The sequence below is a fragment of the Nocardioides sp. Z30_9 genome, assembly GCF_058215735.1.
In genome coordinates, this window is record NZ_JBZAJF010000002.1 from 902,858 (window position 1) to 956,964 (window position 54,107).

61 protein-coding genes and 1 riboswitch (1 of these 62 cut by a window edge) are annotated in these 54,107 nt (G+C 70.8%); of the genes, 45 read left to right on the forward strand and 16 right to left on the reverse strand.

Annotated features, from left to right (window positions below; translation table 11 throughout):
• From AC4BGB_RS14985 to AC4BGB_RS15030, 10 genes are all read left to right on the forward strand, one after another.
• Nucleotides 1-157: the 3' portion of a DUF3263 domain-containing protein gene (locus AC4BGB_RS14985; RefSeq protein WP_490547677.1), read on the forward strand. Its footprint begins 146 nt before the window's first position; only the last 157 of its 303 coding nucleotides appear in the window; its start codon lies off the left edge, out of view; its stop codon occupies nt 155-157.
• Nucleotides 158-162: 5 nt separating this feature from the next.
• The gene (locus tag AC4BGB_RS14990; RefSeq protein WP_490547678.1) at nt 163-675 is read left to right on the forward strand and encodes a LytR C-terminal domain-containing protein; all 513 of its coding nucleotides are present in this window, start codon (nt 163-165) and stop codon (nt 673-675) included.
• 118 nt (nt 676-793) lie between these two features.
• Nucleotides 794-1,639: a trehalose-phosphatase gene (gene otsB / locus AC4BGB_RS14995; protein WP_490547679.1), complete on the forward strand. Its 846-nt coding sequence runs from the start codon at nt 794-796 to the stop codon at nt 1,637-1,639.
• 129 nt (nt 1,640-1,768) lie between these two features.
• A riboswitch (SAM riboswitch) is annotated at nt 1,769-1,904 on the forward strand.
• Between the two features lie 11 nt (nt 1,905-1,915).
• Nucleotides 1,916-3,205, forward strand: coding sequence for a threonine synthase (gene thrC, locus AC4BGB_RS15000; RefSeq protein WP_490547680.1), 1,290 nt, complete (start codon nt 1,916-1,918; stop codon nt 3,203-3,205).
• 46 nt (nt 3,206-3,251) lie between these two features.
• Nucleotides 3,252-3,527: a MoaD/ThiS family protein gene (locus AC4BGB_RS15005; RefSeq protein WP_490547681.1), complete on the forward strand. Its 276-nt coding sequence runs from the start codon at nt 3,252-3,254 to the stop codon at nt 3,525-3,527.
• 79 nt (nt 3,528-3,606) lie between these two features.
• On the forward strand, nt 3,607-4,071 hold the full coding sequence (locus AC4BGB_RS15010; protein ID WP_490547682.1) for a PPOX class F420-dependent oxidoreductase: 465 nt from the start codon (nt 3,607-3,609) through the stop codon (nt 4,069-4,071).
• Nucleotides 4,072-4,075: 4 nt separating this feature from the next.
• Entirely contained in the window at nt 4,076-5,002 is a 927-nt protein-coding gene (locus AC4BGB_RS15015; RefSeq protein WP_490547683.1) for an ATP-grasp domain-containing protein, read from the forward strand.
• Nucleotides 5,003-5,143: 141 nt separating this feature from the next.
• Nucleotides 5,144-6,646 (forward strand): APC family permease, encoded by a 1,503-nt coding sequence (locus AC4BGB_RS15020; RefSeq protein WP_490547684.1) that lies wholly within the window; start codon nt 5,144-5,146, stop codon nt 6,644-6,646.
• A gap of 237 nt (nt 6,647-6,883) precedes the next feature.
• Nucleotides 6,884-8,515 carry a chaperonin GroEL gene (gene groL, locus AC4BGB_RS15025; RefSeq protein ID WP_490547685.1) on the forward strand — a complete coding sequence of 544 codons (1,632 nt, stop codon included), beginning with the start codon at nt 6,884-6,886 and terminating at the stop codon, nt 8,513-8,515.
• A 124-nt stretch (nt 8,516-8,639) separates the two neighbouring features.
• Complete coding sequence (locus tag AC4BGB_RS15030) at nt 8,640-9,149, forward strand: SRPBCC family protein (protein WP_490547686.1); 510 nt, start codon at nt 8,640-8,642, stop codon at nt 9,147-9,149.
• 31 nt (nt 9,150-9,180) lie between these two features.
• On the opposite strand, the gene AC4BGB_RS15035 is transcribed toward AC4BGB_RS15030, so the two are convergent.
• The 3 genes from AC4BGB_RS15035 to AC4BGB_RS15045 form a co-directional block, all read right to left on the reverse strand.
• On the reverse strand, nt 9,181-10,452 hold the full coding sequence (locus AC4BGB_RS15035) for an MFS transporter (protein WP_490547687.1): 1,272 nt from the start codon (nt 10,450-10,452) through the stop codon (nt 9,181-9,183).
• 76 nt (nt 10,453-10,528) lie between these two features.
• Nucleotides 10,529-11,782, reverse strand: a complete 1,254-nt coding sequence (locus AC4BGB_RS15040; protein ID WP_490547688.1) for an HNH endonuclease signature motif containing protein — start codon at nt 11,780-11,782, stop codon at nt 10,529-10,531.
• Between the two features lie 202 nt (nt 11,783-11,984).
• Nucleotides 11,985-12,368 (reverse strand): DoxX family protein, encoded by a 384-nt coding sequence (locus tag AC4BGB_RS15045; RefSeq protein ID WP_490547689.1) that lies wholly within the window; start codon nt 12,366-12,368, stop codon nt 11,985-11,987.
• A 111-nt stretch (nt 12,369-12,479) separates the two neighbouring features.
• On the opposite strand from AC4BGB_RS15045, the gene sigJ reads away from it, so the two are divergent.
• Nucleotides 12,480-13,415, forward strand: a complete 936-nt coding sequence (gene sigJ, locus AC4BGB_RS15050; protein WP_490547690.1) for an RNA polymerase sigma factor SigJ — start codon at nt 12,480-12,482, stop codon at nt 13,413-13,415.
• Nucleotides 13,412-13,762 carry a hypothetical protein gene (locus tag AC4BGB_RS15055; protein ID WP_490547691.1) on the forward strand — a complete coding sequence of 117 codons (351 nt, stop codon included), beginning with the start codon at nt 13,412-13,414 and terminating at the stop codon, nt 13,760-13,762. The genes sigJ and AC4BGB_RS15055 overlap by 4 nt, the downstream gene beginning before the upstream one ends.
• A gap of 56 nt (nt 13,763-13,818) precedes the next feature.
• Here AC4BGB_RS15055 and AC4BGB_RS15060 read toward each other — a convergent pair whose 3' ends face one another.
• From AC4BGB_RS15060 to AC4BGB_RS15070, 3 genes are read right to left on the reverse strand one after another with little or no spacing between them, the layout of a single operon-like run.
• Nucleotides 13,819-14,103, reverse strand: coding sequence for a DUF3253 domain-containing protein (locus tag AC4BGB_RS15060; protein WP_490547692.1), 285 nt, complete (start codon nt 14,101-14,103; stop codon nt 13,819-13,821).
• Nucleotides 14,104-14,137: 34 nt separating this feature from the next.
• Nucleotides 14,138-14,773 (reverse strand): alpha-ketoglutarate-dependent dioxygenase AlkB, encoded by a 636-nt coding sequence (locus AC4BGB_RS15065; RefSeq protein WP_490547693.1) that lies wholly within the window; start codon nt 14,771-14,773, stop codon nt 14,138-14,140.
• A gap of 55 nt (nt 14,774-14,828) precedes the next feature.
• The gene (locus AC4BGB_RS15070; RefSeq protein WP_490547694.1) at nt 14,829-16,358 is read right to left on the reverse strand and encodes a YfcC family protein; all 1,530 of its coding nucleotides are present in this window, start codon (nt 16,356-16,358) and stop codon (nt 14,829-14,831) included.
• Between the two features lie 182 nt (nt 16,359-16,540).
• On the opposite strand from AC4BGB_RS15070, the gene AC4BGB_RS15075 reads away from it, so the two are divergent.
• The 11 genes from AC4BGB_RS15075 to AC4BGB_RS15125 all read left to right on the forward strand — a co-directional run bounded on the left by AC4BGB_RS15075 (nt 16,541) and on the right by AC4BGB_RS15125 (nt 27,514).
• On the forward strand, nt 16,541-17,764 hold the full coding sequence (locus tag AC4BGB_RS15075; protein WP_490547695.1) for an arginine deiminase: 1,224 nt from the start codon (nt 16,541-16,543) through the stop codon (nt 17,762-17,764).
• A gap of 1 nt (nt 17,765) precedes the next feature.
• Nucleotides 17,766-18,767: an ornithine carbamoyltransferase gene (gene argF, locus AC4BGB_RS15080; protein ID WP_490547696.1), complete on the forward strand. Its 1,002-nt coding sequence runs from the start codon at nt 17,766-17,768 to the stop codon at nt 18,765-18,767.
• 10 nt (nt 18,768-18,777) lie between these two features.
• Nucleotides 18,778-19,740, forward strand: a complete 963-nt coding sequence (locus AC4BGB_RS15085) for a carbamate kinase (protein WP_490547697.1) — start codon at nt 18,778-18,780, stop codon at nt 19,738-19,740.
• 80 nt (nt 19,741-19,820) lie between these two features.
• Nucleotides 19,821-20,414: a nucleotidyltransferase family protein gene (locus tag AC4BGB_RS15090; protein WP_490547698.1), complete on the forward strand. Its 594-nt coding sequence runs from the start codon at nt 19,821-19,823 to the stop codon at nt 20,412-20,414.
• A 69-nt stretch (nt 20,415-20,483) separates the two neighbouring features.
• Entirely contained in the window at nt 20,484-21,422 is a 939-nt protein-coding gene (locus AC4BGB_RS15095) for an AAA family ATPase (RefSeq protein WP_490547699.1), read from the forward strand.
• Nucleotides 21,419-22,561 carry a vWA domain-containing protein gene (locus tag AC4BGB_RS15100; RefSeq protein ID WP_490547700.1) on the forward strand — a complete coding sequence of 381 codons (1,143 nt, stop codon included), beginning with the start codon at nt 21,419-21,421 and terminating at the stop codon, nt 22,559-22,561. The genes AC4BGB_RS15095 and AC4BGB_RS15100 overlap by 4 nt, the downstream gene beginning before the upstream one ends.
• On the forward strand, nt 22,554-23,771 hold the full coding sequence (locus tag AC4BGB_RS15105; protein WP_490547701.1) for an XdhC family protein: 1,218 nt from the start codon (nt 22,554-22,556) through the stop codon (nt 23,769-23,771). The genes AC4BGB_RS15100 and AC4BGB_RS15105 overlap by 8 nt, the downstream gene beginning before the upstream one ends.
• 3 nt (nt 23,772-23,774) lie before the next feature.
• The gene (locus tag AC4BGB_RS15110; protein WP_490547702.1) at nt 23,775-24,638 is read left to right on the forward strand and encodes a helix-turn-helix domain-containing protein; all 864 of its coding nucleotides are present in this window, start codon (nt 23,775-23,777) and stop codon (nt 24,636-24,638) included.
• On the forward strand, nt 24,631-25,059 hold the full coding sequence (locus tag AC4BGB_RS15115) for a VOC family protein (protein WP_490547703.1): 429 nt from the start codon (nt 24,631-24,633) through the stop codon (nt 25,057-25,059). Before AC4BGB_RS15110 ends, AC4BGB_RS15115 begins: the two co-directional genes overlap by 8 nt.
• A 39-nt stretch (nt 25,060-25,098) precedes the next feature.
• Nucleotides 25,099-26,181 (forward strand): alpha/beta hydrolase family protein, encoded by a 1,083-nt coding sequence (locus AC4BGB_RS15120; protein ID WP_490547704.1) that lies wholly within the window; start codon nt 25,099-25,101, stop codon nt 26,179-26,181.
• Between the two features lie 97 nt (nt 26,182-26,278).
• Complete coding sequence (locus tag AC4BGB_RS15125; protein ID WP_490547705.1) at nt 26,279-27,514, forward strand: sigma-54-dependent transcriptional regulator family protein; 1,236 nt, start codon at nt 26,279-26,281, stop codon at nt 27,512-27,514.
• Between the two features lie 80 nt (nt 27,515-27,594).
• Here the strand turns inward: AC4BGB_RS15125 and AC4BGB_RS15130 are convergent, their stop codons facing one another.
• Nucleotides 27,595-27,774, reverse strand: a complete 180-nt coding sequence (locus AC4BGB_RS15130) for a hypothetical protein (protein WP_490547706.1) — start codon at nt 27,772-27,774, stop codon at nt 27,595-27,597.
• 17 nt (nt 27,775-27,791) lie between these two features.
• Here AC4BGB_RS15130 and AC4BGB_RS15135 point away from each other — a divergent pair, with 17 nt between their 5' ends.
• The 5 genes from AC4BGB_RS15135 to AC4BGB_RS15155 are packed head-to-tail and all read left to right on the forward strand — an operon-like array spanning nt 27,792 to nt 31,403.
• Nucleotides 27,792-28,406: a hypothetical protein gene (locus AC4BGB_RS15135; RefSeq protein WP_490547707.1), complete on the forward strand. Its 615-nt coding sequence runs from the start codon at nt 27,792-27,794 to the stop codon at nt 28,404-28,406.
• Nucleotides 28,407-28,465: 59 nt separating this feature from the next.
• A complete protein-coding gene (dapE, locus tag AC4BGB_RS15140) occupies nt 28,466-29,527 on the forward strand; it encodes a succinyl-diaminopimelate desuccinylase (protein WP_490548450.1) in 1,062 nt (353 codons plus the stop codon).
• Nucleotides 29,527-30,360, forward strand: coding sequence for an LOG family protein (locus AC4BGB_RS15145; protein ID WP_490547708.1), 834 nt, complete (start codon nt 29,527-29,529; stop codon nt 30,358-30,360). Before dapE ends, AC4BGB_RS15145 begins: the two co-directional genes overlap by 1 nt.
• The gene (locus tag AC4BGB_RS15150; protein ID WP_490547709.1) at nt 30,357-30,632 is read left to right on the forward strand and encodes a DivIVA domain-containing protein; all 276 of its coding nucleotides are present in this window, start codon (nt 30,357-30,359) and stop codon (nt 30,630-30,632) included. The genes AC4BGB_RS15145 and AC4BGB_RS15150 overlap by 4 nt, the downstream gene beginning before the upstream one ends.
• 15 nt (nt 30,633-30,647) lie before the next feature.
• Nucleotides 30,648-31,403: a DUF2817 domain-containing protein gene (locus AC4BGB_RS15155; RefSeq protein WP_490547710.1), complete on the forward strand. Its 756-nt coding sequence runs from the start codon at nt 30,648-30,650 to the stop codon at nt 31,401-31,403.
• On the opposite strand, the gene AC4BGB_RS15160 is transcribed toward AC4BGB_RS15155, so the two are convergent.
• On the reverse strand, nt 31,404-32,195 hold the full coding sequence (locus tag AC4BGB_RS15160; protein ID WP_490547711.1) for an enoyl-CoA hydratase/isomerase family protein: 792 nt from the start codon (nt 32,193-32,195) through the stop codon (nt 31,404-31,406).
• A 158-nt stretch (nt 32,196-32,353) separates the two neighbouring features.
• Here AC4BGB_RS15160 and AC4BGB_RS15165 point away from each other — a divergent pair, with 158 nt between their 5' ends.
• The 3 genes from AC4BGB_RS15165 to AC4BGB_RS15175 all read left to right on the forward strand — a co-directional run bounded on the left by AC4BGB_RS15165 (nt 32,354) and on the right by AC4BGB_RS15175 (nt 34,510).
• A complete protein-coding gene (locus AC4BGB_RS15165; RefSeq protein ID WP_297606155.1) occupies nt 32,354-32,521 on the forward strand; it encodes a DUF3117 domain-containing protein in 168 nt (55 codons plus the stop codon).
• A gap of 82 nt (nt 32,522-32,603) precedes the next feature.
• Nucleotides 32,604-34,154: a leucyl aminopeptidase family protein gene (locus AC4BGB_RS15170; protein WP_490547712.1), complete on the forward strand. Its 1,551-nt coding sequence runs from the start codon at nt 32,604-32,606 to the stop codon at nt 34,152-34,154.
• A complete protein-coding gene (locus AC4BGB_RS15175; protein WP_490547713.1) occupies nt 34,151-34,510 on the forward strand; it encodes a hypothetical protein in 360 nt (119 codons plus the stop codon). The genes AC4BGB_RS15170 and AC4BGB_RS15175 overlap by 4 nt, the downstream gene beginning before the upstream one ends.
• A 48-nt stretch (nt 34,511-34,558) precedes the next feature.
• Here the strand turns inward: AC4BGB_RS15175 and AC4BGB_RS15180 are convergent, their stop codons facing one another.
• On the reverse strand, nt 34,559-35,197 hold the full coding sequence (locus AC4BGB_RS15180) for an O-methyltransferase (RefSeq protein WP_490547714.1): 639 nt from the start codon (nt 35,195-35,197) through the stop codon (nt 34,559-34,561).
• A 232-nt stretch (nt 35,198-35,429) separates the two neighbouring features.
• On the opposite strand from AC4BGB_RS15180, the gene sigE reads away from it, so the two are divergent.
• Genes sigE through AC4BGB_RS15195 form a run of 3 tightly spaced genes read left to right on the forward strand, consistent with a single transcriptional unit; the run spans nt 35,430 to nt 37,947 of the window.
• Nucleotides 35,430-36,050: an RNA polymerase sigma factor SigE gene (gene sigE, locus AC4BGB_RS15185; RefSeq protein WP_490547715.1), complete on the forward strand. Its 621-nt coding sequence runs from the start codon at nt 35,430-35,432 to the stop codon at nt 36,048-36,050.
• Nucleotides 36,050-36,529, forward strand: a complete 480-nt coding sequence (locus tag AC4BGB_RS15190) for a hypothetical protein (protein WP_490547716.1) — start codon at nt 36,050-36,052, stop codon at nt 36,527-36,529. Before sigE ends, AC4BGB_RS15190 begins: the two co-directional genes overlap by 1 nt.
• A gap of 5 nt (nt 36,530-36,534) precedes the next feature.
• Nucleotides 36,535-37,947 (forward strand): S1C family serine protease, encoded by a 1,413-nt coding sequence (locus tag AC4BGB_RS15195; RefSeq protein ID WP_490547717.1) that lies wholly within the window; start codon nt 36,535-36,537, stop codon nt 37,945-37,947.
• A 33-nt stretch (nt 37,948-37,980) separates the two neighbouring features.
• Here the strand turns inward: AC4BGB_RS15195 and AC4BGB_RS15200 are convergent, their stop codons facing one another.
• The 4 genes from AC4BGB_RS15200 to AC4BGB_RS15215 form a co-directional block, all read right to left on the reverse strand.
• Nucleotides 37,981-38,307, reverse strand: a complete 327-nt coding sequence (locus tag AC4BGB_RS15200; RefSeq protein ID WP_490547718.1) for a sec-independent translocase — start codon at nt 38,305-38,307, stop codon at nt 37,981-37,983.
• Nucleotides 38,308-38,313: 6 nt separating this feature from the next.
• Nucleotides 38,314-39,477, reverse strand: coding sequence for an Mrp/NBP35 family ATP-binding protein (locus AC4BGB_RS15205; protein WP_490547719.1), 1,164 nt, complete (start codon nt 39,475-39,477; stop codon nt 38,314-38,316).
• Nucleotides 39,474-39,983: a DUF1003 domain-containing protein gene (locus AC4BGB_RS15210; protein ID WP_490548451.1), complete on the reverse strand. Its 510-nt coding sequence runs from the start codon at nt 39,981-39,983 to the stop codon at nt 39,474-39,476. The genes AC4BGB_RS15205 and AC4BGB_RS15210 overlap by 4 nt, the downstream gene beginning before the upstream one ends.
• Before the next feature lie 78 nt (nt 39,984-40,061).
• Entirely contained in the window at nt 40,062-41,309 is a 1,248-nt protein-coding gene (locus AC4BGB_RS15215; RefSeq protein WP_490547720.1) for a magnesium transporter MgtE N-terminal domain-containing protein, read from the reverse strand.
• A gap of 78 nt (nt 41,310-41,387) precedes the next feature.
• Between AC4BGB_RS15215 and AC4BGB_RS15220 the strand changes: the two genes are divergently transcribed.
• The 7 genes from AC4BGB_RS15220 (at nt 41,388) to AC4BGB_RS15250 (ending at nt 47,732) form a co-directional block, all read left to right on the forward strand.
• Complete coding sequence (locus AC4BGB_RS15220; RefSeq protein ID WP_490547721.1) at nt 41,388-42,086, forward strand: phosphocholine cytidylyltransferase family protein; 699 nt, start codon at nt 41,388-41,390, stop codon at nt 42,084-42,086.
• 6 nt (nt 42,087-42,092) lie between these two features.
• A complete protein-coding gene (locus tag AC4BGB_RS15225) occupies nt 42,093-43,661 on the forward strand; it encodes a LicD family protein (RefSeq protein ID WP_490547722.1) in 1,569 nt (522 codons plus the stop codon).
• Nucleotides 43,649-43,897 (forward strand): DUF6752 domain-containing protein, encoded by a 249-nt coding sequence (locus AC4BGB_RS15230; RefSeq protein ID WP_490547723.1) that lies wholly within the window; start codon nt 43,649-43,651, stop codon nt 43,895-43,897. Before AC4BGB_RS15225 ends, AC4BGB_RS15230 begins: the two co-directional genes overlap by 13 nt.
• 16 nt (nt 43,898-43,913) lie before the next feature.
• Entirely contained in the window at nt 43,914-45,062 is a 1,149-nt protein-coding gene (locus tag AC4BGB_RS15235; protein WP_490547724.1) for a hypothetical protein, read from the forward strand.
• A 131-nt stretch (nt 45,063-45,193) separates the two neighbouring features.
• On the forward strand, nt 45,194-46,393 hold the full coding sequence (locus AC4BGB_RS15240) for an acyl-CoA dehydrogenase family protein (RefSeq protein WP_490547725.1): 1,200 nt from the start codon (nt 45,194-45,196) through the stop codon (nt 46,391-46,393).
• Nucleotides 46,394-46,437: 44 nt separating this feature from the next.
• Nucleotides 46,438-47,460 carry a hypothetical protein gene (locus AC4BGB_RS15245; RefSeq protein WP_490547726.1) on the forward strand — a complete coding sequence of 341 codons (1,023 nt, stop codon included), beginning with the start codon at nt 46,438-46,440 and terminating at the stop codon, nt 47,458-47,460.
• A gap of 89 nt (nt 47,461-47,549) precedes the next feature.
• The gene (locus AC4BGB_RS15250) at nt 47,550-47,732 is read left to right on the forward strand and encodes a DUF5302 domain-containing protein (protein ID WP_490547727.1); all 183 of its coding nucleotides are present in this window, start codon (nt 47,550-47,552) and stop codon (nt 47,730-47,732) included.
• A gap of 24 nt (nt 47,733-47,756) precedes the next feature.
• Here AC4BGB_RS15250 and AC4BGB_RS15255 read toward each other — a convergent pair whose 3' ends face one another.
• Nucleotides 47,757-47,972 (reverse strand): DUF6752 domain-containing protein, encoded by a 216-nt coding sequence (locus tag AC4BGB_RS15255; RefSeq protein ID WP_490547728.1) that lies wholly within the window; start codon nt 47,970-47,972, stop codon nt 47,757-47,759.
• On the reverse strand, nt 47,969-49,516 hold the full coding sequence (locus AC4BGB_RS15260; protein ID WP_490547729.1) for a LicD family protein: 1,548 nt from the start codon (nt 49,514-49,516) through the stop codon (nt 47,969-47,971). The genes AC4BGB_RS15255 and AC4BGB_RS15260 overlap by 4 nt, the downstream gene beginning before the upstream one ends.
• Nucleotides 49,517-49,652: 136 nt before the next feature.
• On the opposite strand from AC4BGB_RS15260, the gene AC4BGB_RS15265 reads away from it, so the two are divergent.
• The 4 genes from AC4BGB_RS15265 (at nt 49,653) to AC4BGB_RS15280 (ending at nt 52,450) form a co-directional block, all read left to right on the forward strand.
• The gene (locus AC4BGB_RS15265; protein ID WP_490547730.1) at nt 49,653-50,186 is read left to right on the forward strand and encodes a MaoC family dehydratase; all 534 of its coding nucleotides are present in this window, start codon (nt 49,653-49,655) and stop codon (nt 50,184-50,186) included.
• Between the two features lie 34 nt (nt 50,187-50,220).
• Nucleotides 50,221-50,886 carry a DUF6758 family protein gene (locus tag AC4BGB_RS15270; protein WP_490547731.1) on the forward strand — a complete coding sequence of 222 codons (666 nt, stop codon included), beginning with the start codon at nt 50,221-50,223 and terminating at the stop codon, nt 50,884-50,886.
• Nucleotides 50,887-50,978: 92 nt separating this feature from the next.
• Nucleotides 50,979-51,737 (forward strand): ParA family protein, encoded by a 759-nt coding sequence (locus AC4BGB_RS15275; RefSeq protein WP_490547732.1) that lies wholly within the window; start codon nt 50,979-50,981, stop codon nt 51,735-51,737.
• Between the two features lie 2 nt (nt 51,738-51,739).
• Complete coding sequence (locus tag AC4BGB_RS15280; RefSeq protein WP_490547733.1) at nt 51,740-52,450, forward strand: L,D-transpeptidase; 711 nt, start codon at nt 51,740-51,742, stop codon at nt 52,448-52,450.
• Nucleotides 52,451-52,525: 75 nt separating this feature from the next.
• Here the strand turns inward: AC4BGB_RS15280 and AC4BGB_RS15285 are convergent, their stop codons facing one another.
• Nucleotides 52,526-53,962, reverse strand: a complete 1,437-nt coding sequence (locus tag AC4BGB_RS15285; protein ID WP_490547734.1) for a DEAD/DEAH box helicase — start codon at nt 53,960-53,962, stop codon at nt 52,526-52,528.
• Between the last annotated feature and the right edge of the window lie 145 nt (nt 53,963-54,107).

The window sequence follows — 54,107 nt, forward strand, 5'->3', positions numbered from 1 at the left end:
GTCCTCGACCCGCTACTACCAGGTCCTCAATGCCCTGATCGACCGGCCCGAGGCGCTGGCCCACGACCCCCTGCTCGTGCGTCGCCTGCGTCGCCTGCGCGCCACCCGTCAGCGCCAGCGTTCCGCGCGCCGACTCGGCTTCGACCTCTCGGAGTGACCTCGATGTCCAGGCTGCCTGGGGGTTCGCGCCCGCGCGACGAGCGCGGCGTCGTACTGCCCACGCGCCTGCTGGTGCTGTGCATCTCGGCGGTCGCCGTTGCGGGCCTGGTGTTCGTGGCCAACGACCCCGACCAGGCGCCCGACGAGACGGCAGCACCCGTGGTGAGCACCCCGTCCGCCACTCCCTCGAGCACTCCCACCGCGGACCCGGCGCCGGTCAAGCCCAAGCCCAAGCCGATCAAGCGCGGCGAGGTGCTCGTCGAGGTCTTCAACAACACCCGCACCAAGGGCCTGGCCGGCGGCGTCGCCGACAAGGCCAAGTCCGCCGGGTGGAACGTCGTGGGCTCGGACAACTGGTACGGCACCATCGACGGCACCTCGGTCTACTTCCCGCCGCGCCTCAAGGAGGCCGCGCGCGAGCTCGGCCGCGACCTCGGGATCAAGAAGCTGCGCCCGGCCGAGGAGCCGATGCGCTTCGACCGCGTCACCGTGATCCTCACCGACGACTACCGCTGACCTGCCGCTTTCCTCTACCGGCTCGCCCTGACGGCGACCCTTCCGGGCGGCTCGTGCCTGCCGCCCGCCTGGTGGCCCGTTTGGACAAGCGCCGAACCGGGCTGGGACCATGGGCCCCATGGAGTTCGGCTCGACGTCGGGTGAGCAGGAGTACGCCGCGCTGGTGCGCACCGCGGACGACCTCGTCGTCGGACTCGACTTCGACGGCACCCTGGCCCCGATCGTGGAGGACCCGGAGCGGGCCCACATCCACCCCGATGCCGACCAGGTGCTGGTCGACCTCGCCGCCCAGGTGCGTGCGGTCGCGGTGATCACGGGGCGCCCGGCCCGCCAGGCCCTCGACCTCGGCGGCCTCGAGGAGGTCGGCAACGCCATCGGGGACACCGGCCGGGAGCTGTTCGTCCTCGGCCAGTACGGCAACGAGCGCTGGACCTCCACCAACCGCCGGGTGATCTCGCCCAAGCCGCCGCGCGGCCTGGCCAGCTTCATGGGGGAGATCCCGCGCCTGCTGCGCAAGGCCGACGCCAGCGACGCCTGGGTGGAGGAGAAGGGCCTCGCCGTGGCCGTGCACACCCGCCGGCTGCCGGACCCCGAGGGCGCCTTCGAGCGGCTGCTGCCGCTGCTCGCCGACGCGGCGAAGAGTCACGACCTCGACATCGAGCCGGGCCGCTGGGTCGTGGAGGTGCGGGCGCACGGGATGAACAAGGGTGCCGCCGTACGCCGGCTGAGCGACGAGCTCGGTGCCCGGGCGTTCGTGTTCTGCGGCGATGACCTCGGCGACGTGGAGGCGTTCAAGGCGGTCGAGGAGCTGCGTGGCCGCGGCTTCCCCGGCCTGCTGGTGTGCTCGGCCTCGGAGGAGGAGAACGCCCTCGCCGACCTCGCCGACGTGGTGGTGCAGGGACCCGACGGCGTGCTGGAGCTGCTCCGCGAGCTCACCGCCGACATCAAGAACGCCCGCGCCTGAGCCGGATCACCCCCGGACAACCCATGTCGCCCTTGTCCGGGCCGTGGGTCTCCCGCGGTGCGAGACCGCGCCGTCTCGAATGGCGGAATCGGTGTGCACATTCTGAGACGGCTACCTACTGTGGTGCACAGCTCATCGAGAGGGACTGAGGGAACGGCCCGTTGAAGTCCCGGCAACCGCCACACCGAGCCTCCGATCTTTCGGATTCGTGTGGTGCGGTGCCAAATCCGTCTTGGTCCGAAATCCGGTCCAGGGAAGATGAGAAGGAGGCCTCCTTTGAGCACTGCAACAGAACTCTCGCCCGCCACTGCAACCGGCGCCGGCACCACTCTCCGGGAGCGCGCCTTCGGCAACGCGACCGGCCTGTCCTGTCGTGAGTGCGGGCACCAGATCGCCCTGGGCCCGAACTACGCGTGTCCGGAGTGCTTCGGCCCCCTGGAGATCTCCTACGACTTCCCGGCGGTCACGCGGGAGGACATCGAGGCGGGTCCACGCAACATCTGGCGCTACAAGGCGCTGCTGCCGGTGCCCGACGACATCGAGCAGAGCCCCAACATGGAGCCCGGCTTCACCCGGCTGCTCAAGGCGAACAACCTCGGTCGTGAGCTCGGCATCGACAACCTCTGGGTCAAGGACGACTCCACCAACCCGACCAACTCCTTCAAGGACCGGGTGGTGGCCTGCGCGCTGAGCGCGGCGCGGGAGTTCGGGAGCAAGGTGTTCGCCTGCCCCTCGACGGGCAACCTGGCCAACGCCGTCGCCGCGGCCGGGGCCCGGGCCGGCATCAAGACCGTCGTGTTCATCCCCTCGAACCTCGAGAAGCCCAAGCAGGTCAACTCCGCGGTGTTCACCGAGAACCTCGTCGCCGTCAACGGCAACTACGACGACGTCAACCGGCTCGCCTCGGAGATCGCCGGCGAGGAGGAGGGCTGGGCGTTCGTGAACGTCAACGTGCGGCCCTACTACGCCGAGGGCTCCAAGACGCTGGGCTACGAGATCGCCGAGCAGCTCGGCTGGCGCCTGCCCGACCAGATCGTGATCCCGGTCGCCTCCGGCTCCCAGCTGACCAAGGTGCACAAGGCCTTCCAGGAGCTGATCAAGCTCGGGCTCGTCGAGGACAAGCCCTACCGCGTCTTCGGTGCGCAGGCCACGGGTTGCTCCCCGGTCTCGGTGGCCTACAAGGCCGGCATCGACGCGATCCGCCCGGTCAAGCCGGACACCATCGCCAAGAGCCTGGCGATCGGCAACCCGGCCGACGGCATCTACGTCCTCGACGTCTGCCGTGAGACCGGCGGCGCCGTGGAGGACGTCACCGACGACGAGGTGCGCGCGGGCATCGTGCTCCTCGCCCGCACGGAGGGGATCTTCACCGAGACCGCCGGCGGCACCACCGTGGGCGTGCTGAAGAAGCTCGTCGACACCGGCCAGCTCGACACCACCCTGGAGACCGTGGTGATCAACACCGGGCACGGGCTCAAGACCCTGGACGCGGTCAGCGACGCGGTGGGCCCGGCGGCCACGATCGAGCCGTCGTACGCCGCGTTCAGCGCCAGCGGCCTGGTCTGAGTCCCAGCCGCAGCAGGCATTCCCACCCCCACAGCAGGAGAGACAGATGAGCGTCCAGGTCCGGATCCCCACCATCTTGCGCACCTACACCGGCGGCGCCTCCGAGGTCGCGGCTCAGGGCGACACCCTGGCCGAGGTGCTCGACGACCTCGAGGCCAACCACAGCGGGATCAAGGCGCGCGTCCTCGACGACGCCGGCAAGATCCGTCGCTTCGTCAACGTCTACGTCGGCAACGACGACGTGCGCTTCCTCGACGGCCTCGACAGCAGCACCCCCGACGGCACCAAGATCAGCATCATCCCGGCGGTCGCCGGCGGCTGAGGCCGGCGAGAAGGTTGGCGCGGAGATCGGCGCGGTGATCGGCCGGTTCACCGGCAGCCCGATCGGGCAGACTGTGGTGATGCCACGCAAACTCGCGACCGCCGACCGGGTGGGCCGAGACGAGCTGCTCGAGTTCGTCCGGCCCCGCCACAACGCCACCCTGGTGACCACCCGCAGGAACGGCCGGCCGCAGGTCTCGCCGGTCACCTGTGGCGTCGACCAGGAGGGCCGGGTGGTGATCTCGACGTACCCGCAGCGCGCCAAGGTCGCCAACCTGCGCCGCACCCCCGAGGTGACCCTGCTGATCCACAGCGACGACTGGAACGGGCCCTACGTCCAGCTCGACGGCACCGCCGAGGTGATCGACCTGCCGGACTCCGTGGAGCCGCTCGTCGACTACTTCCGCAGCATCTCCGGGGAGCACCCCGACTGGGACGAGTACCGCGAGGCGATGCGCGAGCAGGGCAAGTCCCTGATCCGGGTCACCATCGACTCCTGGGGTCCGATCGCCACGGGCGGCTTCCCGCCCGAGCTGGCCGACTGAGCCGATGACCGTCGAGGACGGCGCCGCGCCGCCGCGTCCCGTCGTACTGCTCGCCACCTGCTCCTGGTTCCCCGCTGGCGAGGAGTGGGCGGGGACCGACCACCTGCTGCCGGCGCTGGCCGAGCGGGGGATCGAGGGGCGCTGGGTGGTCTGGGACGACCCCGGGGCCGACTGGTCCCAGGGTCTGGTCGCCGTGCGCTCGACCTGGGACTACGACCAGCGCCGCGAGGAGTTCCTCCGCTGGGCGGGCACGGTGCCGTGGATGCTCAACTCCGCCGCGGTGTTCGCCTGGAACACCGACAAGAGCTACCTGGTCGAGCTCGCCGCAGCCGGCGTCCCCGTGGTCCCGACCCTCGTCGTGGAGCACGAGGAGGAGCTGCCGGCCGCGATCGCGGAGCTGTCCATGGATCGCGAGGCCCCCGGCGACCCGGGCGTCCCGAACGTGGTGGTCAAGCCGACGGTGGGGGCCGGAGGGCGGGGCCTGGTCGTCTTCGACGGCGTCGACGGCGGCCCGGCCGACCTCGACGAGTCCGGGCTCAGCGACGGACCCTGGGTGGTGCAGCCCCTGGTCGAGTCGGTGCGCACCGAGGGCGAGACGTCCGTGTTCGTGCTCGACGGCCGCGTCGTCTCCTCGGCCCGCAAGGTGCCGGCGAGCGGTGAGCTCCGGGTGCACGAGAGGTACGGCGGGTCGACGGTCGCCGTACCGCTGACCGATGAGGCCGCCGAGGTGGCCACCCGCGCGGTCACCGCGGCGCAGGCACTGCTCGAAGAGCGGCTCGACTACGCCCGCGTCGACCTGATGCGCCTGGTCGACGGCACCCTCGCCGTCAGCGAGCTCGAGCTGACCGAACCCGGCCTCTACCTCGAGGTGCTGCCGCAGAACGCGAGCGCGTTCGCGGACCTGGTGCGTGATCGTTTGCGATCTCCCTGACGGGGAACGGGGCACCGAAAGGTTGAGCGTCACAACGAACTGGTGACGCGAACAGCCTGTGTGCCCAGTTGCCGACGTACCGGTTGCCGACGTACCGGCTGCCGTGCGTACCGGCTGTCGGCGCATAGGGAGGACCGCCTCGTGGCCGCTCGGACGAGCATCATCCGGACCAAGAACGTCGACACCGTCATCCACCAGAACGACGGTGACCAGGAGGGCGGCCTGCGGAAGCGGCTGAGCTCCTGGGACCTGATGGGGTTCGGGATCGGCATCGTGATCGGCACCGGCATCTTCACCCTCACCGGGGTGGAGGCCAAGAACCACGCCGGACCGGCGATCGTGCTCTCGTTCGCGATCGCCGGCGTCGTGGCCATGCTCGCGGCGCTCTGCTACGCCGAGCTGGCGGCGGCGGTGCCGACTGCCGGCAGCTCCTACACCTACGCGTACACCACCATCGGCGAGATCTTCGCCTGGATCATCGCCTGGGACCTGATCCTCGAGTTCGCGCTCGGCGCGGCCGTGGTGGCGCGTGGGTGGTCGGGCTACCTCCAGCAGCTCTTCGGGCTGCCGCACGCCTTCTTCGGTGAGGAGGGCTCCACCATCAACCTCGGTGCCGTGGCCATCTCCCTGGTGCTGGGCATCATCGCGGCGGTCGGGATCCGAGAGTCCAAGCTGGTCACGAACGCCCTGGTCGTGATCAAGGTCAGCGTCTGTGTCTTCGTGGTGGCCGTGGGCATCTTCTTCGTCAAGGTCTCGAACCTGACCCCGTGGATCCCCGAGTCCAGGCCGGAGGCGGACGGCAGGAGCGGGCTCGCCCAGCCGCTGTGGCAGTGGGCCTCCGGCATCGACGCCAGCTCGTTCGGCGTCACCGGGGTGCTCGTGGCCGCGGCCGTGGTGTTCTTCGCCTACAGCGGCTTCGAGGCGGTGGCCAACCTCGGTGAGGAGACCAAGAACCCCGCCAGGGACATGCCCCGCGGCCTGATCGGCACCCTGGTGATCTGCACGGTGCTCTACCTGGGCGTGTGCTTCGTGCTCACCGGGATGGTGAACTACGCCGACCTCTCGGAGGGTGCTCCGATCTCCGATGCGTTCGACCAGGTGGGCCTGGGCTGGGCCTCGATCCTGATCAACATCGCCGCGATCGCCGGGCTGAGCTCGGTGATCCTGGTCGACATCGTCGCGATGGGCCGGATCGGCTTCGCCCTGTGCCGCGACGGGCTGCTGCCGGCCGCGGTGGGTCACGTGCACCCCCGGTTCGGCACCCCGGCCCGGATCACGATGGCCACCACCGCGGTGGTGTGCCTCCTCGCGGCGTTCGTGCCGCTCGCCACGCTGGCCGAGATGGTCAGCATCGGCACGCTGTTCGCCTTCCTGGTGGTGGCGATCGCGGTGGTCGTGCTGCGTCGTACCAAGCCGCGGATGAAGCGACCCTTCCGCACGCCCCAGGTCCCCCTGCTCCCGATCCTCTCCGCCACCACGTGCGTCGCCCTGATGGCCAGCCTCGCCGTGGAGACCTGGCTGCGGTTCCTGGCCTGGCTGGTCGTGGGCCTCGCGATCTACTTCCTCTACGGCCGCACCCACTCGCGGCTGGCTCCGGGGAACCACGAGCCCGAGCCCGGCCTCGACGACGCCGAGATCCGCTGAGCCCCACGTCGGGCACGCGCCGGGAACAGGCCCCCCGGTGTTTGCACTCGGATAGGGCGAGTGCTAAAAATGAAGCTGGCACTCTCCCTATGAGAGTGACAACGCAGCATCGATCCATGGCCGTCTGAGTCGAGGTTCGAAGGCGCTGGCGGGAAGGGTCCGCCGGGTCAGCCCGGATCGTCCGTCGCGGGCGACGAAGCGGCCACCACACTTTTTAGCGTGAGGAATCACCTAGCCATGCCGAAGCTGATTGCATTCAACGAGGAGGCCCGCCGCGGGCTCGAGCGAGGGATGAACACTCTCGCCGACGCGGTCAAGGTCACGCTCGGTCCCAAGGGGCGCAACGTCGTACTCGAGAAGAAGTGGGGTGCGCCCACCATCACCAACGACGGTGTGAGCATCGCCAAGGAGATCGAGCTCGAGGACCCCTACGAGAAGATCGGCGCCGAGCTCGTCAAGGAGGTCGCCAAGAAGACCGACGACGTCGCCGGTGACGGTACGACGACCGCCACCGTCCTGGCCCAGGCCATGGTGCGCGAAGGGCTGCGCAACGTCGCCGCCGGCGCCAACCCGATGGAGCTCAAGCGCGGCATCGAGAAGGCCGTCGAGGCCGTCTCCGCGCAGCTGCTCGGAATGGCCAAGGACGTCGAGACCAAGGAGCAGATCGCGGCGACCGCCTCGATCTCCGCCGCGGACACCACCGTCGGCGAGGCCATCGCCGAGGCGATGGACAAGGTCGGCAAGGAAGGCGTCATCACCGTCGAGGAGTCGAACACCTTCGGGCTCGACCTCGAGCTGACCGAGGGGATGCGCTTCGACAAGGGCTACATCTCCCAGTACTTCATGACCGACCCGGAGCGCATGGAGGCCGTCCTTGACGACCCCTACATCCTGATCGCGAACCAGAAGATCTCCACGGTCAAGGACCTGCTGCCGCTCCTCGAGAAGGTCATGCAGAGCGGCAAGCCGCTGCTGATCATCGCCGAGGACATCGAGGGCGAGGCCCTGTCCACCCTGGTCGTCAACAAGATCCGGGGCACCTTCAAGTCCGTCGCCGTCAAGGCTCCGGGCTTCGGTGACCGCCGCAAGGCGATGATGCAGGACATCGCGATCCTGACCGGCGCGCAGGTCGTGTCCGAGGACGTCGGCCTCAAGCTGGAGTCGACCGGCATCGAGCTGCTCGGCCAGGCCCGCAAGGTCGTCGTCACCAAGGACGAGACCACCATCGTCGACGGCGCCGGGGACACCGACCAGCTCGCTGGCCGCGTGAACCAGATCCGCGCCGAGATCGAGAAGAGCGACTCCGACTACGACCGCGAGAAGCTGCAGGAGCGCCTGGCCAAGCTGGCCGGCGGCGTTGCGGTCATCAAGGTCGGCGCGGCCACCGAGGTCGAGCTCAAGGAGCGCAAGCACCGCATCGAGGACGCCGTTCGCAACGCGAAGGCTGCCGTCGAAGAGGGCATCGTCGCCGGTGGCGGCGTGGCCCTGGTGCAGGCTGGCGTCAACGCGTTCGAGAAGCTCGAGCTCGTGGGCGACGAGGCCACCGGTGCCAACATCGTCAAGGTCGCGCTCGCGGCTCCGCTCAAGCAGATCGCGATCAACGCCGGTCTCGAGGGTGGCGTCGTGGCGGAGAAGGTCGCCGGTCTTCCGGTCGGCCACGGCCTGAACGCCGCGACCGGGGAGTACGGCGACATGCTCGCTGCCGGCATCCCCGACCCCGCCAAGGTGACGCGTTCGGCGCTGCTCAACGCAGCCTCGATCGCCGCGCTGTTCCTCACCACCGAGGCAGTCATCGCCGACAAGCCGGAGAAGGCGCCCGCCATGGGTGGCGGCGACCCGACCGGCGGCATGGGCGGCATGGACTTCTGAGCCAACCCGCTCAGGAACCACCGCTTCACAGGCATCACCCGGAAGGGCCCTCGCTTCGGCGGGGGCCCTTTCGGGTATGTCCGGGCGTACACAGGCAGGGCACACCCCACCACCGAGGAGATCCATGGGCCGCGAGATGCAGGTCAGCGACAGCATCGTCATCGAGATCGACGCGCACACGATCTACGACCAGGTGGCCGACCCCACCCAGATGGCCCGGTGGAGCCCGGAGAACACCGGCGCGACCACCACGAGCGCCGGTCGCACGCTGCGCGTCGGTGAGGTCTTCGACGGGTCGAACAAGCGTGGTCGTGCGCGGTGGAGCACCGAGTGCGTGGTGATCGCCGCGGAGCCCGGGCAGCGGTTCGCCTTCGACGTGCGCAAGATCGGGCCGCGCAAGCCGCTGCTCGCCGGGCGGATCGCGTCGTGGGAGTACACCTTCGAGCCGGTCGCCGACGGCACCCGCGTCACCGAGACCTGGACCGACCTGCGCGACCGGTGGCCCGACTGGGCCGCGGCGATCTTCGACAAGGCCGCGACCGGTGGCCGGCTCTTCTCGCAGTTCCAGCGGGGCAACATCGCGCGCACGCTGGCCGCGATGAAGGCGGACCTCGAGGGCGACCCCGTCGGCTGAGCGGTTGGACCTCGCGGGTGAGCGGGGTCGCCTAGCGGGCCTGGTGCTGCCGCTCCGCGCGGCCAGCGGGGTGGGTGAGCAGCGCCGCGCAGCCGGCAGCGAGCACCAGCACACCGGCGACCGCGTCGACGAGTAGCGCCGCACCGGGGGAGACCGAGTCCACGAGCATGCCCGCGATCGCAGCACCGGCTGCGATCCCCATGATGTTCGCCGTCCCGAGCATGGTCATCATCGTGGTGCCCCACCCTTCGGGAGCCGAGCGCTCGGCGAGGGCGTAGGAGCTGACCAGGGCCGGTGCCAGGGCAACGCCGAGCAGCAGGCAGGAAGCGGCGAGCAGGGCAGGATGCTCCGAGACCGAGCTCGCCAGGCCGCCGAGAGCGACCAGGGCGCCGGCGCAGGCGATCCTGGCCTCGAGCCGGAACACCTGGGGCAGCCGGGTGGTGAGCAGTCCCGCGATCCCGGCGCCGACCCCCATGGCGGCGTACACGGGACCGGTGAGCTCGTCGGTGCCCGCAGCCGCCATCCGCGCCGCGACGCCGGTCTGGGTCGCGCCGAAGACCAGTCCGACGCCGGCCATCGCGACCAGGAGGCTGCCGACGTGGGCGAGGGGAAGTGCCCCACGCTCGCGGTGACCGGTGGAGCGGCCGGCACCGTGGCCGGGCAGCGCGGTGTGGTGCAGCGCGAATCCGGTCTGGGTCACCACGGCCAGCACCAGGGCCAGCACCAGCCCGAGTGTGGGGGAGGCGAGGCCGGCGACGGTGCTCACCAGGACCGGTCCGACCACGAACCCGCACTCGTCGAGGGCGCCCTCCCAGGCCATCGCCGTGGAGGTGAACGAGCGACGGTCGGCGCGCGAGCGGCCCAGCGCGGCCCACCGGCTGCGGGCCATCGCGCCCGCCTGCGGGTTGGACATCCCGATCAGGGCGGCCAGCCCCATCGTCACCGGCAGCACGTCCCGGGGAGCGAGCAGCAGGAAGGCGCCCAGTGCGAGGACTTGCACCACCGTTGCCAGCACGCCGACGACCCGCTGCCCGAACCGGTCGGCGAAGACGCCGACGAAGGCGCCGCCCAGGCCCCCGCCCACACTGAGCGCAGCGACTGCGAGCCCGCCGGTGGCGAAGGATCCACTCCGGTCAGCTACGTAGAGCAGGATCCCGAGCGGAAGCATCGCCGTCGGCAGCCGGACCGCGGCGTCGAGCACCACGTAGTACGGCTCCACCTGGCGCAGCAGCGTGGGGAAGGAGGTGCGCGTCGGCGTGGCAGGACGGACGGCAGTGGTGACAGGGGTGACAGGGGTGGACATCGGTTTCTCCGGGTGCGCTCAACGACGTGCTCGCCACCCCACCACTGACGCGCTGTACCCCTGTGCAGCCGCCAGTTTACGACCCTCGTGTTCGCCTGCCGAATCGGATGTCGCCGTTGGGTAGTCGGCTGGCGTCGTAGCCGTCGTCGTGGGCGCGGTGGTGGTGCCAGTTGCACAGCAGCACTCCGTCCTTGAGGTCGGTGCGGCCACCGTGGGCCCACGCTCTGCCCCAGTGATGGGCCTCGCACCACGCGGCGGGGATGGTGCACCCTTCGGCGCGGCACTCACGGTCGCGGATGATCATCGCCTTGCGCTGTGCGGGCTTGAACAGCCGCGAGGACCGGCCGAGGTCGAGCACCTCGGAGTTCGTGCCGAGCACGGCGGGGACGATCTTGCCGGTGCAGGCCAGGCGCCGGACCTCCCCGGCGGTGAGCCGGTCGGTGGGTCCGAGCTCGCCGACGCCGAGGTCACGGCGCAGGTCCGCCAGCGGGATCGTGACGATCACCGTGGTGGCGTCGCCACCGTGGACCGGCAGCCGCTTCGGGTCGACCGCCTCCAGCAGCGCGCAGAACGCCTGACCCCGGCGTACGTCGGCCGGGACCCGGGCCCCCTCGCCCACGCCGACCTGGCGAGGTGAGGTGAATGCCTCCAGGTAGGTGTGCAGCCGGGCGGCCACGCTGTCGGGAACGTGGATCGTGATCCGGGTGCTGCCGTCGCCCAGTCGGGTGGTCGCCAGCGAGGTGCGGCGCCAGGCGCGGGACTCCTCGGCGGCGAGCGCCTTGGCCTCCTGCTCCTCCGCAACCTCGGGTGCCACGTGGTCCAGGATCCGCCGGCCCAGTAGTCGGAGCTCACGGGGACCGAAGTGCGCCGCCTGCGCCACCAGATGCGCCTCCGCGGCGGCCATGATCTCGGCACCGAGCTCGACCGCCGGCAGGACGTCGAGAGCGTGGGTGATCACCAGGGCCTGGGCCACGTTCACCTCACCGCCCCCCAGGGCGGTTCCCAGGTGCTGCCAGCGGCGGTCCAGGGCCAGGCCCAGTGCCAGGTCACGCCGATTGGTCCCGGCATCTGAACGCGTGTGGTGGGTGACCAGCGCGGCCGCGTCCCGGGCGCCCTCGGCCACTGCGAGGTCGTCGGAGGCGGCCAGCACCCGCATCCGCAGGGAAGCGAGCTGTGCCTCCACCCGGGTCAGCTGCACCAGCGCGGCCCGCTTGTCCGCCGGGGCCATGAACTCCACCGCCACACCCGCGGTGTCCTTCAAGGACGCCTCCACGGCGTCCGCGCACGCCAGCACCGGATGCAGCGCGGGCCGATCGAACGTCGAGCTCATCTGAGCACCTCCCGCACCGACTCGTGACCATGACTGACTGGTCTCACACGTCGATGCAGCACGCCCGTGAGCAGGCGAACCTCCGCTACGGGAGAGTCCGGGCCGATCCCTCAGCATCACTATTGAATCGAACCTGTGTTCGATAATACCGGCGACTGCCGACCTCGTCAATAGGGAGGATTCAACTGGCTCTCGAATCGGGTCAGTCGACGAAGGCGCAGGGACCCAGTCGGCCGTAGGCCACGACGCCCGCGGACGCCAGCAGCATCGCGTTCACGATGATCGGCTGCACCTCGTGCCGGCGCGCATGGGTGAATGCGGCGCCGACCATCAGGAGCACCAGACCGATGGCGGCCGTTGGGACGAGGAATGTCGCGACACCGACGATGCCGGGAACTACGAGGCCGACCGCGGCGAGGACTTCGAGAAGGCCGATGACCTTGATCGCGCCGGGGCTGAAGCCCTCGAGCGCCGCCCCGGCGCTGGAGGCGACCAGCTTGTCCTTGGGTTGCACGAGCTTGGCTGCGCCGCTGGCGCAGAAGATGGCCGCCAACAGCCCGGCGATGATCCACAGAGTTGTGTGCATGTGTGTCCGACGGAGCCGGCCGTGCCGGTGTGAGGTCGGCTTGTGACCTCACACGACACCGGTCGGCTTCGTCGTAGGGGAATGACGCCGAACCGAGGGACACTTCGTCCCATGAGTGCCCGCCCCACCTCGTCCCTGGAGGGGGGCGATCCCGACCTGGCCGCCGTCATGGCCGAGCGCCGGCACCTGCGAAACCTCGCCTACCGCCTGTTGGGGTCGTTGGTCGAGGCCGAGGACGTTGTCCAGGAGACTTATGTCCGGTGGTACGCCATGCCTGAGGAGCAGCGAACGGCCGTCCGGGTCCCGGGTGCGTGGTTGACCACGGTCGCCGGGCGCATCTGTCTCGACCTGCTGGGATCGGCTCGCCTCCGACGCGAACGGTACGTCGGCGAGTGGGTGCCGGAGCCGCTGCCGGCGCGGACGATGTGGGCGGAGGGCGGCAGCACCCCCCTCGACCCGGTGGACCAGATCACTCTGGACGAGTCGGTCCACATGGCATTCCTGGTTCTGCTGGAGACCATGACCCCGGCCGAACGGGTTGCGTTCGTCCTGCACGATGTCTTCGGCTACCCGTTCCCGGAGATCGCGGAGATCGTCGGCCGCAGCCCTGCGGCCACCCGGCAACTGGCGTCCTCGGCCCGCCGTCGAATCGCCGGGTCGCCCCCACCAGTCACGTCCACGACTCAGCGCACGGCGGTCGTGCGCCGCTTCAAGCAGGCGTGGGAGGCCCGTGACATCGAAGCGTTGGTCGGTCTGCTCGACCCTGCGGCCGTCGCTGTCGGCGACGGTGGCGGGCGGGTCAGCGCGGAGCGGCGACCCGTGCGTGGCGCCTTGAGGATCGCGGAGTTCCTTGTCGGCCGTGCCACCGCGCTGGCCGGGGTGACGATGACGGAGAGCCTGGTCAACGGGCAGCCGGGTCTCATCGCCCGGGCGGGCGACGTCACCGTCGCAGTGATGGCCTTCGAGGTCGCCGAGGACCGCATCGTTCGCATGTGGTCGGTGCTCAACCCGGAGAAGCTGGTCGCCTGGACGAAGGAGGATGCGTGAGGAGGCGCACCACCCTGGTCGGTGGCCTGCTGGTGGGTGCCGTCGGGATCGCAGTCCTGTGGGCGGCCGGCGTCGAGTTCCCCGTGGCAATTCCGCCGGGGCTGGTGATCCTGCTGGCCGGCGCGGCTCTCGTCGCTGGCGTCCGGCGCCGGTGGTCCGACGGGGTCGGAGCCCTGCTGGGGCTGTTCGTGGTCGTCGGCTTCGTCCTCAGCGGCATCTATGGTGACGGCTTCGAGAACCTGCTGGGCGAGAACGGCGCAGCGATCGCGATCGGCCAGGTCGTGCAGCTGGTGGGCGTGGTGACCGCCGCTGTCAGTGGCATGCTGCTGGCATTCCGGGGTGACTGAGCGCCGCACTTTTGTGCTGCTCGCGACCTCGGCTCTGCTGGTGCTCTGGCACCATCTCACTGCCAGTCCCGCAGGACGCGGCGAATCCGGATCGGCCCCGTGGCCGTGGCCAAGTCGACCACCTCCCCGCCCTGGGTGATCTCCACCTTCCCCGCGCTCACCAGGCGAGCGGCCGCGTCGCGGGCAGGTTGCATCAGGTCCCGCCAGTCCGCTGCGGTCCCCACGGCACGCGCTGCGTCGGAAGGGCAGATCGTCGAGGTCGGGGCGCGCTGGTCCAGCAGCTGCAGGATCGTGCGCTCGAGCTCGCGATCGGTCGCGGATCCGGGAAATTCCGTGCTCACGCCGCCCAGTCTGCCCCCAGGGCCAGCCGTGAGCTCAGAACACGTTGCGCGGACGGAACTGCACGCTGATCCGCGGGCCCACCGGGCGGGAGGTCTTCGGTACGGCGTGCTCCCAGGTGCGCTGGCAGGATCCGCCCATCACGATCAGGTCGCCGTGACCGAGGGCGTGGGTCACCTCGGTGTGACCGCCGCGCGGCCGCAGCTGGAGCTTGCGCGGTGAGCCGAAGGACACGATGGCGACCATGGTGTCCTGCGAGCGGCCTCGGCCGATGTTGTCGCCGTGCCAGGTGACGGAGTCGTGCCCGTCGCGGTAGTAGCAGCACCCCGCCGTGACGAACGGCTCGCCCAGCTCGGGCCCGTAGTGCTCGTTGAGCACCTCGCGCGCCTCGGTGAGCGCCGGGTGGGGGAGCGGGTCGCCGATGCCGTACTGGTGCAGCAGGCGGGGTACGTCGACCACGTTGTCGTACATCGCCCGACGCTCGGCGCGCCACGGGACCGTCTCCACCAGTCCGGCGAAGACCTCGTCGGCACCGCCGAACCATCCCGGGAGCACGTCCACCCAGGCTCCGCGGGACAGATGGGTCCGCTGCACCCGCCCTGCGAGCGGCCCGACGCCGAGGTGGACGTCTTCGGTGAGCTCGAGGAGGGAAGGTTGGAACTCCGTGGTCATCGACTCACTCTAGCAAGTCTTCGAACAGGTGTGCGAAGAAGTTTGTCTGGACGAATCAGGTGAGCGCGGCCCCGACGGCCACGAACGCCGTGCAGGCCACCAGCAGGATCAGCAGCAGGGGGGCCACGAACCGTACGTACTCGTCGTAGCGCACCTTGGCCAGCGCGAGTCCACCCATCACCACCGCAGACGTGGGCGTGACCAGGTTGACCACGCCGGAGGCGGACTGGAAGGCGGTGATCACCATGGCCCGCGGCACGTTGGCGAAGTCCGCCAGCGGCGCCAGGATCGGCATCGCGAGCGCGGCATGGCCCGAGGTCGACGGCACCAGGAACGCCAGGGGCACGTTGATCAGGAACATCACGGCACCGAAGACACCCGAGGAGGTGTTGTCGACCGCGTTCTCCATCGAGTGCAGCACGGTGTCGGTGATCTGCGAGTTGTTCATGATCACGGTGACGCCACGGGCGAGCACGATGATCAGGCCGACGCCGATGAACTCGCCGGCGCCGCGGACCAGGGTGTCGGTCATCCCCTTCTCGCCGAGGCCGCCGATCAGGCCCACCACGATGGACATCACGATGAACAGGGCGGCGAGCTCGGGGAAGTACCAGTCCAGCTGCCAGCCGAAGCTCTCGGCGTCGGGCCCGTTGATCACCTGCGCCCAGGGCACGATCGCGAAGATCATGAACACGAAGGTGAGCCCGACGATCGTGAGCACGGCCTTCTGCCGGCCGGTGAGCACCGGCGGGCTGCCGATCCCGCTCGCCGCGATCCTGGCGTCGTCGGGCTGCCCCGTGGTCATGGACTTCGAGGGGTCCTTCTTCACCTTGCTGGCGTACCGGAGCACGTAGAGCATGCCGACGGGCACCAGGACGACGTACATCAGGAACCGGAACCCGATCCCGTCACCGATGGAGATCCCGGCGGCGTCGGAGGCGACACCGGTGGCGAACGGGTTGACCGTGGAGGCGAGTACGCCGACGCCGGCTCCGACCATGATCGTGCCCACCGCCACCATCCGGTCATAGCCCAGGCTCAGGATGAGTGGCACGACGAGGGCGTAGAAGCCCAGGGTCTCCTCGGCCATCCCCTCGGTGGTGCCGCCGATGGAGAACAGCAGCATCAGGATCACGATCAGCACGGCACCACGGGTGCCGAACCGGTTGGCCACCCGGGCGATGCCGTTGTCGATCGCCCCGGTCTGCATCGACATCGTGATGAAGATGCCGATGGCCAGCACGAACAGGAACACCCCCGCGGCACCGAAGAGCTCTCCGGTCTCGTTGGGGCTGATGAACCCGGTGTCGGTGGACTGGATGCCGTATAGGCCGTTGACCGGCGCCAGGAAGAGCTGCATCAGGCGATCGCCGAACGACAGGTCGGCATCGACGCCCTGGTAGCTGCCGGGGATCGGGCCCCCGGTCTCCTCGCTCACCTTGTAGGCGCCGGTGGGGATGATGAACGCCAGCAGCCAGACGAGGACCGTGACGGCGAAGAGCACCGTGAAGGCGCTCGGGAAACTGAATTTTCGCTTCTTCTCTGGCGGGCCTGCGGGTGCTTCGGCGGTTTTCTCCACGTTCATGGTGGTACCTCATCCGGCAGGGGCATGGGCTATTCCAGACAAGCAGCGGATCCCGCCCGCTGACGCAGGCGAAGTCCCCCTCATCGTGGGACCTTCGGCCCTCATGCGGCTTGTCCCACAGGGGGACCGTTGAAGGTAGGCGGCATCACAACGCCTGCCACCGACGACGCTGGGAGACACCGATGACCTTGCACGTGGACTCGGAGGTGGGGGACCTCCGACAGGTGATCTTGCATCGACCGAACCTTGAGCTGATGCGCCTCACCCCGACAAACAAGGACTCCTACCTCTTCGACGAGGTGCTGTGGGTCAAGCGAGCCAAGCAGGAGCACGACGCGTTCGCGGAGTCACTGCGCGACCTCGACGTGAAGGTGCACTACCTCGACCAGCTGCTCCGGGAGACGGTGGCGCTGCCCGAGGGGCGCAAGCACATCCTGGACGCGTCCTTCGACGAACGCATCTACGGTCCGATGGCGACCGACGACCTCTACAACCTGTTCTCCGGGCTCGACGACGACCTGCTGGTCCGGCACCTGATCGGAGGCATGACCAAGCGGGAGCTGCTCGAGCACATCGAGGAGCCGAAGTCGCTGGTGATCTCGGCGATGGAGCTCGACGACCTGTTCCTGCCTCCGCTGCCCAACCACCTGTTCACCCGCGACACCTCCGCCTGGATCTACAACGGTGTCTCGATCAACGCCATGCGGATGAAGGCGCGGATGCGCGAGACCATCCACTACGAGGCGATCTACCGCTGGCACCCGCTGTTCGCGAAGTCGAAGTTCAACGTCTGGTCCGAGGGATCGGTCAACGGGCGTGCCACCGCCGAGGGCGGGGACATCCTGGTCATCGGCCGGGGAACCCTGCTGATCGGGGTGAGCGAGCGCACCACGCCCCAGGGTGTGGAGAGGCTCGCGCGGAAGCTCTTCAGCGACGGCAGCATCACCAAGATCGTCGCCCTGGCACTGCCGCAGGCCCGTGCCTTCATGCACCTCGACACGGTGATGACGATGCTCAGCGAGGACACCTTCACCCGGTACGCCGGGATGGGCGGCCTGCCGGCGTACACCTTGGAGCCGGGCGACAGCGAGAAGGAGCTCAAGGTCACCGCGCACGCGCCCGACGAGATGGACCAGGCGATCGCCCACGCACTCGGTCTGGACCGGATCAACGTGCTCACCGCCACCCAGGACGTGAAGTCCGCCGAGCGCGAGCAGTGGGACGACGGCTGCAACGTGCTCGCCGTCCGCCCTGGCCTGGTGATGGCCTACGAGCGCAACGTCACCACCAACACCTACCTGCGCAAGAAGGGCATCGAAGTGGTCACCATCCAGGGGAACGAGCTGGGACGAGGACGCGGCGGCCCGCGTTGCATGAGCTGCCCGATCGAACGGGAAGGGATCTGAGATGGCGTTCAACCTCCACCAGCGCAGCTTCATCAAGGAGCTGGACTTCACCCCCAAGGAGTGGAAGTTCCTGCTCGACCTCGCGGCCGAGCTCAAGCTGGCCAAGTACGTCGGTTCGGAGCAGCCCCGGCTGACCCGCAAGAACATCGCGCTCATCTTCGAGAAGACCTCGACCCGCACCCGCTGCGCCTTCGAGGTCGCGGCCTTCGACCAGGGCGCCGGGGTGACCTACCTGGACCCCTCGGGCTCGCAGATCGGGCACAAGGAGTCGATGGAGGACACCGCGCGGGTGCTCGGCCGGTTCTTCGACGGCATCGAGTACCGCGGTGCCGCGCAGGCGAACGTCGAGACGCTGGCGCAGTACGCCGGCGTCCCGGTCTGGAACGGGCTCACCGACGACTGGCACCCGACACAGATGCTCTGCGACATGCTCACCATGCGTGAGCACGCCGGCAAGCACGACTCCGACATCTCCTTCGCCTACCTCGGCGACGCCCGCAACAACATGGGCAACTCGCTGCTCGTCACCGGGGCGATGATGGGGATGGACGTGCGGATGGTCGCACCCAGGGCCCTGTGGAACGAGGACGCGATCGTGCAGCAGGCCAAGGAGATCGCGGCTCGCACCGGTGCGCGGCTCCAGCACACCGAGGACGTCGCCGAGGGCGTCCAGGGGGTCGACTTCGTCTACACCGACGTGTGGGTCTCGATGGGTGAGCCCGCCGAGGTCTGGGAGGAGCGGATCAACCTGCTCAAGCCCTACCAGGTGAACGCGGGGCTGATGGAGCTCACCGGCAACCCGCAGGTGAAGTTCATGCACTGCCTGCCGGGCTTCCACGACCGGCACACCAAGGTGGGTGAGGAGCTGTACCAGAAGACCGGGATGGAGTCCCTGGAAGTCACCGACGAGGTCTTCGAGTCCGCGAGCTCGATCGTCTTCGACCAGGCCGAGAACAGGATGCACACCATCAAGGCCGTGCTCGTCGCCACGATGGGCGGCTGAGGTGCGGATCGTGGTCGCGCTCGGGGGCAACGCCCTCCTCGAGCGCGGGCAGAAGCCCGACGCGGACGTCCAGGAGCGCAACGTCGCCACGGCGGTGATGGCCCTGGCACCTCTTGCCAACGAGCACGAGCTCGTCGTCACGCACGGCAACGGACCCCAGGTCGGTGTGCTCGCCCTGCAGAGCGCGTCGGACCCGCACCTGACCTCGCCGTACCCCTTCGACGTGCTCGGGGCGCAGACCCAGGGGATGATCGGCTACTGGCTGCTCCAGGCGATGCAGAACTCCCTGCCCGGGCGCCAGGTGGCCGCGATCATCAACCAGACGTTGGTGGAGGCGAACGACCCGGCCTTTGCGAACCCGACCAAGTTCGTCGGGGAGGTCTACTCCGAGAAGGAGGCCAAGGAGCTCGCCGAGTTGCGCGGCTGGACGGTCAAGCCCGACGGCGACAAGTGGCGTCGTGTCGTCGGCTCGCCGAAGCCCAGGCGGGTGGTGGAGACCCGGCTGATCCGGCTGCTGCTGAACAGCGGTGCGATCGTCGTGTGTGCGGGCGGTGGCGGGGTGCCGGTGATCCGCAACGAGGTCGGCATGCTCGAGGGGGTCGAGGCCGTGGTCGACAAGGACCTCACCGCCTCGGTGCTCGCCGAGGCGCTGGAGGCCGACGCGCTGCTGGTGCTCACCGACATCGCCCACGTGCAGCGTGGGTTCGGCACCCCGAAGGCGGAGCCGATCCTGCGGTCGACGCCGGTGGCCCTGCAGCGCGAGGACTTCCCGGCCGGATCCATGGGACCCAAGGTCGACGCCGTGACCCGGTTCGTCGAGCGCACCGGCGACATGGCCGCGATCGGACGCCTCCAGGACGCCGGCGCGATCCTGCGCGGCGAGGCGGGAACAATCGTCACCCCGAACGGCGAGTACCACGGGACCAGGGACCTGCTCCCGACGTCGTCCGGCAGACCGGGCGGGTTCGACTGACGGGCCGGTTCGACTGACGCGCGGGGGCTGACGGGCCGGGTCCGGGGGCGTCGGCCGGGCAGACGTGGAAGGCTGCGCGGATGGCCCACGGACTGCTCCTCGCTGCCGGCGCCGGCCGCCGGATGGGTACGCCGAAGGCGCTGGTCCACGATCCCGACGGCACCTCCTGGCTGCTGCGCTCGGTCTCGGCCCTGCGCGACGGCGGCTGCGCGGGCGTCACGGTCGTCCTCGGTGCCGCGGCCGAGGAGGCGCGGGTGCTGCTGGAGGGTCACGACCATGACCGGGACCAGCTCGAGGTCGTGCTCGCGGCCGACTGGGACGAGGGCATGGGTGCCTCGCTGCGCACGGGGCTCGCGGCCCTGGAGCACGGCGACGCCGCGGCGACACTGGTCACCCTGGTGGACCTCCCCGACGTCGGCGCCGCGGTGGTGCGCCGGATGCTCGAAGATTCCGTGGACCGGAGATCCGGGCGCGCGACGCTCGCGCGGGCGGCGTACGCCGGAAGGCCGGGCCACCCGGTCCTGATCGGCCGTGACCACTGGGCCGGGGTCATCGAGTCGGCCCGCGGGGACCAGGGCGCCCGCGGCTACCTGGAGCAGCACCACGTGGACCTGGTCGAGTGCGGCGACCTGGCCACGGGTCGCGACGTCGACACCCGACCAACCACGGGCTGACCAACAACGGGCTGACCTGCAACGGACCGACCAACTACGGGCCAACCCCATGCTGAGTAGCCTGCTCGGATGGAGCTCACTTCTCCGGAGTCGATCCGCGTCGCCCTCGGGGACACCGGCTACCTCGCCGACGACGACCTCGCCACCGTGGTCTACCTGGCGCACGGCATGCAGCGGCCACTGCTCCTCGAGGGCGAGCCGGGCACCGGCAAGACCGCACTGGCCGAGGCCCTCGCCGCGATGGCGGGCGTGCCGCTGATCAGGCTGCAGTGCTACGAGGGGATCGACGTCTCCCAGGCGCTCTACGACTGGGACTTCCCCCGCCAGATCCTGCACCTGCGCACGCTTGAGGCGGCGGTCTCGACTGGGCTCGACCACCGGGGGGCGGGGCTCGACCACCGGGGGGACGGGCTCGACCACCGGGGGGCTGGGCTCGACCCGAGCGAGGCCGAGAAGTCGCTGTTCGACGAGCGGTTCCTGCTCGCCCGGCCGGTGCTGCGGGCGCTGCGCGAGGCGCCGGCGGTGCTGCTGATCGACGAGGTGGACCGCGCCGACGACGAGTTCGAGGCGTTCCTGCTCGAGGTGCTCTCCAGCTGGACGGTGAGCATCCCCGAGCTCGGCACGATCACCGCGGCCACACCGCCCACCGTCGTACTCACCTCGAACCGGACCCGTGAGCTGCACGACGCCCTGAAGCGCCGCTGCCTCTACCACTGGATCGACCACCCCGGGCTCGAGCGCGAGATCGCGATCGTCCGCAGCCGCGTGCCCGAGGTCAGCCAACGTCTCGCCGAGCAGGTCACCCGGGTCGTCCAGCAGCTGCGCGACCAGCAGCTGCTCAAGCCGCCGGGGGTCGCGGAGACCCTCGACTGGGCACGCGCGCTCCACCGCCTCGGGGTGGAGGAGCTCGACCTCGAGACCGCCGCGCGCACCCTGGGGGCGGTGGTGAAGTACCGCGAGGACACCGACCGGGTGAAGCAGGCGCTGGACAGGATGCTGCAGGGATGAGTCCCGACCAGCAGGAGCTTCACGACCCCCGGGGGGCGGACGAGATCCTGCTCGGGTTCACCCGCGCCCTGCGGTCCGCGGGGCTGCCCGTCACCCATGACCGCGCCACCAGCTTCCTCCAGGCGGCCTCCCTCGTGGGCGCCGGCGACCCGCACGCCACCTACCGGGCCGGCCGGGCGACGCTGTGCACCAGCCCCGAGGACCTGGTGCGGTACGGCCACGTGTTCGAGGCGTGGTTCGGGGTCCGCGAGCAGCTTCCCCGCACGGTCGCGCGCGAGCGGCCCCGGGAGATCAGCCCGCCACTGCCCACGGGCGAGGCCGGCGAGCAGGGCGGTGCCGTCGACCCCGAGGTGGTGCAGGCGGCCGCGAGCGACCTCGAGGTCCTGCGCCAGCGCGACGTCGCCCGGCTGACCGCGGACGAGAAGGCCCTGCTGGACGCGATGATCCGGGCGCTCCGGCCCCGGCTGCCCCAACGGCGGGCCGGGCGGCGTACGCCGTGGCGCCGGGGCGAGATCGACCTGCACCGCACGCTGCGGACCACCCTGCGGCAGATGGGCGAGCCCGGACGCGTCGAGTACCGGCGGCGGGGGACGACCCCGCGACGGGTGGTGCTGCTGGTGGACGTGTCCGCCTCGATGCGGCCCTACGCCGACGCCATCCTCCGCCTCGCGCACCTCGTCGTCTCGACGGGTGCGGGCGGGCACCGCTCGCGGGTGGAGGTGTTCACCCTGGGCACCCGGCTGACCCGGGTCACCCTGGCGCTGCGCGCCCGGGACCCCGAGCTGGCCCTGGTCCGGGCGGGGGAGCAGGTGCCGGACTGGTCCGGTGGCACCCGTCTCGGCGAGACGTTGAAGGCCTTCCTGGACCGCTGGGGTGCACGCGGGATGGCTCGGGGAGCCGTCGTGGTTGTGTTCAGTGACGGCTGGGAGCGCGGGGACGCCACGGAGCTCGGAGAGCAGATGGGCCGGCTGCGTCGGCTCGCCCACCGGGTGGTGTGGGTCAACCCGCACCGCGGCAAGGAAGGATACGAGCCAGTGCAGCAGGGCATCGCGGCAGTTCTGCCGCACTGTGACGACTTCGTCGCGGGCCACTCCCTGAAGGCCTTCTCCGAGGTGCTGGAGGTGATCGGAGATGCGTGAGGTCCTCGACGAGCTGATGGGCTGGTGGGAGGCGGGCGAGACCGTCGGCGTGGGCACCGTGGTGGCCACCTTCCAGTCCGCCCCGCGACCCCCCGGCGCCTCGATGCTCGTCGGCCCGGACAGCTCCGCGGTCGGGTCGGTCTCGGGCGGCTGCGTCGAGGGCGCGGTCTACGAGCTCGCGCAGTCGGTCGTCGAGGCCGGGGAGCCCGTGCTCCAGCGCTACGGCGTCTCCGACGACGACGCGTTCGCCGTCGGGCTGACCTGCGGCGGCATCCTCGACGTGTACGTCGAGAAGGTCGACCAGCACACCTTCCCCGAGCTCGGCGAGATCGCCGACGACATCAGGTCCGGCCGGCCCGTGGCCCTCGCCACCGTGATCGAGCACCCCGACCCCGCCTGGCTGGGCCGGCGCCTCGTCGTACGCCCTGAGCCCGCGGACCGAATGGTCCTGGCCGAAGCGCATGCTCCGGGGCCCGATTCACCTGCCGAACGACCGGGACTACCCGGATCCCTGGGCTCACCCCGGGCGGACGCGGCCGTGCACGACGACGCCCTGGGGCTGCTGGTCGCGGGCCACAACGCGACGCTGACCTACGGCCCTGACGGGGAGCGGCGGGGCGAGGGGATGCGGGTGTTCGTCTGGGCGTTCGCGCCGGCGCCGCGGATGCTGGTCTTCGGTGCGATCGACTTCGCTGCGGCGGTCGCGCGGATGGGGGTGTTCCTCGGCTACCACGTGACGGTGTGCGACGCACGGCCCGTGTTCGCCACCAACAGCCGCTTCCCGCAGGCCGACGAGGTGGTGGTCAGCTGGCCGCACAAGTACCTGCGGGCCGAGATGGACGCCGGGCGCATCGATGCGCGCACCGTGATCTGCGTGCTCACCCACGACCCGAAGTTCGACGTGCCCGTCCTCGAGCTCGCGCTGCGCCTGCCCGAGGTCGCCTACGTGGGGGCGATGGGGTCGCGGCGTACCCACGAGGACCGGCTGGCGCGGCTGCGCGAGGCGGGGCTCACCGAGGAGGAGATCGCGCGGCTCTCCAGCCCGATCGGCCTCGACCTCGGCGCGCGCACCCCGGAGGAGACCGCGGTGAGCATCGCGGCCGAGATCGTGGCCCGCAGGTGGGGTGGCAGCGGCGACCCGCTGAGCTCGACCGAGGGCAGGATCCACGCGCAGTCGATGCCCCTGGCCGCCACCCCGGTCGGGCAGTGACCCGTGTCCGGGGCCACGCACTTCCGGCGCCGGGACGGACTGCTGCCCGGAGCCGTGGTCTCGGCGTGCGCGTACGCCGCCAGCGGCCTGCCCGAGGGTGACCACCGGGGGCTGCCGTCGCCCTCGATCACGTTCATCGTCTCCGTCGACGGCCCGGTCCGGGTGTCCGGGACGGTCGCGGAGGGGGACCGGTTCGACCCCACCCGCGCGGAGGCGTACGACGTCTGCGTCGCGGGCCTGCAGCCCGTCGCGACCCGGGTGGAGCAGCCCACCACCCAGAGCGGTGTCCAGGTGGCCGTGCACCCGCTCGCGGCCCGCGCCGTCCTGGGGTGCCGCGCCGCCGAGCTGCGCGGCGACGGGGACCACGGCCACGAGGTGATCGGCCGGATCGCCATCGAGCTGCACGACCGGGTCAGCTCGCGCACCGACGGGGAGGAACGCCTCGACGAGGTGCAGCAGTGGCTGCGCTCCCGGGTCGGCGGCACCCGGACCAGCGAGGTGCGGCCCGAGCTGGTCCGCGCGTGGGACGTCCTCGAGGCCACCGGTGGCCGGTGCGGGGTGGAGCAGCTGGCGCGCGAGGTGCTGCTGTCCCCGCGCCAGCTCCGGGCACTGATGGTCGCCGAGCTCGGGCTCTCGCCCAAGCAGCTGGGCCGGGTGTTCCGCTTCGACGCGGTGATCGCCCGGCTGGCCGACGGCCACGACACCCTCGCCGAGGTCGCGGCTCGCTGCGGGTACGCCGACCAGGCCCACCTGACCCACGAGTTCCGCCAGATGGCCGGGTGCACGCCTACGCAGTGGCTCGCCGAGGAGCGCCGAAACCTCCAAGACGGCGGGCACCGCAACCGGGCACCATCAGGGCATGACTGAGAACAACGCCACCCAGCCCCCCGCCCCCACCGTGTGGGGCACCTTCCAGGCACACGACGCCCGCGCCATGATCGACTTCCTGCTCGCCGTCGGCTTCGAGGCCACCGCGGTGTACGCCGACGAGGCCGACTCCTCGATCGTGCACCACGCCCAGCTCGACTGGCCCGAGGGCGGTGGTGTCATGTTCGGGACCGTCAAGAACGAGGGCTGGAGCCTGCAGCCGGGGAGCGCAGGCTTCTACGTGGTCACCCGGGACCCGCAGGCGGTCCACGACCGTGTCGTCAGTGCCGGTGGCGAGGTGACCCGCGAGCTCGGCGACCCCGGCTACGGCGGGCTGGAGTTCACCTTCCGCGATCCCGAGGGCAACCAGTGGTCCGTCGGCAGCTACCCCGGAGAGCCCCGCGCCCACTCCCGGGGATAGCGGCTTCCCGCGCTTGGCGCTGGGGTCCACGATGGGGGCATGCATCGGGTGGGTGGACGCGCGGGGGTGACGCTTCGGGCCGCGCTCGCGGGCGTGCTGCTGCTGGCGCTCACCGCTTGCGGCGGCGAGCAGGACTCCGGTGCCGCTCCGGCGAAGGAGGGCACCTCGGACGCCGTACCGTCGCCGGACCGGACCCCCAGCCCCAGTTCGAGTCCCACGAGCCCGACCCCCGCCGACGAGGCGCTTCCTCCGGTCACCGACCGCGTCTCGCTCCCGGCGCTGATGCGCGAGAGCTTCCCCGGCGGCCGGATCCAGCGTGAGCGCGAGGTGCTGGCCAACGAGGCCTACGTCCGGCACGAGATCACCTACCCCAGTGGCGATCTGACCGTCTCCGGCGTCCTGCTGCGTCCCAGGGGCAAGGGCCCGTTCCCCGCGGTCGTGCTCAACCACGGCTACATCGAGCCCTCGGTCTACCGCACCGGGCAGGGGCTCTCACGCGAGCAGGACTACCTCGCCCGCGCGGGGTTCGTGGTGCTGCACACCGACTACCGCGGCCACGCCGGGTCCGACCCGGCCTCCGAACGGGACCGCGAGGCCCGGCTCGGCTACACCCGCGACACGATCAACGCCGTGCAGGCCCTGAAGAAGGAGCCGTTCGTCGACCCCGACCGGGTGGCGATGCTGGGTCGTTCGATGGGCGGTGGCGTCACCTACAACGCTCTGGTCGCCCAGCCGGGGCTCGTCAAGGCCGCCGTCGTGTTCGCGCCGGTCAGCTCCGACTTCGTCGACAACTTCAACCGCTGGACCGTGGCCGAGCGGCCCGATGCAGCGGCAGCCACCTACCGCCGCCACGGCACCCCTGCCGAGCAGCCGGAGTTCTACCGCGGCCTCTCGGCACGCACCTACTTCGACCGGATCACCGAGCCGGTGCTGATCCACCACGGCACGCTGGACGACTCCTGCCCGGTGCGCTGGTCACGCAGCACCCACTGGCTGCTGCAACGTGCCGGCGTGGACTCCCGGCTGGAGATCTACCCCGGCGAGCAGCACGCGTTCGGCCCGCAGTGGCCGTTGTCGATGGAGCGGACCGTGCGGTTCCTGCGTCGCAAGCTCGGCGCCTGACCACGGCCTCGACCGGCCCGGGAAGTGGGCCCATCCGGGAGCACTGTCGCCTGTTGGGTCCACGGGTTAACGTGGCGCGAGTCACACAGGAGGAACGATGACCGGTCCGGAGCTGCAGACGCGGCGGGTCGACGCCGTACGCGCGTGGAGGAGCTTCATCGAGCGGGGGACCGGCGCCGGCACCCCGGTCCGGCCGGAGATCCTGCGATCGTGGCAGCGCTCGGCGCCCCTGGTCGGCCTGGACGTGACCGAGGCGCCGATGGCCGACGAGTCCGACACCGCCTCGATCTGGAACGGCTCCCCGCTCCAGGTGGCCGTGGACAGGGTGCAGTCCGAGCTGCGGCGTACGGCGGAGGACGGCGACCTCGTCGTCGCGGTGACCGACGCAGAGACGCGGATCCTCTGGACGTACGGCGGCCGGGTGATGCGCCGCAAGGCCGAGACCGTGAACTTCGTGCCGGGCGGCCGCTGGGACGACGCCAGCGTCGGCACCAACGCCCTCGACCTGGCCACGCGGCACGACGCGCCCGCGATGGTGTTCAGCGCCGAGCACTACGCGCCGATCGTGCACAACTGGGTGTGCTGGGCTGCTCCGGTGCACGACCCCGTCAGCGGCGAGCAGCTCGGCGTCATCGACCTCTCCACCACCTGGGACCGCACCCACCCGATCGGGCTGGCCACCGCGCGCGTCATCGCGCGCCTGATCGAGACGGCGATGCCGGCCTCCGAGCACCACCCGACCCTGGCGAAGCCGGCGAGCAGGCAGACCCCGGGCCTCGACCTCACCCTGCTCGGCGCCGCGGAGGCGCGCCTCGACGGCACCCGCCTGCTGCTGAACCGCCGCCAGACCGAGATCCTCGCGTTGCTGGCGCTGAACCCCGCGGGCCTCTCGCTCGAGCAGCTGCACGCCCAGCTCTACGGTGACCAGGCGATCACCTTCTCCACCCTCAAGGCCGAGGTCTCCCACCTGCGCAGCGCCCTGCAGGGGCAGCTGGCCTCACGGCCCTACCGGCTCACGATGCCGGTGCGCGTCGACGTCGACGAGGTGCTCCGGCTGCTGCGCAGCGGGCAGGTCCGGGCCGCCGTGGCGGCGTACGGCGGCGACCTGATGCCCGGGACCTCCTCGCCGGCGCTCGTCGAGCTCGCCGACTACGTCGCCGTCGCGCTGCGCGAGGCGCTGCTGGCCGACCCGCAGCCGCAGGCCGTGGCGGGCTACACCGCGCTCGCGCCCTACGACACCGAGGTGATCGAGGTCTGCCTCGCGGTGATGGGCGACCAGGCGCACCCGGCGAAGGCGCTGCTCAAGGGCAGGTTGGCCGCCGCCCAGCGCTGACGCGCACCCCACGGCGGACCCAACTCCCGGATGGGTGCACCACAGCCGCCTCCGCGGCCACTTCGGTCCGCCCCGGTGGCCTAGTGCTGCTCGGAGTCGGGTGGGCCGTCGGGGGAGTCGCTCCCGAGCCGCTGGTGCAGCCGGTCCCTGAGCTCCTCCGGGGTCAGGTCGGACCGCTTGCGCTGGTCGCGGACGACGATGACTCCCGTGGCGGCGACCCCGGCCAGACCGGCGAGTCCCAGTGCCTTCCAGATCTTCACGAGGAGAGAATCCCACGGTGATCGAGGAGAGCAGGATCGGACTGGACGAGGCGGTCGACCTCACGCGTACCGGCGACCTGTGGCTCTTCCGCGGGGACTCCGCCGCCGACCGGGCGATCCGTGCGCTCACCAACGCCCCGGTGAACCACGTCGGGATGGCGGTGGTGCTCGACGACCTGCCGCCGCTGATCTGGCACGCCGAGCTCGGCAAAGGGCTGCTGGACGTGTGGACGGGGACCCACCACCGCGGCGTCCAGCTGCACGACCTGCGGGATGCCGTCGCGCAGTGGACCGGGCGCTACGAGCAGCGCGCGTGGCTGCGTCAGCTCAGCGCCGAGATCACCCCGGAACGGGAGGCGGCGCTGCTCAAGACGATCGCCCGGCTCGACGGCACCCCGTTCCCCGCGACCGCGGCGCTCGCCGGTCGCTGGGCCCGAGGCCGGGTACGCCGCGCGGCGGGGGTCGAGGTGACCTACTGCGCCGAGGTGGTCGCCGCGACGTACACCGCGATGAGCCTGCTGCCCGCGGACCTGCCCACGAACTACTACGACCCGGGCACCTTCTGGTCCGGCGACGCCCTCGAGCTGCTCGACGGGGCCACTCTCTCCGAGGAGATCCGCGTCCTGACCTGAGGTCTCGCCGGCCGCATGGGTCGGCGATCCGGCTCGGTACGGGTGACAAGATGAGCGGCATGGCCCTGGACCTCACCACTGACGTCGTCGCCCTGACCGAGACCCTCGTGGACATCGAGTCGGTGAGCCGCAACGAGCAGGTCCTCGCCGATGCCATCGAGGAGGCGCTGCGGCGGCTGCCGCACCTCGAGGTGACCCGGATCGGGCACTCGATCGTGGCGCGTACCGACCTCGGGCACAGCGAACGAGTCGTGATCGCCGGGCACATCGACACGGTGCCGGTGAACCGCAACCTGCCGGTGCGCAACGACGGCGACAAGCTGCACGGCCTCGGCACCTGCGACATGAAGGGCGGCGTGGCGGTCGCACTGCGGCTCGCGCAGAACCTGCCCGAGCCCAACCGGGACGTGACCTTCGTGTTCTACGAGGCCGAGGAGATCGACGACGTCTACAACGGTCTCGGGATCATCGCCACGCAACGGCCCGACCTCGTCGAGGGCGACTTCGCGATCCTGATGGAGCCGAGCGACGCCGTGGTCGAGGCCGGCTGCCAGGGCACCCTGCGCGTCGAGGTGACCGCCCGCGGTGAGCGCGCGCACTCCGCCCGCTCCTGGCGCGGGGTCAACGCGATCCACAAGGCGGGGGAGATCCTGCGGCGCCTCGGGGAGTACGACGCACGCCGGCCGGTCATCGACGGGCTGGAGTACCACGAGGGGCTCAACGCGGTCCTCGTCAGCGGGGGCGTTGCCACCAACGTGATCCCGGACGAGTGCGTGGTCACCGTGAACTACAGATTCGCCCCGGACCGTTCCGAGGCCGAGGCGCTGGTGTTCGTCAAGGAGTTCTTCGACGGCTTCGAGGTGGAGGTCACCGACTCCGCACCCGGTGCGCTGCCCGGCCTCGAGGTGCCCGCGGCCCGGGCGTTCATCGAGACCGCCGGCGGGACGGTCAACCCGAAGTTCGGGTGGACCGACGTCGCCCGGTTCACCGGCCTGGGCATCCCGGCCGTCAACTTCGGCCCCGGGGACCCGATGCTCGCGCACAAGCAGGAGGAGTTTGTGCCGATCGAACAGCTCCGCTCGTGCGAGGAGCTGCTGCGCACCTGGCTCGGTGCGTCCTGATGGACTCCCAGAACCACGGGCCCCAGAACCCCGGGCCCCAGAACCACGGGCCCGAGAACAACGGGCCCCAGAACCACGGGCCCCAGAACCACGGGCCCCAGAACCACCGGCCCGAGAAGACCCGGGGCCCCGAGCTCCTCCGCGGGTCCCAGCTGGACCGCTCGACCGCCGACCAGCGGCTGCTCGACTCGCGCGGCTCTGGCGACTGGGTGAGGACCGACCCGTGGCGCGTCCTGCGGATCCAGGCCGAGTTCGTCGAGGGGTTCGGCGCCCTGGCCGAGCTCGGCCCTGCGATCGGGGTCTTCGGCTCCGCGCGCACCGACGAGGCGCACCCCGACTACGCCAAGGCCGAGGAGCTGGGCCGAAAGCTCGCCGAGGCCGGCTACGCCGTGATCACCGGCGGGGGACCGGGCGCGATGGCCGCCGCCAACAAGGGGTGCTCGCAGGCGGGCGGAGTCAGCGTCGGACTCGGCATCGAGCTGCCCTTCGAGGCAGGCCTCAACGAGTGGGTCGACCTCGGGGTGAACTTCCGGTTCTTCTTCGCCCGCAAGACCATGTTCGTGAAGTACTCCTGCGGCTTCGTGGTGCTGCCCGGTGGACTCGGCACCTTCGACGAGCTCTTCGAGGCCCTCACCCTGGTCCAGACCCAGAGGGTGACCTCGTTCCCGGTGGTCCTGATCGGGACGGACTACTGGTCGGGGCTGCTGTCCTGGCTTCGTGAGACCGTCCTGGCCAACGGCAACATCTCCTCGGCCGACCTGGACATGCTCAGGGTCACCGACGACGTGGACGAGGCGGTCGCCGCCATGCTCGAGGGGGTCGAGGACCGATGACCTGGTTCTTCGCCGTGCTGATCGTGCTGCTGATGGGGGCGGTGGCCGTGGTCGCCGCCGGGCACGGAGCCTCCCTCGCGCCGGCGTACGACGACCGGCCCGACGTCCGGGTGCCTGCCGACCGGCCGCTGACCGGCGAGGACCTGCGCGCGCTCACGTTCAACACCGCCGTCCGCGGCTACCGCGCGAGCGAGGTGGACGCCCTGCTCGAAAGGCTCGCTGCCCAGCTCGACGGAGACCACGAAAGACCACCGGGGGCCGTGGACCCCTAGTGCAGACTTGACGCCATGCGCTGGCCGAAGACTCCTCGCCGCCTCCGCATCGCGACGATGCTGGCCATGCTCCTGGTGACGAGCGGAACCCCCGTCGTCGCGGAGGCCGCCTCGAAGCGGCCGGCGGTGGTGCAGACGCAGGTGATCGGCAAGTCGGTGCAGGGCAGGAACATCCAGGCCTTCCGGATCGGTGACCCGCGCTCGCCCCGCAAGGTGGTGATGCTCGCCTCGATGCACGGCAACGAGCGCGGCCCCTCCCGCATCCTGGCCAACCTGCGCGACGGGCGACCCGTCCGCGGCGCCGACATCTGGCTGGTCCCGGTCCTCAACCCGGACGGGTTCGTGCGAAACCGGCGCCAGAACGCCCGCGGCGTCGACCTGAACCGCAACTTCCCGCGCAACTGGTCAAGGCTCACCGGCGCCTACTACTCCGGTGCGGGCCCAGCCTCCGAGCCCGAGACGAAGGCCGTGATGGCGTTCCTGACCAAGGTGCGCCCGGCGTACGTCGTCAGCTTCCACCAGCCGCTGCGCGGGATCGGGCGCACCGCGCCCAAGGGTGCAGCCTTCGTGAAACGGCTGAACCGGGGCATGCGGCTGCCGGTGCGGTCGTTCAACTGCTCCTCGGTGTGCCGCGGCACGATGACGGAGTGGTTCAACGCCTCTTTCCCGGGAGTCGCCGTGACGGTGGAGTACGGCCGCGGGGTGAGCCGCAAGCAGGCCACCCGCACCGGCCCGACCGGAGTCCTCCGGGCCGTCGGCGCCTACCGGTAGTCAGCGGCCGGTGAAGGTCGGCTTCTGCTTGTTCACGAACGCGGTCACCGCGTTGGCGTGGTCCTCGGTGGCGCCGGTGAGCGCCATCATCGAGGCCTCGAACTCCAGCGACTCGGTGAACCCGTGGCCCGCGGAGTACTCCACCGAGCGCCGGATCGCGCCGTAGGAGGCCGTCGGCCCGTCCGCGAGCCGCCGGGCCAGCGCCGCCACCTCGGCCTCGAGCTCGTCGGCGGCCACGACCCTGGTGGCGAGCCCCAGCTCGAGCGACTCGGCCGAGCCGATGGTGCGCGGGAAGTAGAGCAGCTCGAGGGCCTTGGCGCGCCCGACCAGCCGGGGGAGCGTCCAGGACGCGCCGGTGTCGCAGGACAGCGCCACCCCGGCGAAGGCCAGGTTGAAGCCGGCCGCCTCGGACAGGATCCGGAAGTCGCACGCGAAAGCGAGGCTCGCACCGGCGCCTGCTGCCACGCCGTTGACCGCCGCGACCACCGGCTTGTGCATCGTGGCGAGCGCGGTGACGATCGGGTTGTAGTGCTCCTCGACGGTGCGGAACAACAACTCGGAGTCGGAGCTCTGCAGGATCGAGCTGTGCTCCTTGAGGTCCTGGCCGACGCAGAAGGCGCGGCCGCTACCGGTCAGCACGACGCAACGCACCGCATTGTCCTGTTCCGCCCGGCGTACGGCCTCGAGCAGGGCCTCCTTGGTGGCCACGTCGAGGCCGTTCATCGCCTCGGGACGGTTCAGCGCGATCGTGGCGACGCTGTCGCTGACGTGGTAGCCGACGGGCTCGCTCATGGGGGTTCTCCTGGGGTCCGGTCGTGTGGGTCCGGACGAGTCTGCCGCATCAATTCGGGTACCCGTGCAGTCGGATGACCGCGCAGATTGCTCAATGGGGAATAATGCGTCTTGTTGGGCGCGTCCTGCGCACGGAAGACATGGGAAGAGGTGTGCACATGGCGGCCATGAAGCCCCGAACGGGTGACGGCCCGCTCGAGGTCACCAAGGAGGGTCGAGGCATCGTGATGAGGGTTCCCCTCGAAGGCGGTGGCAGGCTCGTGGTTGAGCTCAACAAGGACGAGGCAACCGCCCTGGGTGATGCACTCAAGGACGTGGTCGGCTGAGGCCGACTCCCGAACACCGCCGAAGCCCCCGTTGCCCCGCAGGCCCACGGGGGCTTCTGCGGTGTTCCGTTAGGGTCTAGACGTGTCGTTGCCACCCCAGGTCTCCCCGCCCACGTTCACGCTCTCCGGCCTTGCGCCCTCCCGTCTGGAAAGGGCCGGCGTCGTCGCGGTGCCGGTGCTCGCGCGGGCAGGTGGCGTCGAGCTCGGGCCCGGTGCGGCCGAGCTCGCCGACGACCTCGGCGTCGACCTCCTCGACCTGCTCGCGGCCAACGGTGCCACCGGTGAGCCCGGCGAGGTGACCGAGCTGCCGGTCACGCGCACCGCGGACGGTGCCGCGCCGGCCTTCTCCCGCGCGCTGCTGGTCGGCGTCGGCGACGCCGGCCCCAAGGACGTACGCCGCGCCGGGGCATCCCTGGCCCGGCAGACCCTCAACGCGGAGAACGTGGCCTCCTCGGTCGCCTGCGTGGGCGGCCGCGAGGTGATGGCTGCGTTCGTCGAGGGCGCCACCCTGGGCGCCTTCGGGTTCTCGATGCGTCGCGACGGGCCCAAGGACGTCCCGGCGAAGCAGATCGTCCTGTGCCTGACCGCGGGCGACGACGACTCCACCACGGCCCTGCGGCGTGCCGTGGCCACCGCCGGCGCCACCTGGCAGGCGCGCACGCTGGCCAACGTCCCCGCCAACATCAAGACCCCGGCATGGCTCGCGGACCAGAGCGTGACCGCAGCGGAGGCAGCGGGGCTCAAGGCCACCGTCCTCGACGAGACCCAGCTCGCCAAGCGCGGGTTCGGTGGGATCATCGGCGTCGGCCAGGCCGCCGCAGCGCCGCCGCGCTTCGTCCAGCTCGAGTACAAGCCGGCCGGCTCCTCGGGCCGCGGTGCCCGCAAGGCCAAGCACGTCGTGCTCGTCGGCAAGGGGATCACCTTCGACAGCGGCGGCCTCTCGATCAAGCCGGCCCAGTCGATGGTCACCATGAAGCGCGACATGACCGGCGCCGCCGTCGTGGCCGCCGTGATGGCGGCGCTGCCGGAGATCGACTGCCCGGTGCGCGTCACCGGCCTGCTCGCGATCGCCGAGAACGCCGTCAGCGGCAACTCGATGCGTCCCGGTGACGTGATCACGCACTACGGCGGCCGCACCACCGAGGTCACCAACACCGACGCCGAGGGCCGCCTCGTGCTCGCCGACGGCCTCGCCTACGCCGTGGACAAGCTCGCACCCGACGTGCTCGTCGACGTCGCCACCCTGACCGGTGCGGTCAAGGTGGCGCTCGGGGAGCACCTCGGCGGCCTGTTCAGCAACGACGACGGGCTCGCCGGTGCGCTGGACTCCGCCGGGGCCCGCTCCGGGGAGCCGGTGTGGCGGCTCCCGCTGAGCGCCGAGTACGAGTCGAAGCTCAGCTCGAAGATCGCCGACGCCGACAACGCGCCCGGGGGACCGGGTGCGATCACCGCCGCCCTGTTCCTCCAGCACTTCGTCGCCGGCCTGCCCTGGGCCCACCTCGACATCGCCTCGGTCGGGGACGCCCCCAAGGACCGGTTCGAGTGGACCGAAGGTCCGACCGGGTTCGGTGCCCGCCTCCTGCTGGACTGGCTCGCCCAGCCCGAGCCGCTCGGATCGGTGGGGTCGGCATGAGTGCGGTGCAGAAGTCGGCCCTGACCGTGCGCTGGTCGCTCGCCGGTGCCCCGGACCGGGTGGAGCAGGAGCTGCGCGACTACGTCGCCGAGACCTCGCACGCGCGGTTCGAGGGACTCGAGGGCCTGCGGTTCAAGACCTGGCGGATGCGGACGGGCGAGTGGTTCGAGGGGTGCTACGTCTTCGTCGACGACGCGGCGCGCGCCGGGTTCCAGGAGTCCTTCACCGCGGCCGCGGACGACTCGCCGGCCTCGAAGATGATCGGCTCCGGGCCGGTCCTGATCGAGGCGTGCGAGGTCGTCGCCATCGCGGGCGGGCCCGAGGGGTTCGTCTCGACGGCGTCGTACGACCGCTGAGTCACCTGCTGAGCGACGTGCTGGAGGCCCCGGTGGGCCGACCGGGGCCTAGACCTCCGCGGTCCACACCTTCTTGGCCACCAGCAGGCCGTCGCCCACGGGGAGCAGCACCGGCAGCAGCCCTTCGTGCTCCTGCACCGCCCGGCCGAGCTCGCGAATCGCGACGGTCTCGGCATCACGCTGGGCGGGGTCGGCCACCCGGTCGTGCCACAGGGCGTTGTCGAAGGCCACCACGCCGCCGGGACGCAGCAGTCGCAGCGCCTCGGTGAGGTAGTCGGAGTACTCGTGCTTGTCCCCGTCGCAGAACACCAGGTCGTAGTGACCGTCGGTCAGGCGCGGGATCACCTCGAGGGCGGCGCCCGGGATCAGCCGGAAGCGCTGGGAGGCGATCTTGTCCTCGGTGAAGCCCTGTCGGGCCAGGCGCTGGTGCTCGGCCTGGGTGTCCACAGAGGTGAGTACGCCGTCGGGCCGCATGCCGCGCAGCAGGTAGAGCCCCGAGACGCCGGTGCCGGTGCCGATCTCGACGACGGCCCGCGCCTCGAGCACGGAGGCGAGGAAGCGCAGCGTGGCGCCCCCGCCGGAGCCGATCGGGACGACCCCCACCTCCTGCGAACGCGCTCGCGCGTTGGTCAGGACCTCGTCCTCCGCGACGAACTCCTCGGCGTAGGTCCAGCTCGCGGGCTTCATTGGCGTGACGATGACGATCTCCTGACGTGCGTTGTGGATGGGTCGGACCTTACCCTCCGCGGCTGTGCAGCCTGCGCAGGCACGACCCGGGAGGCCCGCGCACGACCGCGAGGGAACGAGGCACGGGAACAAAGTGGGAGTGGCGGTTCGTTCTGGCTCACGTGGAACAACCTTGGGCGTCCTGCTGGCTTGCGCTCAGCCGCGTCTCAGAAAACCTCCCTAGCGTGGATCCATGGTGACTTCCTCAGACGACCACTCCGGCCAGACGCCAGCCGGTGAGCTCGACCCGCAGCTCACGTGGGAGCAGATCGTCACCGACCACTCCGCCCGGGTCTACCGGCTCGCCTACCGCCTCACCGGCGACCGGCACGACGCCGAGGACCTGACCCAGGAGGTCTTCGTCCGGGTGTTCCGCTCGCTGCACACCTACACGCCGGGGACGATGGAGGGCTGGTTGCACCGGATCACCACGAACCTCTTCCTCGACCACGCCCGGCGCAAGCAGCGGATCCGCTTCGACGCCCTCAGCGACGAGGCTGCCGGCCGGCTCCCGAGCGCGCTGCCCACCCCCGACGTGGCGCAGCTCGACCGGATGTTCGACGCCGACATCGAGACCGCGCTCACCTCGCTGGCCCCGGAGTTCCGTGCCGCCGTCGTGCTCTGCGACGTCGAGGGACTCAGCTACGAGGAGATCGCCGACGTGCTCGGCCTCAAGCTCGGCACCGTGCGCTCCCGCATCCACCGCGGCCGGGCACAGCTGCGCGCCGCTCTCTCCCACCGGGCGCCGCGTGCCGGCCGCACCCGGTTCGCCGGCCCCCGCATCGGACAGGACCTCGCCGGGCGGGTCACCTGATGTTCTCGTTGAGCGGTCACCTCGGAGCCAAGACCTCAGCACTCGTCGACGGCCAGCTCTCGGCTGCCGAGGAGGAGCGCGCCTGGTCGCACGTGATGACCTGCCCCGGGTGCCGCCGGCTCGTGGAGCGCGAGGGCTGGGTCAAGCGCCAGGTGGGCTCGTTGTCCCACCCCGGCAGGCTGGACCCGCCCGAGGAGCTGCTCGGCTCGCTCTACGCGGTCGACGCCTGGGCGACGGTGGACCGGATCGAGCGGCAGTCCCGGCGGCGGCGTACCACCGTGGCCGTGGTGGGCGGCGGTGCCGTGGGTGCCTGCGTGCTCGGGCTGCTGACCGTCACCGGGGGTTCCGCCGCGAGACCCGACGTCCCGGCCCGCCCCTCGCCGGCGATGATCCGCGGGGACCTGCCCCGCACCCCGGTGGGGTCGCCGACCGGTGGCGAGACCGACACGGCGCCCACGTGGAGCCGTAGGTCAAGATAGGCATCGTGAGCCACAACGAGCCCGACGAGCCGACGACGCCGCAGTCCCCCTACTCAGGGCAGTGGCAGCAGCAGGGCTCCGGCCAGGCGGGCCCGGCCGGGGACCCCGGCCCGTGGCAGGGCCGCCCCTTCGGCCAGTCCCCGTCCCAGGCCCCTTCCGGGTCACCTTCCGGGTCACCTTCTGGGAGCCCCTACCCGCCGCCGCCCGGCCAGCAGCCGGGCCGCCCGGTCGGGCCCCCGATGGGCGCGTACTACGGCCAGCAGCAGCCCCCGACCCATCCCGGCTACCCCTCCCCGACGCAGGCCTTCCCCGTCCAGGAGCGGCCGGCCCGCAGCAAGGTCCCCGGCTGGCTGTGGCCGGCCGTCGCGGTGATGGCGCTCGTGCTGGGCGCCAGCGGGGGCGCCCTGGCGGCGGCCCTCGTGGTCAACGGCACCGACGGCCCCGGGGCGGTGCTGCGCGTCGAGCGGCGTACGGCGACGCCCCTGCCCGCCGACAACGCGAGCATCGCCGCGGTCGCCGAGAAGGTGCTGCCGAGCACCGTGCAGATCGCCGCGGAGTACAAGGGCAACGCGCAGGGCGCGACCGGGTCCGGGTTCGTGATCGACGACCAGGGCCACATCATCACCAACAACCACGTGGTCGCCGAGGCGGACAAGTCCGAGGGCGCGATCGAGATCATCGACCAGGACGGCAACCACTCCAAGGCCACCGTCGTGGGCCGCAGCACCGTCTACGACATCGCCGTGCTGAAGTCGGAGGCGGCCAAGAAGCTCAAGCCGGCCGCGATCGGCTCGGCCGACCAGATGCGGGTGGGGGAGACGGTCGTGGCGATCGGGTCGCCGCTCGGTCTCTCGGCCACCGTCACCTCGGGCATCGTGAGCGCGATCAACCGGCCGGTGACCACCGGCGACGGCGCCAACGACAACTCCTACATCAACGCCGTGCAGACCGACGCCGCGATCAACCCGGGCAACTCGGGTGGCCCGCTGGTCAACCTCCAGGGCGAGGTCGTGGGCGTCAACTCCGCGATCGCCTCCCTGGGGTCCCAGATGGCCTCGGACCGCGGCGGCAACATCGGCGTGGGCTTCGCGATCCCGATCGAGCAGGTGAAGGTCACCACGACCCAGATCCTGAGCACGGGGGAGGCGCAGTACCCCGTGATGGGGGTCAACGTGAGCCCGACGACCAAGAACGACGGTGCCACGGTCGAGTCGATCACCGACGGGCTTCCGGCCGCCGACTCCGACCTGAAGGTCGGCGACGTGATCCGCAAGGTGGACGGCAAGCCGGTCACCGGCTCGATCGACCTCGTCGTAGCCGTGCGCTCCCACGTCCCGGGTGAGCAGGTGTCCCTGCTGGTCGAGCGCGGGTCACGGACCTTCCAGATCAAGGTCGGCCTGGACTCCAAGACCGGCTGAGCTTAGTCCCGCCCCGAACCCCCGCTGGGTGCCTCAGGTCGCCTCGAGGTCGTACGGCGGACGCTCGCCCTGGGCCAGCACGCGGTAGGGCGGCAGCGGCTCGTCGGCGAGGTCGTCCTCCATCGCCTCCAGGATGTGCTTGCGGATCGCCTGGCGGGGATCGAGGTCGGTCAGCCGGAGGTCGGCGTACTCGGGCCCGAGCTCCTCGCGCAGCTGCGTCTGGGCGCTCTGGGCCAGGTTGCGCATCTGGCGCACGAACCTGCCGGCCTGCCGGGCGAACTCGGGTAGGCGATCAGGACCGAACACCACCACAGCGACGATCCCGATGACCATCAGCTCCGGCAGGCCGATCCCGAACACGGCAGATCAGCCCTTGGCCGTGGGACTCAGCCCGAGCTGCATGCCGGCGAGGCCACGGCCACGGCTGGACAGCGTCTTGGCGATCTGGGTCAGGACCTGTGCGCCGGGCGCCGTCGGGTCGGACTCGACGATCGGCTTGCCGGTGTCGCCGCCCTCGCGCAGGCTCACGTCGATCGGGATCTCGCCGAGCACCGGGACGTCGTAGCCGAAGCGCTGGCCAAGAGTGGCCGCGACCCGGGCGCCGCCGCCGCTGCCGAAGATCTCGAGCCGGTGCTCACGGCCCTCGGGGGTGCAGTGCGGGCAGGGGAGGAACGACATGTTCTCCACGACGCCGATGACGCGCTGGTGCATCATCGAGGCCATCGTGCCGGCGCGCTCGGCGACCTCGGTGGCGGCCTCCTGGGGGGTGGTCACCACGATCACCTCCGCGTTGGGCAGGTGCTGGCCCAGCGAGATCGCGACGTCGCCGGTCCCCGGGGGCAGGTCGAGCAGCAGCACGTCCAGCGCGCCCCAGTAGACGTCGGAGAGCATCTGCACCAGGGCCCGGTCGAGCATCGGTCCGCGCCAGGCCACGACCTGGTCACGGCGCGGCTTGAGCATCCCGATGCTGATCACCGAGACCCCGCTCGGCGTGGGGACGGGCATGATCAGGTCCTCGACCTGGGTGGGGCGGGTGTCGGCGACGCCCAGCATCGCGGGCACTGAGTGCCCGTAGATGTCGGCGTCGACGATGCCGACCCGCAGGCCCTGCTTGGCCAGGGCGAGGCCGAGGTTGACCGTGACCGAGGACTTGCCGACGCCGCCCTTGCCGGAGGCGATCGCGTAGACCTTGGTGAGGGAGTCGGCGGAGGCGAACGGGATCTCGCGCTGGGCCTGGCCGCCGCGCAGCGTCTCCTGGAGACCGGCACGCTGCTCCGCGCTCATCACGCCGAGCACCACGTCGACACCGGTGACGTGCTCCACACGGGAGACCTCGGCGGTGACGTTGGTGGTGATCGTGTCCTTCATCGGGCAGCCGGCCACAGTCAGGAGCACCGTGACGCGCACCATGCCGGTGTCGTCGATCTCGACGTTCTCGACCATGCCCAGGTCGGTGATCGGGCGTTTGATCTCGGGGTCGTTGACGCGCGCCAGCGCAGCCTGGATCCTGTCGACGTCGGGGGAAGTCATGTGTCGATCCTACGCGGCGGCGGGGCATTTGCCTCCGGCGAGTCCTCGTCCTCGGCCTCGGTCAGCTCCTCGACCATGTTGCGCAGCTCCGAGCGCAGGAAGTCGCGGGTCGCGACCTCCCCGAGAGCCATCCGGAGGGAGGCCACCTCGCGGGCCAGGAACTCCATGTCGGCGTGCGCCCGGGCGTTGGCCTGACGGTCCTGCTCGTTGATCACCCGGTCGCGCACCTCCTGGCGGTTCTGCGCGAGCAGGATCAGCGGTGCGGCGTACGACGCCTGCAGGCTGAGCATCAGGGTCAGGAAGATGTAGGGGTAGTCGTCCCAGCGCAGGTCCCTCGGCGCGAGCGCGTTCCAGCCGACCCAGAAGATGACGAACAGGGTCATGTAGATCAGGAAGCGGGCGGTGCCCATGAACCGTGCGAACTGCTCGGCGAAGATGCCGAAGGCGTCCTGGCGCACCGTGGGGCGGCGTACGAGACCGTGACGAAGCTCTCGCGGGGTGTCCAGGCGAGCGGCCCGGGAGCGCTCCTCGGGGGACTTCCGCTCGTTCCTGCGGCTCTTCTTCTCAGGCTTCTCCACGTGGCCTTACCCCCTTCCCAGCTTGCGGTCGCGCCACCCGTCGGGCAGCAGGTGGTCGAGCAGGTCGTCGACGGTGACGGTGCCGAGCAGGCGGCCGTCCTCGTCGACGACGGGCGCGGCCACCAGGTTGTAGGTGGCCAGGAACATCGAGACGTCCTCGAGGGTGGCCTCGGCGCGCAGGAAGTCGATGCCGGTGTCCAGGACCCCGGCGACCAGCGTGGACGGGGGCTCCCGCAGCAGGCGCTGGATGTGGGCGACGCCGAGCAGCTTGCCCGTCGGGGTCTCCAGCGGCGGGCGGCACACGTGCACGAGCGCGGCCAGGGACGGCGTCAGGTCCTCGTTGCGGACGTGGGCCAGGGCCTCCGCGACCGTGGCGTCGGGAGGCAGGATCACCGGCTCGGGCGTCATCATCCCGCCCGCGGTCTCCTCGCCGTAGACCATCAGCCGCCGGACCTCGGCGGCGTCCTCGGTGTCCATCAGGCCGAGCAGGATCTGCGCGGTCTCGTAGGGCAGGTCGGCGATCAGGTCGGCGGCGTCGTCGGCCGACATCTCCTCGAGGATGTCTGCGGCGCGCTCGGAGTCGAGGTGCTCGAGGATCTCGACCTGGTCCTCCTCGGGCAGCTCCTCGAGCACGTGGGCGAGCCGCTCGTCGTCGAGACCGGCGACGACCTCGCTGCGGCGCTCGGGCGGCAGCTCGTGGATCACGTTGGCGGCGTCGGCGGGACGGAGGTCGGCCAGGGCGGCGATCAGGTGCTCGGCGCCCTGGTTGGCCTGGGTCTGGTGCAGGCCCTCGATGTCGTCCCACTCCACGACGTGGGTCTGCGGCCGGCGGCGGAAGCTCTTGGCCCCTTCGGTGATCGCGACCCGGGACAGCACCCAGTCGCGGGTGCGGGCCTGCTCCATCGCGACGTCGAAGACGACGCCCTCCACGCCGGTGCTGCGCACCCGGACCTTCTGGTCGAGCATCTGCCCGACCACGAGGGTCTCGGTGGAGCGCTTCTCGAAGCGGCGCATGTTCAGCAGCCCAGTGGTGATCACCTGACCTGCGTCGATGTTGGTCACCCGGGTCATCGGAGCGAAGATCTGGCGGCGGCCGAACACCTCCACCACCAGGCCCACCACCCGCGGGGCCCGTACGTCGGAGCGCAGCACCACCACGACGTCGCGCACCTTGCCGACCTGGTCGCCCTGGGGATCGAACACCGGCAACCCGGCGAGGCGGGCCGCGAAGACGCGGGTAGGTGTGGTGCTCACGTTGCGGAGCCTAGCCGCTGGCATTGGTAGGTTCAGCGGGATCGTTCGCCCCGAGCAGTGCACCCAAGGAGTTCCTCAGTGGTCAAGCAGGTCGTGATTCTCGCCGCAGGTCTTGGCACCCGCCTCGGCAAGCCGCACCCCAAGCCGCTCACGCCGCTGCGCTCCGGCGAGAGCATCATGCGCCGGGCCGTCAACGCCCTGCGGGGTGCCTACGGGGACGACGTTTTCGTCACGGCGGTCGTCGGGTTCAAGCTCGACCTGGTGATCGAGGCGATGCCGGACATCTCCTTCGTCTACAACGAGGTCTACGACTCCACCAACACCTCCAAGAGCCTGCTCAAGGCGCTGCGGCTCTCCCAGCCCGGCGGCGTGCTGTGGCTCAACGGCGACGTGGTCTTCGACCCCGATGTGCTCCCGCTGATCCAGGAGCACATCGAGTCCGGCCGCAGCTTCGTGTGCGTGAACACCGAGTCGGTCGCCGACGAGGAGGTCAAGTACACCCTCGACGACGAGGGCTACATCAAGGAGCTGTCCAAGGGCGTCGTGGGCGGTCTCGGCGAGGCCGTGGGCATCAACTTCATCTCCGCCGACGACAAGGCGGCCCTGATCAAGCGGCTCGAGGAGGCCGGCGACCAGGACTACTTCGAGCGTGGCCTCGAGCTGGGCATCGAGAAGGACGGCCTGCGGATCGAGGCCCTGGACATCTCCCAGTTCCACATCGTCGAGGTCGACTTCGACGAGGACCTCACGCGGGCCAACGAGTTCGTCGGAGACTGAGCCGCCGTGCCCGACCTGGTGCCGACGCGCGTCTCGGCGGTCGACGACGAGGGAGTGCACCTGTCCTCGACTGAGGACACGGTCGTCGACGTGCTCTTCGACGGGCGGCGGATCTGGTCGTTCTGGACGCAGCGCGACACCGTCGAGGGCGTCGCGCCGTGGCCTCCGATGCTGCGCAAGTTCCTCGAGGGCACCGCGCTCATCTCGGTGGTGGAGCACGTCTCGGGGACGGTGGCCTTCGAGGCCGAGGTTCGGCTCGGCTCGAAGGAGGGCCGGATCTCGGTCGTCGACGGGCAGGGCCGACCGCTCGGCATCGACAAGTCCAACCGGATCGTCACCACGTTCGACACCCGCGACCCCGAGCACACCGCGCCCCTGCTCGACTCCACCGAGCAGCTCCTCGCCGCGCTGCGCGAGGCCGGGGTGGAGGCGTTCCCGGCGTACGGCACGCTGCTCGGCGCCGTCCGCGAGCAGGACTTCATCGGCCACGACAGCGACGTCGACCTCGGCTACGTCAGTCGTGAGACGCACCCGCTGGACGTGATCCGCGAGTCGTTCCGGCTGCAGCGGTTCCTCAAGGAGCGCGGGTACGCCGTCGACCGCTACAGCGCCGCGGCGTTCAAGGTCGACGTCGTCGAGGCCGACGGCACCGTGCGCGGGCTCGACGTCTTCGGCGGGTTCTTCCTCGACGGCCGGCTCTACCTGCTCGGGGAGATCGGGACGCCGTTCGAGAAGGAGTGGATCTTCCCGCTCGGCACCTGCACGCTGGCCGGCCGGACGCTGCCGGCCCCGGCCCGGCCGGAGAAGCTGCTCGAGGCCACCTACGGGCCCAGCTGGCGCGTGCCCGACCCCGCGTTCCACTTCGAGACGCCGCGCTCCACGCACCGCCGTCTCAACGGTTGGTTCCGGGGGATCCGCGTGTTCCGCAACGAGTGGGACGCCCGCTACAGCGGCGTCCGCAACAAGGTGCCCCGCGGCGGACCCAGCGCGCTGGCCGAGTTCGTGCGCGCCGAGGAGGGCACGCCCGACCTGCTGGTGGACGTGGGAGCCGGCCGCGGCGCCGACGCGCTGTGGTTCGCGCGCCAGGGGGTCCCGACGATGACCCTCGACTTCGCCCACGGCGCCAGCAACGGCGTACGCCGGGTGGCCGAGCAGGAAGGGCTCGACCTGGACGTCTCGTGGGTGAACCTGCACGAGATGCGCTCGGTGCTCGCGCAGGGGTGCCGGATCGCGCGCCGTGAGGGCCGGGTGGTGCTGATGGCCAACCACCTCGTCGACTCCACCGACGCCCGCGGGCTCAACGCGCTCGTGCGGCTCGCGCGGATGTCGCTGGCCGGCCGGGCCGGGACCGGCGGCGGGCGGCTCTACCTCGACTTCGACCTGCTGGCCCCCGGGGAGCGGTACACCCCGACCGGGCGGCGCGACATCGTGCGGCCCAAGGCCCTGGCCGGGGTCGAGCGGGCACTGGTCGAGGGGGGAGCCGATATCGTGCTCAGCACTCAGGTGGAACTCAAAGGCGGTTCCGGGAAACCGGGCCGCCCGGTCGCGCGATTGGTGGCGGAATGGCAGCGGTGAACCGGTCCTTGCGGGCGCGGGCGGTGGAGCGCGTGGCACGCGCCGTGGCGGGAGACCGTCTCGACCAGCTCCAGCGGCGTCTCGAGGCCCTCGAGGCGGAGGTGCAGGAGAGCCGCCAGCTGAACATCCGGCTGGCCGAGGTCACCGACCTCGTCGAGCAGCTGCTGCTGCCGATGGCCGCCCGCGACGAGGACAAGATCGCGGCCGCCGTCGAGAAGTACACGCGGACCATGTGAGCGTGCTGGGGGACTGATGACGACCCGGGTCTACCTGCACATCGGCCTGCCCAAGACGGCCACCACCTACCTGCAGTCCATCTTGTGGAACAACCGGGCCTCGCTGGCGGCCCAGGACGTCCACCTGCCCGGCGCGAGCAGGCAGGAGCACCTGTGGAGCAGCCGGATCATCCGCGAGGACCCCGGGTTCGAGAAGTTCAGCGAGCACCGGCGTACGGCGTGGGACCGGCTGCGCGCCGACGTCGCGGACCAGGCCCGCACCGGGTCGGGCGCGGCCGTGATCAGCCACGAGTTCTTCTCCGCGGCCTCCACCGAGCAGGTCGCCCGGATGGTGCGCGACCTGGAGCCGGCGGAGGTCCACCTCGTGGTCACCGGCCGGGAGCCGCTCGGGCTGTTCACCGCGAGCTGGCAGGAGAGCATCAAGAACCGCGAGACCTGGCTGATGACCGACTACAGCCGCACCGAGTCCGAGGACCCGACCGCCGTGTGGAACTGGCGGTCCCTGGACATCCGGCTGGTGCTGGAGCGCTGGTCGCCGCACTTCCCGGCCGAGCGGGTGCACGTGCTGCCGCTGCCCGGCGCCGGCGCGCCCAGGCGTGAGATCTGGGACCGGTTCGCGGGCCTGGTCGGGATCGACCCGGACTCCGTCGACCTCAGCCGCAGCTTCCCGAACGCGTCCATGGGGGTGGCGGAGGCCGAGACCCTGCGCCGGATGAACCACCACCTCGAGGAGTTCAACTCCGCGATCGACCGCGGCACCTACATCCGCACGTTCCTCGCCGACGAACGCCTCGTCCCTCGCGGTGGTGAGCCGTTCTTCCCCGAGCCCGAGCGGATCGAGGAGATCCGCCGTCGTGGGCAGGCCGCGGTGGACTACGTCGCGGGCCAGGGCTTCCACGTGGTCGGTGACCTCGATGCGCTGCTCGTCCCTGACGAGCTCGCGCCACGCCGGGAGCCCTCGTCGGTGACCGAGGCCGAGGTGGCCGAGGTGGCGGTCGAGCTGGCGGCCCGGATGCTGCACGACGTGCGTGACCTGCGCCGCGAGCTGCGGCGCCAGCGGCAGCTGCTGGAGAAGAGCCGGCGCAAGGAGGATCCCGGCCTGCGGGTGAACCTGGTCCGCAGGTTCCCGGTGCTGCGCCACGTGCTGCTCCGCCGCCGGCCGTGACGTGAGGTTGGTCATGGCATGGTGGGGAACCCACCAGTAGCGTTTGCGCCGACCGCTCTCCGTCGTACGACGGGGTTCCTCACCGTGCCACCGGGACCCCTCGGGCACCACCTGTAAAGGACCCAACAGCCATGAGCCGCCTCTGCGAGACCGAAGGCCTGACCGACATCCAGGAAGAGATCCTCAAGTCGGTCCGAGCGTTCGTCGAGACCAAGATCATCCCGGTGGCGACCGAGCTCGAGCACGCCGACGAGTACCCGACCGAGATCGTCGAGGGACTCAAGGAGCTCGGGATCTTCGGCCTGATGATCCCCGAGGAGTACGGCGGTCTCGGTGAGTCGCTGCTCACCTACGCCCTGTGCGTGGAGGAGATCGCCCGCGGCTGGATGAGCGTCTCCGGTGTGATCAACACCCACTTCATCGTGGCCTACATGCTGATGCGGCACGGCACCGAGGAGCAGAAGAAGAAGTACCTGCCGCGGATGGCCACCGGCGAGGTGCGCGGCTCGTTCTCGATGTCGGAGCCCTCGCTGGGCTCGGACGTCTCCGCGATCAAGACCAAGGCCGTCAAGAACGACGACGGCGGCTACGCGATCACCGGCCAGAAGATGTGGCTGACCAACGGCGGCACCTCCAACCTGGTCGCCGTGCTGGTCAAGACCGACGAGGGCGCCGACTCGGTCTACAAGAACATGACGACGTTCCTCGTCGAGAAGGAGCCCGGCTTCGGCGAGACCGCCCAGGGCATCACCGTGCCCGGGAAGATCGACAAGATGGGCTACAAGGGCGTGGAGACCACCGAGATGGTCCTGGAGGGCCACGAGGTCTCCGCAGACCAGATCCTCGGCGGCGAGCCGGGCAAGGGCTTCTACCAGATGATGGACGGCGTCGAGGTCGGTCGCGTGAACGTCGCCGCCCGCGCCTGCGGCATCGCCAACCGCGCCTTCGAGCTGGCCATCGCCTACGCCCAGCAGCGGGAGACCTTCGGCAAGCCGATCGCCCAGCACCAGGCGGTGCTGTTCCAGATCGCGGAGATGGCGACCAAGGTCGAGACCGCCCACTCGATGATGGTCCGCGCCGCGCGGATGAAGGACCGGGGCGAGCGCAACGACGTCGAGTCCGGGATGGCGAAGTACCTCGCCGCGGAGTACTGCAACGAGGTCGTCCAGCAGTCCTTCCGCATCCACGGCGGCTACGGGTACTCCAAGGAGTACGAGATCGAGCGCCTCTACCGCGAGGCCGCGTTCATGCTGATCGGTGAGGGCACCGCCGAGATCCAGAAGATGATCATCGGCCGCGCCCTGCTCAAGGAGTACAAGCTCAAGAGCTGACGCCGCGGAGCCGCGGCCCGCGTCCCTGACTACTGTGTGGCGACATGGGACAGCGGGCCGTGCTCCACGTCGGGGTGATGAAGTCGGGGACCAGCTACCTCCAGGGGCTGCTGTTCGCGAACAAGGCCGTGCTGGGCCGTCAGGGGGTGCTGGTGCCCGGGCGCAGCTGGGGCGACCAGGTGCGTGCGGTGCAGGACCTGCTGGGCCGGGCCTCGGAGCGCACCGGCGACATCACCGGCTGCTGGGACGCGATGGTGGGGGAGACCCTCGCCCACGACGGCACCTCGGTGATCTCGATGGAGTTCCTCGCCCCGGTGCGCCGCGAGCTCACCGAGCGGCTCGTCGGCACCTGGGACAAGGTCACCGTGGTGATCAGTGCTCGCGACCTCAACCGCCAGCTGGCCTCGATGTGGCAGGAGTCCGTGCGCAACGGCCGGACCTGGACCTTCGCCGAGTACGTCGACGACGTACGCGAGGGGCGGCCGCGCGCCGAGCGGCGGCCCGAGGACGTCACTCCCGCGAGCAAGACCTTCTGGCGCCAGCAGAACCTGGTCCGGCTGTGCCGCAGCTGGTCCGCGGCCGGGGCGCGCGTCGTGCTGCTGACGGTGCCGCCGCCCGGTGCCCCGCGAGACCTGCTGCGTGACCGGTTCCTCTCCGTGCTCGGTACGCCGCCCGACGGGCTGGTCGCGCCCCCCTCGGCCAACGAGTCCATGGGCGCCGCCTCGGCGGTCGTGCTGCGCCGGGTCAACGAGCTGCTCGCGGAGATGGGACTGCCCTTCCCGCAGGGGGAGACGTTGCGCAAGGCGGTGCTCGCGAAGCGGGTGATGTCGGCGCATGCCCGGGCCGAGCCGGTCATCGGCCTGCCGCTGCAGCCCTGGGTGGACGAGCACGCCGCGCGGATGGTCTCCGTGCTGCAGCGGCTCGACGTCGAGCTCGTCGGGGAGTGGGGCGACCTGACCCCGGTCGAGGTCGCGGGCGTCGATCCTGCGGTCCTCGAGGACGCCGTGGTGGCGGAGGCGGCGTGCGCAGCGCTGGCCGGCCTGCTGGCCGAGCAGATCAGGGGCTGAGCGGCGCCGCAGGCGTTAATCGGTCGCCGCGGTGGGTGGACCATGCGAGGCTTGTGGTGTCCGAGTCGCACACTTCAGGAGGAATTCCCATGGGTCAGTCAGAAGGCAACGAGGACCTCAAGGCCAGGATGCGTGAGGCCCTGGACCGCAAGCAGGCCAACGACCGCGGCGTTCCCAAGGACCGCCCGGTCAAGGAGAAGGCACACGGCTCCGAGGTCGAGGGCGGTGCGCCCAAGATGCACCGCCGCAAGGCCGGCGGCGGCGGCTCCTGAGCGACGGTCGTCGCCCTGGAGGGACTAGAGCTTCTCCAGGGCGGCGGCGAGGCGCTCGTCGTCGCGGTCCACGGCGGGCACGAGCAGCTCGGTGACGACGTCGAGGACGTCGGAGAGCCGCTCGTTGAGCCGCCGGCACTCCTCGACGGCGCTGCGCAGCTGACGCACCTCCGCGCGCAGCGAGGCGATCTCGGCTCGACCGGTGACCCGATCGAGTCCCCGGGTCAGTTTCGGGTTCATGTCCAGCTCACTTCCAGTCGGCAGACGATGGGGTTCTCGTGGTCGAGCGGGGCGAGGTCGCGGCCGACGGTCTTGGCCACCACCGTTCCCCCGTGCTCGGCGATCTCGGCCTCGATCGCGGCGACGCGGGCGTAGGTCCGCACGTGCCGGCCGAAGAAGGTGGGCTCGTGGCGGCTCTGCGCCGTGCGGAACTCCAGGAAGGTGTGGCCCCCGGAGCGGCCCACCATCGAGCTGAACCGCCACAGCCCGTCGCGGCCGCTCACGGCCAGCGCGTCGATGAGCCCCCGGGCGTAGACGTGCTTGACCCCGGGCTGGTGGGCCAGCTTGGCCGCCTCGGTGAGGAAGTTGTACGTCGACTCGAGGTTGTAGATCTTCAGGGGGACGTCGACCCCGGCCTTCCTGAGCTTCTTCGCGGCAACGCGACGGGCCGCCCTGGCGTAGTCGCTCCCGGTGACGTCGAACCCCTGCCCCGCCAGCCAGGCCGCGTCGCGGCCGGTGCCCGTGCCGAGCTCGACCACCGTTGCGCCGGGCTCGATCCGGGTCGCCACCCACTGCGCGAACAGCGACGGGGTGTCGGGCACCAGCGCGACCTTGTCCGACTCGTAGAACGCCGACCAGTACCAGTAGCGCAGCCGACTGCCGCGCCACCACTGGGACATCATCTCGACGTTCTCGGCAGGGTGGTCGAAGTGGAAGGCCGGGTCGGGCACCTTCCAGCCGGGACCGTAGGTGTAGGCCAGGAAGGCGTCGGTGTCGCGCGGGGCCGGGAACTCCACGCCCTCGAGCTCGATGGTCCCGAACGGCAGGATCCGGTCGCGGTCGAGCCTGCCGCGCAGCGAGCCGGTGAGGTGGAAGTGGTCGCTGATGTAGAACGAGCCGAACACGTCCACCCCGGCCCGTTTGCCGTTGGGCAGCGGCGCCCACACCTTGAAGTTCGCCGCCGACATCCGCATCACCGACCAGCCGCGCTCGCGCATCTGCCGCTCCGCGCGCCGGCTCTCGCGGATGATGTCGAAGGGGTGGGTGTGCCGGCTCAGCCAGGCGAGGTCGACGTCGGAGTCGTGACCGATCATCTTGCCGTCGCGCACGGCGCCCAGCAGCCCGCCGTAGCAGAGGTAGGCGTCCAGGCCGCACACCTCCACCAGGTCGTCGAGCACCCGGCGCGAGGCGGCCGCCAGCTCGTTGACCGACGCGTCGTCCATCCGGTCGAAGGTGCGCTGGAGGCGCCCGCCCTTGTCGAGGGTGAGCGGGTTGCCGGCGTCGTCGACGAAGCGCAGCGGCGCGGAGGATGAGCCGAAGGTCACGTCGCCCTCGAACCACGCCACCTTGTCCAGGTGCCCCTCGACGCTGACGTGCGCCACCCCCGCGAGGCGTTCCTTGATCGACCTGGGCCAGGCCACCAGTGCCTTGTCGCGGGAGACGACGGCGTCGCGTGCGGGGTTGAACGACCACAGCCGGTCACCGCCGAACCTGACGTCGAGCGGAGTGTCGACGACGTCGCTCAGCTCGATCCCCGTGTCGTCCACACGTGCGGAAAACGTCACTGGCGGGTGCCTCCGGCTGGTCGGGTCCTGGACTGGGAGGAATCTACGGCACACAGGGGGGAGCAGCCGACGGCTCGCTCCCGGCGTGGCAGACTTCGGCAGGTTCGAGGTCGCCGGCACACGAGGAGCACGCAGGATGCAGTTCGGTCGCAGCTACGAGGAGTTCGAGGTCGGAGCCACCTACAAGCACTGGCCAGGCAAGACGGTCACCGAGTTCGACGACCACATGTTCTGCCTGCTCACGATGAACCACCACCCGCTCCACCTCGACGCCAACTACGCCGAGGAGACCACCCAGTTCGGCAAGAACGTCGTGGTCGGCAACTACGTGTACTCGATCCTGCTCGGGATGAGCGTGGCCGACATCTCCGGCAAGGCGATCGCCAACCTCGAGGTGGAGTCGCTGCGTCACGTGGCGCCGACCTTCCACGGCGACACCCTGTACGGCGAGACCACCGTCCTGGACAAGACGGAGAGCAAGAGCAAGGACGACCGCGGCGTGGTCCACGTCGAGACGATCGGCTACAACCAGGACGGCAAGATCGTGTGCATCTTCCGTCGCAAGGTGATGGTCCCCAAGGCCAGCTACCTCGCCGAGCGCGGCGGCGACCAGCCCGGACGCCCGGTGCCCAAGCCCGACAAGTACTGGTCCGGCCCGCAGGAGAGCTGAACCGGCGGGCGGCGGTTCGTCTACCCTCGGTCCCGTGCCGCTCGCCGCGTCGTGTCCCCGCTGCACCTCGCCCCTCACCGGTGAGGAACCGGAGTTCACCTGCCCGGTCCACGGACCGGTGGAGCCGCTGTGGCGCCCCGAGCACGCGGACTACGAGTCCTTCGCCGACCTGGTCGGGCGCAGCGACGACCTGCCCACCTACCTGCCGTGGCCGATGAGTCCCGGCTGGTCGATCGCCGACTTCGGGTGCGTGGGCGAGCCGGGCCGGGTCCGGGCCACCGTCACCACGACGGTGGGCGCCAGCGAGCCCGACGGCGAGGTCGAGGTCACGATCGTCTCCGAGGAGCCGGGCGTCGGCCTGGGGGCCCGGTGCGCCGGGATGCCGTACGACGACCCGGGCCAGCAGGTCGACAACGGCCCGCCCGCGATCCGCGTGCGCGCCGGGGGACGCTCGGTCCCGCTGTGGCTGGTCGTGGACTCCGGTGAGGAGACCCTGCCGATCCAGGTGCCGGCCCGGGAGGACGACATCCTGGTCCGCGCGGTGTTCGTCGGGGAGGCGGAGGGGCGCTGGCTGTGGCTGGTGATGCGGCCCGCCTCCGCGGCCCTGCTGCTGCGCGACGAGTGGCTGCTCGCCGACGTGACCGGGTTCGGTCCGGAGGCGCTGGAGATGCCCTTCGGGGGACCGCGACCCACCTGGTGACCGGTCCAGAGTTCGGACGACGCCACGCCGCGTCATCCGGGGGGGTGGAAGACACGCGGCGAATGCCAGGTCGTGCGGCACAATGGCGCGTGATGAACACCCACGTGCTCGCCATCGCCAACCAGAAGGGTGGCGTGGCGAAGACCACCACGGTCGCCTCGCTCGGAGCCGCGCTCGCGGAGCAGGGCCAGAAGGTGCTGCTCGTCGACCTCGACCCCCAGGCGTGCCTCACCTTCAGCCTCGGCATCGACCCCGAGGACCTCGACATCTCCGTCCACCACGTGCTCACCAAGGGCGTCAGCCCCAGCGAGGTGATCATCGAGACCGATGACGGCGTCGACCTGCTGCCGGCCACGATCGAGCTGGCCCGGGCCGAGGCCGACCTGCTCACCCGCACCGGGCGGGAGTACGTCATCCGGTCGGCCATCGAGGACACGCCGGGCTACGATTGGGTACTGCTCGACTGTCCGCCGTCATTGGGGGTGCTCACCGTGGCCGCTCTCACCGCCGCCACCGGGGTCCTGATTCCGTTGCAGTGCGAGACGCTCTCCCACCGGGGCGTCGGCCAGCTGCTCGACACCGTGCACGACGTCAAGCGGTTCACCAACCGCGACCTCACCGTCTGGGGCGTGCTGCCCACGCTCTACGACGGCCGCACCAACCACGCCCGCACCGTGCTGGAGACGATCTCCGAGACCTACGGCCTCGAGGTCCTCGAGCCGCCGATCCCCAAGTCGATCCGGTTCGCCGAGGCGCCGGCCGCGGGACGGTCCATCCTCAAGACCTCGCGCAGCAACAAGGGTGCGCAGGCCTACCGCGACGTCGCGACCGGGCTGCTGGGCAGGGTCTGACCTTGACCCGCAGCCGAGCGCAGCGCCCGCCGCGCCGCTCGGGTGCGCACGCCGGGACCCGGGTCCGCTACGGACGGCTCGCCGCTGTGGCGCTGTCGGTCCTGATCACGCTGGTGAGCGTGCTCGGGGGGACCGGCGCGCTTCCCGAGCAGATCTCCTCGGCGGTCGAGCCCAGGGGCCAGAGCGACGGTCAGGACTCGTCCGGAGGGTCGGTGGCCCGGCTCGCCGACGCGCACCCGAACCGTTCACTGGACCGCCTCGTCCCGCCGGCCGATCCCGACGCAGCCGCCGCCGACCCGGCCCTGCCCGCGGGCAGCGGCAGCGGCAAGCGGGTCGTCTTCGACATCAGCGACCAGCGGGTGTGGCTGGTCGACGCCGCTCGCGAAGGGTCCGAGAAGGTGCTCAGCACCTACCTGGTCTCCGGCAGCGTGCTGGACAACCTGGAGCCGGGGACGTTCGCGGTGTACTCACGCTCGCGCTGGGCCACCGGGATCGACGACTCCGGGGTGATGGAGTACTTCGTGCGGTTCACCCGCGGCGAGAACGCCGCGATCGGCTTCCACACCATCCCGACCAAGGACGGTCGTCCGCTGCAGCAGGCCGAGCAGCTCGGGACGCCGCAGAGCCACGGCTGCATCCGTCAGGCGAGGCCGGACGCGCAGCGGCTGTGGGACTTCGCGCCTGTGGGCACCAAGGTCGTCGTCACGGACTGAGGGTCTCGGACCGCGTGACCGGGCCAGCCCAGCCGGCCTGGGACCGGGTCGGTGCGACCCGGTCCTGGCCGAGGCTCAGCTGGTCTCCTCGGAGGTCGCGGCGGGCTTGCCGCCACGGGTCCGGCTGCGGCTGCGGTTGCGCTTCTTGGCGGGACGCTCGGCAGAGCCCTCGGCCGCCGACGCGGCCTGCCTGCCCTCGCCGGCGGACTCGGTGGAACCGCCCTGGCTGCTGTTGCTGCTGCGTCCGCGGCCGCTCTGGCCACCCTGGCCACCCTGGCCACGGCCCCCGTCACGACCCCCGTCACGACCGCCGCGGCCGTCACGCTTGCCGTCGCGACCGCCGCCGCGCCCGTCGGTGCGGGGCTTGCGCTCGATGACGACCTGGCCCTCGGGGATGACCCGGCCCTTGATGCCGGGGGCGATGCCCTGGTCGTGCAGGAAGTGCTCGGAGCTGGAGTAGGTCTCCTGCGGGTCCTCGAAGGGGAGGTCGAGGGCCTTGTTGATCATCTTCCAGCGGTGCAGGTCGGCCCAGTCCACGAAAGTGATCGCGATGCCGGTGGCGCCCGCGCGGCCGGTGCGGCCGATGCGGTGGACGTAGGTCTTCTCGTCCTCGGGGCAGGTGTAGTTGACCACGTGGGTCACGCCGGACACGTCGATGCCGCGGGCCGCGACGTCGGTGGCCACGAGCACCTGGAGCTTGCCCTCGCGGAACTTGGTCAGCGCCTTCTCGCGGGCGGCCTGCGCCATGTCGCCGTGCAGGGGAGCGGAGCTGAACCCGCGCTCCTCGAGGTCGTCGGCGATCCGCTGCGCCTGGCGCTTGGTGCGGGTGAACACGATCATCAGGTCGGCGCCCTCGGCCTGGAGCAGGCGGCCGATCATCTCGGGCTTGTCGAGGTCATGGGCCTGGTAGATGAACTGCGCGGTCGCCGGGACCATCTGGTTGTCCTCGGCGGACTCCGCACGGATGTTCATCGGGTGGCGCATGTGGGTGCGGGCCAGGGCCACGATCGCGGCCGGCATCGTCGCCGAGAACAGCATCGTCTGCCGGGTCTCGGGGGTCTGCTTGAGCAGTCGCTCCACGTCGGGCAGGAACCCGAGGTCGAGCATCTCGTCGGCCTCGTCGAGGACGAGCGACTTCACGTGGGAGATGTCGAGCGCCCGGCGGTTCATCAGGTCGATCAGGCGGCCCGGCGTACCGACGACCACCTCGACGCCGGCCTCGAGGGCGTCGAGCTGGCCCTCGTAGGGGACGCCGCCGTAGACGGTCAGGACGCGGATGCCGCGGTCCTTGCCGGCCATGGTGAGGTCCTTGCTCACCTGGAGCGCGAGCTCACGGGTGGGGGCGACGACCAGAGCCTGCGGCTTGCCGGGAGCGGCGAGGTCGTTGAAGTCGGGGTCGTGCTGGGCCACTGCGCGCTGCAGCACCGGGATGCCGAACGCGAGGGTCTTGCCGGTGCCGGTTCGGGCCTGGCCGATCAGGTCGGTGCCCATCAGGGCGACCGAGAGGGTCATCTCCTGGATCGGGAAGGGGGTGACGATGCCGGCTCGTTCGAGCGCATCTGCGATGTCGGGAAGTACTCCGAGCTCTCTGAAGGTAGTCAGGGTTCTGCCTGTTCTGTGTTGACCCGCACAGGCGAGTCGATGGGTTCAAGTATGG

Bases quoted from the DNA above. Each gene is read 5' to 3' on its own strand.
- AC4BGB_RS15275 (WP_490547732.1), top strand. From the start codon at position 50,979: ATGAACACCCACGTGCTCGCCATCGCCAACCAGAAGGGTGGCGTGGCG.
- sigE (WP_490547715.1), top strand. From the start codon at position 35,430: ATGGTGACTTCCTCAGACGACCACTCCGGCCAGACGCCAGCCGGTGAG.
- AC4BGB_RS15285 (WP_490547734.1), bottom strand. From the start codon at position 53,962: ATGACCCTCTCGGTCGCCCTGATGGGCACCGACCTGATCGGCCAGGCC.
- AC4BGB_RS15105 (WP_490547701.1), top strand. From the start codon at position 22,554: ATGCGTGAGGTCCTCGACGAGCTGATGGGCTGGTGGGAGGCGGGCGAG.
- AC4BGB_RS15120 (WP_490547704.1), top strand. From the start codon at position 25,099: ATGCATCGGGTGGGTGGACGCGCGGGGGTGACGCTTCGGGCCGCGCTC.
- otsB (WP_490547679.1), top strand. From the start codon at position 794: ATGGAGTTCGGCTCGACGTCGGGTGAGCAGGAGTACGCCGCGCTGGTG.
- AC4BGB_RS15030 (WP_490547686.1), top strand. From the start codon at position 8,640: ATGGGCCGCGAGATGCAGGTCAGCGACAGCATCGTCATCGAGATCGAC.
- AC4BGB_RS15155 (WP_490547710.1), top strand. From the start codon at position 30,648: ATGCGCTGGCCGAAGACTCCTCGCCGCCTCCGCATCGCGACGATGCTG.
- AC4BGB_RS15065 (WP_490547693.1), bottom strand. From the start codon at position 14,773: ATGACCACGGAGTTCCAACCTTCCCTCCTCGAGCTCACCGAAGACGTC.
- AC4BGB_RS15230 (WP_490547723.1), top strand. From the start codon at position 43,649: ATGGCAGCGGTGAACCGGTCCTTGCGGGCGCGGGCGGTGGAGCGCGTG.
- AC4BGB_RS15255 (WP_490547728.1), bottom strand. From the start codon at position 47,972: ATGAACCCGAAACTGACCCGGGGACTCGATCGGGTCACCGGTCGAGCC.
- AC4BGB_RS15235 (WP_490547724.1), top strand. From the start codon at position 43,914: ATGACGACCCGGGTCTACCTGCACATCGGCCTGCCCAAGACGGCCACC.
- AC4BGB_RS15165 (WP_297606155.1), top strand. From the start codon at position 32,354: ATGGCGGCCATGAAGCCCCGAACGGGTGACGGCCCGCTCGAGGTCACC.
- AC4BGB_RS15245 (WP_490547726.1), top strand. From the start codon at position 46,438: ATGGGACAGCGGGCCGTGCTCCACGTCGGGGTGATGAAGTCGGGGACC.
- sigJ (WP_490547690.1), top strand. From the start codon at position 12,480: ATGAGTGCCCGCCCCACCTCGTCCCTGGAGGGGGGCGATCCCGACCTG.
- AC4BGB_RS15040 (WP_490547688.1), bottom strand. From the start codon at position 11,782: ATGAGCTCGACGTTCGATCGGCCCGCGCTGCATCCGGTGCTGGCGTGC.
- groL (WP_490547685.1), top strand. From the start codon at position 6,884: ATGCCGAAGCTGATTGCATTCAACGAGGAGGCCCGCCGCGGGCTCGAG.
- AC4BGB_RS15075 (WP_490547695.1), top strand. From the start codon at position 16,541: ATGACCTTGCACGTGGACTCGGAGGTGGGGGACCTCCGACAGGTGATC.
- AC4BGB_RS15265 (WP_490547730.1), top strand. From the start codon at position 49,653: ATGCAGTTCGGTCGCAGCTACGAGGAGTTCGAGGTCGGAGCCACCTAC.
- AC4BGB_RS15015 (WP_490547683.1), top strand. From the start codon at position 4,076: ATGACCGTCGAGGACGGCGCCGCGCCGCCGCGTCCCGTCGTACTGCTC.
- AC4BGB_RS15045 (WP_490547689.1), bottom strand. From the start codon at position 12,368: ATGCACACAACTCTGTGGATCATCGCCGGGCTGTTGGCGGCCATCTTC.
- AC4BGB_RS15095 (WP_490547699.1), top strand. From the start codon at position 20,484: ATGGAGCTCACTTCTCCGGAGTCGATCCGCGTCGCCCTCGGGGACACC.
- AC4BGB_RS15175 (WP_490547713.1), top strand. From the start codon at position 34,151: ATGAGTGCGGTGCAGAAGTCGGCCCTGACCGTGCGCTGGTCGCTCGCC.
- AC4BGB_RS15150 (WP_490547709.1), top strand. From the start codon at position 30,357: ATGACCTGGTTCTTCGCCGTGCTGATCGTGCTGCTGATGGGGGCGGTG.
- AC4BGB_RS15035 (WP_490547687.1), bottom strand. From the start codon at position 10,452: ATGTCCACCCCTGTCACCCCTGTCACCACTGCCGTCCGTCCTGCCACG.
- AC4BGB_RS15125 (WP_490547705.1), top strand. From the start codon at position 26,279: ATGACCGGTCCGGAGCTGCAGACGCGGCGGGTCGACGCCGTACGCGCG.
- AC4BGB_RS15010 (WP_490547682.1), top strand. From the start codon at position 3,607: ATGCCACGCAAACTCGCGACCGCCGACCGGGTGGGCCGAGACGAGCTG.
- AC4BGB_RS15115 (WP_490547703.1), top strand. From the start codon at position 24,631: ATGACTGAGAACAACGCCACCCAGCCCCCCGCCCCCACCGTGTGGGGC.
- AC4BGB_RS15190 (WP_490547716.1), top strand. From the start codon at position 36,050: ATGTTCTCGTTGAGCGGTCACCTCGGAGCCAAGACCTCAGCACTCGTC.
- AC4BGB_RS15005 (WP_490547681.1), top strand. From the start codon at position 3,252: ATGAGCGTCCAGGTCCGGATCCCCACCATCTTGCGCACCTACACCGGC.
- argF (WP_490547696.1), top strand. From the start codon at position 17,766: ATGGCGTTCAACCTCCACCAGCGCAGCTTCATCAAGGAGCTGGACTTC.
- AC4BGB_RS15180 (WP_490547714.1), bottom strand. From the start codon at position 35,197: ATGAAGCCCGCGAGCTGGACCTACGCCGAGGAGTTCGTCGCGGAGGAC.
- AC4BGB_RS15070 (WP_490547694.1), bottom strand. From the start codon at position 16,358: ATGAACGTGGAGAAAACCGCCGAAGCACCCGCAGGCCCGCCAGAGAAG.
- AC4BGB_RS14990 (WP_490547678.1), top strand. From the start codon at position 163: ATGTCCAGGCTGCCTGGGGGTTCGCGCCCGCGCGACGAGCGCGGCGTC.
- AC4BGB_RS15160 (WP_490547711.1), bottom strand. From the start codon at position 32,195: ATGAGCGAGCCCGTCGGCTACCACGTCAGCGACAGCGTCGCCACGATC.
- AC4BGB_RS15240 (WP_490547725.1), top strand. From the start codon at position 45,194: ATGAGCCGCCTCTGCGAGACCGAAGGCCTGACCGACATCCAGGAAGAG.
- dapE (WP_490548450.1), top strand. From the start codon at position 28,466: ATGGCCCTGGACCTCACCACTGACGTCGTCGCCCTGACCGAGACCCTC.
- AC4BGB_RS15100 (WP_490547700.1), top strand. From the start codon at position 21,419: ATGAGTCCCGACCAGCAGGAGCTTCACGACCCCCGGGGGGCGGACGAG.
- AC4BGB_RS15090 (WP_490547698.1), top strand. From the start codon at position 19,821: ATGGCCCACGGACTGCTCCTCGCTGCCGGCGCCGGCCGCCGGATGGGT.
- AC4BGB_RS15250 (WP_490547727.1), top strand. From the start codon at position 47,550: ATGGGTCAGTCAGAAGGCAACGAGGACCTCAAGGCCAGGATGCGTGAG.
- AC4BGB_RS15205 (WP_490547719.1), bottom strand. From the start codon at position 39,477: ATGACTTCCCCCGACGTCGACAGGATCCAGGCTGCGCTGGCGCGCGTC.
- AC4BGB_RS15145 (WP_490547708.1), top strand. From the start codon at position 29,527: ATGGACTCCCAGAACCACGGGCCCCAGAACCCCGGGCCCCAGAACCAC.